This window comes from Malaciobacter halophilus, assembly GCF_002837275.1.
GTDB classification, from domain to species: Bacteria; Campylobacterota; Campylobacteria; order Campylobacterales; family Arcobacteraceae; genus Malaciobacter; species Malaciobacter halophilus.
On record NZ_NXIF01000017.1, the window covers coordinates 1 to 56932 of the forward strand.

The following is a 56932-nucleotide window of genomic DNA, read 5'->3' on the forward strand; positions in this document are numbered from 1 at the left end:
TAATTATAAACTTTATATATGTAACAAATAATATTATTATATGAATATGTATGTAAAAATATAGAAATTAAGAATCGTTTTAAATGATATTTTATATTACTTTATATGTAATAAATAGTTCTTAGAAGTTAAAAAATAAAAAGAGTTTTATAAAATTAAAGATTTACAAACTCTTTTTTATTTTTTACAACTTTTTGTAAATATCTTCTAGTCTCTTTATATGGTAGATTTTTGATTAATTTATTATAAACTTCAGAAGCACTACTTTTATTTATAATATTTTTAGCTTTTACTCTATTTGAATTAAATGTTTTTAAAACATTCCCACTTCCAGTATTATAAGCGCTTATTACACAATACTCTTTTGAAATAGGATTGTATAAACCTTTTAAATATCTTTCATTTAATATTTTTAAATATACTACTCCAAGCTTTATATTATTGTTTGCATTAAATAGATATTTCTTACTTGGAGTATAAGTTTTATTTGTTAAGTATTTATAAGCATCTCTTCCTGCTGTTGTTGGAACAATTTGCATTAATCCAATTGCACCTGCACCACTAATTGCGAACTGATTAAAATTACTCTCAGTTTTTATAATTGCATAAACAAGATTTCTACTTATTTTATACTTTTTTGAATATTTTTCAACAAAAGGCTTAAATTTTGAAACTCTAATTGATGCATGGTCTTTTACCATTGGTATTTGTACATATGCAACTTTAATATTCTTATTATCTTTTTTTATCGATTTATATTTTATATTTTTTGTAACTATTTTTGCAAATCTATTTGCTCTCCATGAATATCTAATATTTTTATTTTGGTCATCTTTAACCTCTCCTAATAAATAAGGAGTTTTACCTAATTTCACTTTTTTTGCATTGAATAAATCAGCAGCTTGAGGGTCATCTGGCAATAAAAGTGTAGTAACAACTGCATTATGTAAACTCTTTTTGGTATTTTTTTCATCAATAGTTTCAACTGTTACAATACCTTTATCAAAATCTATTAATGCCCTACTTTTATAGTTTTGCATATATTTAACATACTCTTTTTTCTTGGGTATTTTTACATTTTTTTCACCCCATTTACTTCCAATTGCTTTTATAAAAGCAAACAAGTATTTTTCAAGATTTTTATCAAGAGAGTTTATATCATTTTCTAATTGTTTAGGGTTTGTAGCATATGAGATTGTTTTTGATTTTGCAAGGGTTTTAAAAGCACTACTTGGGTCATTACTAATTGCTGCTCTTGTAAGATTATAAATATCACTAGTACTACAACCAACTAACATAAATACTAATATAAATGTAAAGACAAATTTTTTCATAATTTTATTTTATCAAAAGTAATATACATTAAGCTTGAATAATAAACTATACTTTAAACTGCATTTATCTCTATTTTGATAAAATTGTGTATTAAAAAAAAGGTAAAAATGTTTAAATGAATAGTTTTGAAGTTATATCACAAATAAAAAAAGAGTTATCAAAAAAGATTATCGGTCAAGAAGAGATGATAGATGCACTCTTAATTGGTCTTTTAACAAATGGGCATATTTTGTTAGAAGGAGTTCCTGGTTTAGCAAAAACTACAACAGTAAATGCTTTAGCAAAAGTAATTGACTTACACTTTAAAAGGGTACAATTTACACCAGACTTACTACCAAGTGATATTATTGGTGCACAAATTTATGATATGAAAACAGGAGAGTTTAAAATAAAAAAAGGCCCTATATTTACAAATCTTTTATTAGCAGATGAGATTAATAGAGCCCCTGCAAAAGTTCAATCAGCTTTGCTTGAAGTAATGCAAGAAAGACAAGTAACAATTGCAGAAGATAGTTTTAAAATTGAAAAACCTTTTTTAGTTTTAGCAACTCAAAACCCAATTGAGCAAGAAGGTGCATACACACTTCCAGAAGCTCAACTAGATAGATTTATGTTTAAAATTGTAGTTTCATATAATACAAAAGAACAAGAGTATGAAATAGCTAAAATGGCCTCAAGTAATACTAAAATAACCCTTGATAAAGTTATTACAAAAGAGCAATTATTTAAACTAAAAGATGAAGTTTTAAGTATACATATAGATAAACAACTTGAAGAGTATATAATTGATATTGTATGTGCAACAAGAGAGCCTAAAAAATACGGCTTAGAAGAACTTGAAAACAAAATAGAGTTTGGAGCAAGTCCAAGAGCAACAATTGATATGTTTAAAGCAGTTAAAGCGCAAGCTTATATTAGAGGAAATGATTATGTAAATCCTATTGATATTGCATTAGTTGTAAAAAATATATTAAGACATAGAATTATTTTAAGTTATGAAGCACAAGCTGAAGATGTTAATGTTGATGATGTAATTGAGAAAATAGTAGAAAAAATAGATATTCCATAATGAATACAAAATTAAAAAAAATTCTAATAAAAAGTAAAAAAGAAGTTTTTAGTGAAATCATAGGAAATAATAGCTCAAAACTAAAGGGTGAAGGGTACGATTTTTTAGAGCTAAAAGAGTATGAATATGCAGAAGATGTCAAAAATATTGATTGGGTTATTAGTGCAAAACTACAAAAACCATATGTAAAAATTTTTCATGCACAAAAAGAACTAAATATTAATCTTATTGCATTATTAAATGGAAGTGTGCATTTTGGTACAAATAAATTCAAACAAGAACTTATTTGTGAAATTTGTTCGATTTTAGCTTTTAGTACAATTAAACAAGGTGATAGTTTTAGTTCTTATATTGCAAATGAAAAGCTTACACTTTGTACAAAAAAAAGCAAAAAAAGTTTTAGTGTTGAAAAAATGGCAAAAGATATTTTTGAATATAACAGTATAGGAAAAAAGTTATCTTATAAAACAGTTACAAACTCTATTTTTTCTCATTTAAAAAGGCGCTCATTAATATTTTTAATAGGTGACTTTTTCAATATTGAAGAGTTAGATTTAAAACTTTTAAGTAAAAAGCATGAGCTAGTAGTTATTATAATAAGAGATAGATTCGAAGAAAACTTAACAAGTTTAGGAAATATAAATATAAAAGATTTAGAAGATGGATTGGAACATAAAGGTTTTATAAGTAATAACACATTAGAAAGTTATAAAAAACATATAAAAAAGAGTGATTACCTCTTATATGAACACTTAAGAAAATGTAATGCAAATTTTATCAAAATATATACAGATGAAAATCCAATTTCAAAATTAACAAGGTTAATGAAGTAATGAATGATTTAAAAATCAATGATATAAAAGGTTTAGTTACAATTCCAGATTATTCGTTTTTTATTTATACTTTTTTGATTGTTGTATTTTTTTGTATTTTTATTATTTTAATATTTTTAATGGTAAAGAGTTTTTTAAATAGAAAAAAAACAAAAGAACAAATAGCATTTGAGGTTTTAAAAAATTTAGATTTAAAAAATAGTAAAGAGTGCGCTTATAAAATCACAAAATATGGAAGAGTTGTAATAACAGACAATAGAACTAAAAAACTTTTTTTAGAACTTGAAGAAGAGCTAGAAAAATATAAATACAAAAAAAATGTAGATAATTTTAATAAAAATATCATTCATCAGTTTGATAGATTTATGGATGCTGTAGATGTTTAATTTTACTTTTGAGTATCCATATATACTTTTATTAATTATCCCTTTTATATTGTGTTTTATCTATTGTAAAGCTAAAGAACCAAGCTATTTTATGCCTCACTTACAATTACTAAAACAGTCATCAAAAAAAAGCTCTTTAATTATAGAACTTTTAAAATATTTAGTAGCTATTTTAGCAATAATTGCACTTGCATCTCCTGTAAAAATAAAAAATACCCAATACATAAATAGTGATGGTATAGATATAGTTTTAAATCTTGATACAAGTGATTCAATGAGACAACAAGGTTTTAATAAATTTGATTTAAAACAGAATAGATTTGATGTTGTAAAAGAGCTTGCATCTGATTTTATAACTAAAAGAATAAATGATAATATTGCATTAGTTGTATTTGGTAATAAATCCTTAATTGCTTCAACTTTAAGCTTTGATAAAGAGGCTCAAAAAGAGATATTAAACTATTTAGACATTGGTATAATTGGGCCTAAAACAGCACTAATTGATTCTTTAGTTAGTAGTGTAAAAATACTTAAAAACTCCACATCAAAAAGCAAAGTAATTATTTTACTTAGTGATGGAGAGGATACTTCTAGCCAAATACCATTAAGTGTAGCTTTAAAGCTTCTTAAAAAATATAGTATAAAAGTTTATACTATTGCAATTAATAGTCAAAATAGATATGTTTTAAATGAGATAGCAAAACAGACTAAGGGTAAATATTTTAACGCAAATAGTAAAAATGACTTACGTAACGTTTATGAACAGATTAACACTTTAGAAAAGAGTAAAGTAAAAAACAATAAAGTTAATCTAAAAGAGTACTATTACTTTTATCCTCTGTTTATAGCTACAATTATATTAATTTTGTTAATATATCTAAAAAATAAAGAGTAAAAGGTTTAAAAATATGCTAGAAAGCAAAAGTGAAGAGCTAAAAAAAGCTTTAGAAAAGAGTATGTCAAAAGAGAATATTCAAGAAAAACTAATGCAAGAAAAGCTTAAACAAGACCAACTAAATAAAGAAAGAGAGAAACAAAAAAGAATCTTTTATGTATTAATAACAGTTTTTATTTTGATTATTATTGCATTAAGTGCATACTTATTAATGACAAATGAAAATAGTAAAATAGCAAAAAATAAAGAGTTTGAAAGTTCAAAAATTAATCCAAAAGAAGAATCTACAATTGAAAAAAAAGTTCAAATTGATACAAATAGAAATGATAAACAAAAAAAACAGACTTCCCAAAAGATTAAAGAAAAAATAGTAACAAAAGAAGTTATTGTACAAAAGGAAGTTTTTGTCTCAAAGGATAATTTTAAAGAGATTTTTAATACTAAAAACTTCAATCTTGTAAAGTGCTACTCTTATGGTGTATTTGAATATATGCCAACAAATGCTTGTAAAAAAAGTTTAACAAAGTTTTTAGAAGATAATAAAAAAGCAATTAGATTAGAACTAATTGGAGTAGTTGGAATAGATGACATAAAAAAAGCAAATTCATTAGCAAAAGATGAAAAAATACAAGAGTATATTATAAGAGGTATAGCAAGAGATAGAGTTATTGAAGCTTCATGGTTTATAAAAGAGCTACTTAAAGATAAGAATGCAGTAATAACACCAGTTAATTACTATATAAAGTCTAAGAAAAATAACAAAGGTTTAGTACTTAGAGCATATAACTAAATATGCTTAAGTACTTCATCTTTATCTAATAAAGGAAACTTTTTATCATAAATTATTTGATAAGGTTCATCACCTTTTCCAAGTATTAATAAAACAGAATTTTCATTCTTTTTTGCTAAATCTATACCTTTTTTTATAGCCTCTTTTCTATTTACTTCAATAGTTAAGTTTTGTTTATTTGGTATTGCTTTACAAATATCTTCAATAATTAAATCAGGGTCTTCAAATCTTGGGTTATCAGAAGTTACAATAATATGTTTTGCAAAATTTGCTGCAAGTTTTCCCATAAGTGGTCTTTTGTCTTTATCTCTATCCCCACCTGCACCAAAAACTGTTATAATATCTTTATGATTAAAACTTTCATAAACCTCTTTCATTCCATCAGGAGTATGTGCAAAATCAATTATAATAAGTGGCTCAACACTTACAATTTCCATTCTTCCACTAACTCCAGCAAAGTTTTCAACTACTTGGCAAATATTATCTAAGCTTTTGTTTGTTGTTAAGTGAACACTTGCAATTGCAGCCATTAGATTATAAATATTAAATATACCCATCATAGATGATGAAAAAGAGTGCATTTTTTCGATATTTGAAAACATTACATGCATTCCATTTTTAAAAGAGTATGCTGTAACTTTATAAGTTGAAGGATTTTCTAAAGAGTATGTATATGCATTTTTTGTATTAAATTTAACGACTTTATCATCTTTATTTATTAATTTTTTAGTATCATCATCAAAAAATGAGTTTTTAACATTTATATACTCTTGTATAGTTTTATGATAATCTAAATGGTCTCTTGTAATATTAGTATGAACTTTTAATTCAAACTTTAAACCTTCAACTCTTTTTTGTTCAATTGCATGGGAACTTACTTCAGTTACAAAAAAATCACATCCATTATCAATAGCTTTTTGAATATGTGCAAAATTTGCAAGTTGTACAGGAGTTGTCAAAGTATAATCTTCAACTTTTTCATCATTTATAAAAAAACCTCTTGTACCTTGCAATGCAACTTTATATCCTAAATCTAAAAGTATTGAGTAAATTGCAGCTGCTGTTGTTGTTTTTCCATTTGTTCCTGTTATTCCAATAATTTTTATTGAAGAAAAATCAACATAATCTTTTAATTTTGTTGAAGGTATCAACTCCGTACAACCATTTGCTTTTGCATCGTCACAAAATTTCTCATTTTGTGATGAATAAACAAAAACTACTTCACTGTTTGCCTCTTTTGAATTATCTGTAAATTTTTTATTATTTATGGTTATTAGCAATTTTTTTCTCTTCTAATTTTTTATATAGTTCTTCAATTTGTTTATCATATGTAAAATATTCATTAAAGCCATCTAAGTAGCTATATGCAGTAGTATTAAATCCATTATCTATTAATTTTGAAACAAAATCAAAAAAATCCTCTTTTGATTCAATTGCAACTTTTGTAGAAAACATAATATCTTCAAAAGCTATTCTAAAAGAGCCCCTTGACTCTACAAGTTTTTTAAAATCTTCATATTTTATAGCATCTAGTGAATCAACACCTGTTTCAGTAATATCTTTAAGCATATCCATCATCTTATCAATATCACCATCATAAGCATTTACAACCTCTTCTACATAAGAGATTGCTGCTTCCATATCGTCTAAAGACGCAGCAGAGAAATAGTCGTATAAAGATAGTGCTTTTTGCTCATCTTCACTAGCAATATCACAAAAAATAGCATATACTTTATACTCCCTTTTTGTAGGAAATAAAGATGAAAGTTGAGAATATAAAAATAGAGCTTTATCATACTCTTTATTCAAAAAATATGAGTTTGCTTCATTTAATAATCTTTTTTCATTTATCATTAAAGTTCCTCTAAACTATTTTCCATACCTTGTGGTACATTTACAATCTCTAATTCTGGGTGAATTGCTGCTCTTAACTCTTTTTCAACAACATATTTTAAAGTACTTCCACTTGCACTACATCCAACACAAGCTCCTTGTAATTGCACAAATACTCTTCCATTTTTAATATCAAGTAGTGATATAGCACCACCATCTTGTGCTAACATTGGAGCTACTTTGTTTTCAATAATTGTACTTACTGGAAGTTTTAAGTCTTCATCTGAAAACGGCATCATAATCTATTTACCTCTTTTATTTTTATTTACGTAAACTATTCCAATAGCAGTAATTGCAATAATTACTGCTACTGTTTTTAATATAAAAGATAGTGTAACTGGCTCTTCAAACATTAAGCTAATACACTTTCACATCTTTTACATAAAGTATCTTCACTATGTGATTTAAATTTCCAACATCTAGGACATTTTTCATCACTAACTTTACAAACATCAAATTTTTCTGAGTCAATTTCAAATGATACTAAAACCTTACCTTTTGCCTCTTTGCTTACACTACTTACTAAGAATAAGTCTTCTGCTTCAACATCTGGTAAAGATAGTATATCTTTACAATTTGTAACTAACTCTAACTCTAAAGTTGACTTAATTATTTTATCTTTTTTTAGTGTATCAATAGCTTCAGAAAATTTCTCTTTAGCTTTTAATAAAAGTTCTTCGTTAAGATTAGTTTCAACTTCAGGTAATTTCTCATCTTCAATATCAAAAATATCTGTTGCATCACCTTTAATAAACTCTGGTGCATACTCTAATAACTCATCCATAGTGTAAGTTAAAATGCAAGCTAAAGAAGAGATAAGTTTTTTAGTAATTAAAGCCATAGCACTTTGAGAACTTCTTCTATGAATATCATTTTTATCATCACAATACAATCTATCTTTACAAACGTCTAAATAAATACCTGATAAATCAACAACTAAAAAGTTATTTAATTTATTTAATCCTTTAGAGAACTCATAAATTGCAAATGAATTTTCAATCTCTGTAAATACTTTTTTAGCTTTTGCTAATATCCATTTATCAAGTTCACCCATTTTATCAATAGATACAACTTCATCTAAATCATCTATATTTGCAAGTAAAAATCTCGCTGTATTTCTAATTTTTCTATAAAGTTCTGCATTTTGCTTTAAAATATTATCTGAGATTTTTAAATCACTTTGATAATCACTCATAGCAACCCACATTCTTAAAATTTCACTTCCATACTGTTTCATTACTTTATCAGGAGCAACTACATTTCCTTTTGACTTAGACATTTTTTCACCTTTTTCATCAACAGTGAATCCATGAGTCAAAATAGATTTATAAGGAGCAACTTCATTTGAAGCTAATGTAGTTAAAAGTGAAGATTGGAACCAACCTCTGTGTTGGTCACTTCCTTCTAAATACATATCAGCTGGGAATGTTCCTGCATCATAATTTCTACTTCTTAATACTGCATTTTGAGTAGAACCACTATCAAACCATACATCTAAGATATCCATAGTTTTTTCTAAATCATCTGGATTTAATCCACTTCCTGGGTATAGTAACTCTTCAATTGATAAGTCATACCAAGCATCACAACCTTTTTGCTCAAAAATCATAGCTGTATAGTTTAAAACTTTTTCATCAAAAATAATCTCATCAGTTTTTTTATTTCTAAAAAATGCAATTGGAACACCCCAATCTCTTTGTCTTGAAATACACCAATCAGGTCTACCTTCTAACATAGAACGTAATCTATTTCTACCCCATTCTGGATAAAACTTGATATTCTCTACTACATTTAAAGCATTTTGTCTTAAAGTTTTATTCTCTTTTCCATACTCATCATCAATTGAAATAAACCATTGTTTAGTTGCCCTAAAAATAATCGGTTTATGCGTTCTCCAACAATGTGGATAAGAGTGTCTAATATCAATTCTACTTAATAAAGCATCACCTAACTCTTCTAAAATTAACTCATTTGCTTTAAATACATGTACACCTAAATATTTATCTGTATCTTTAAAAAGCTTTTCTCTTACAATTGTTTCATCATATTTTCCATATGCATCAACTGGCATTAAAACTTCAAGACCATATTTTAATCCAACTTTATAGTCATCTTCCCCATGACCTGGAGCTGTATGTACAGCACCTGTACCTGCATCCATTTCAACATGGTCTGCTAAAATAATCTTAGAAGTTCTACCATTTAAAGGATTGATTGCATTTGTATTTTCAAGCTCTTTAGGGCATACATTTTTTACAATTTCACCTTTTATTACTTCATTTTCAATTAATGAGTTATAAAGTTTTTTTGCAACAATAAATTTATCACTAGTTATTACATACTCTTCTTCAGCATTTAATGCAATTCCTGTATTAGATGGAAGTGTCCAAGGAGTTGTTGTCCAAATAACTAAACTTGCATCAATTGATTCATGCTTAAATGCAACATAAATTGAAGGTGAAGTTTTATCTTCATACTCAACTTCTGCTTCAGCTAATGCAGTTTGTGCTGCCCAAGACCAATAAACAGGTTTTGAACGTTGAACTAATAAACCTTGTTTTGCAATTGCACAAAGTTCTCTATAAATATTCGCTTCAAATTTAAAATCCATAGTTAAATATGGATTTTCCCAATCTGCAATTACTCCAAGTTTTTTAAACTCATCTCTTTGAATATCTATAAATCTTGAAGCATGAGCTCTACATAACTCTCTAATTTTAGATTTTGGTAACTCTTTTTTCTTTGTATTACCAATTTTTTCTTCTACTTTTTGCTCAATTGGTAAACCATGACAGTCCCAACCTGGAACATATCTAACAGATTTTCCATCAAAATAGTGATATTTAATAATAATATCTTTAAGTACTTTATTTAATGCATGACCTATGTGAATATGCCCATTAGCATATGGTGGTCCATCATGTAGAGTAAAACTTTCTCGTCCTTGTCTATTCTTTTTCATTTTCTCATAAACATTTTTCTCATCCCAAGCTTTGTATCTCTTAGGCTCATTTTGCGGTAAATTTCCTCTCATTGGAAACTTTGTTTTTGGAAGCAATAAACTATCTTTATAATCCATATCTGTACTACCTTCAATATATTAAGTATTTGTTCTATTTCATTAAATCGTAGATTATAACTAAGATTTAGTAAAATTTGATTTAATCACTTACTAAGCTTTATAATATTAAATTAACCTAAATTGAGTAATTTAATGTTATTTTTATAAGTTAATCTTATAATCTAGTTTAAATACAAAATTTTTACTCACTTACCACAGAAGTAACCATTATAAAACATAATGTACAATTATTGTACATATGAAATACTAAGTTTTCTGTTATAATGTTACGAAAGAGGATATATTGTAACAATCATGTACAGTTTTTTTTATTTTTATACCAAAAATGATTTAAATATGATAGTATCCTTTATATTTTAAAACTTGATGGGGATTATTAATATGAACGAGAAACATTATGAAGTAGTTATTGTCGGTGGAGGTATTTCTGGTGCAGCTTTATACTACGAGCTTGCAAAATATACAAATGTAAAAAGCATCTGTATGTTAGAAAAATATGAAGATCTCGCTACTTTAAACACTAAAGGTACAAGTAACTCACAAACAATTCACGTAGGTGATATTGAAACAAACTACACATTAGAAAAAGCAAAAATCACAAAAAGAACAGCAAAAATGATTGAAAAGTTTTGCCTTCAATATAATCTACAAGATAAAGTTATGTTCAAACATCAAAAGATGGCACTTGGTGTTGGGGAAAAAGAAGTTGAATTTATAAAAAATAGATATGAAGAGTTTAAAACTATATTTCCTTACTTAGAGTTATGGGATAAAGAAGATTTAAAACAATTAGAACCAAAACTAGTATATTTAGATAATGGTCAAGAAAGACCAGAACCTATTTTAGCAATGGGTGCAAAAGACCAATATACAACAGTTGAATATGGTCAAATGACTAAAGAGCTTGCAAAAGCAGCACAAGCGTGTGAAAATGTTGTTACTGATATATTCTATAACTCTGAAGTAGACGAAATAGAGCAAGTAGGTGAAAAATATAAAATCACTACAACTGCAGGTACTGTGTTTACTGCTGATTTTGTTGTTGTAAATGCTGGTGCACACTCACTATATTTAGCACATAAAATGGGTTATGGGAAACATATGGGTTGTCTTCCAATGGCAGGAAGTTTTTATATAACAGGTGGAGAGTTCTTAAATGGTAAAGTTTATATGGTACAAAATGACAAACTACCATTTGCAGCACTTCATGGTGATCCAGATATTTTAGCTGATGGAAAAACAAGATTTGGTCCAACTGCACTTATGCTTCCAAAACTAGAAAGATATAAGCCTGGTACTTATTTAGATTTCTTTAAAACTTTAAATTTAGATGGTAATATTATTAAAATATTTTGGGATTTATTAAAAGATAGTGATATTAGAAACTATGTATTAAGAAACTTCTTATTTGAAGTTCCAGGATTAAATAAAAAACTATTTGTTAAAGATGCAAGAAAAATTGTTCCATCATTAAAAGAAGAAGATATTGAATATGCAAAAGGATTTGGAGGAGTAAGACCACAAGTTCTTAATAAAGAAGAGCAAAAACTAATGTTAGGTGAAGCTTCAATTAATCCAGGAACAGGAATTATATTTAATATGACTCCAAGTCCAGGTGCTACATCTTGTTTAGGAAATGCAGAAAGAGATATTCAAACAATAGCAGAATATTTAAATCTTGAGTTTGATAGAAAACAGTTTTTATCTGATTTAACAGAAGATGAAGAGTAAAAACTTCTACTTAAATATATAGTATGAACTTCATACTATATATTTAATACTCTTATTAACCTTTTATTTAACCAAAATTACTATAATCATATATATAAATAGATACTCAAAGGATAAAAAGTGTTCAATAATATATTTGATGAAAATAAAATGCAAGAGTTACAAATTTTATTAAGAGAAAATAAAAAAACAGTAACTTGTGCAGAGAGTTGTACCGGTGGATTATTAGCTTCTATGATTACAGAACTTTCTGGTTCCTCTGATATATTTAATGGTTCAATTGTTTCTTATTCCAATGAAATTAAAAATAAAAAACTAAATGTAAAAATAAAGAATTTAGAAGAATTTGGTGCAGTTAGTACACAAGTAGTTGAAGATATGATTGATGGTTCAATACAGATGTTTGATGCTGATTTTGCCCTTGCTACAAGTGGTATTGCTGGACCAACAGGAGCAACAAAAAATAAGCCAGTAGGTACGGTTGTAATAGGTGTAGGAGCCAAAAATGGCGATAAAATCGTTGATGTATATCACTTTGATGGTAACCGAAAAGAAGTTCAGATACAAGCTGCAAAAACAACTTTTAAAATTTTTTTAAAATTTTTTCAAAAAACCCTTGACAAACAAAAAATTTTTTAATATAATTCCACTCCATTTTAAGAAAGACGACCCGTTAGCTCAGCTGGTAGAGCATCTCCCTTTTAAGGAGGTGGCCGAAGGTTCGAATCCTTCACGGGTCACCACTTAAAATGTTTATCAAATTTGGCCCCTTCATCTAGCGGTTAGGATTCATGGTTTTCATCCATGCCACAGGAGTTCGAGTCTCCTAGGGGTCACCAAATCATAATAATCTTTTCGGTCGATTAGCTCAGTTGGTAGAGCGCTACCCTTACAAGGTAGATGCCAGTGGTTCGAGTCCACTATCGACCACCACTTTTTTATTGTTGCGGCTGTAGTTTAGTTTGGTTAGAATGCCTGCCTGTCACGCAGGAGGTCGCGAGTTCGAGTCTCGTCAGCCGCGCCACTTTGAAACACTTTATAAATTTTTTCATTTCATTTTAATATTCATACAAGTTTTTAATCAAAAATAAGATATATTTATATACATAAGCTTTACATATTTAAAGGATAGCATTTGATTAGAGCTAAATCACTCTATCAACTTATTGTATATAGTATCATTTTTATTATAATTTTAATCTCATCTTTTACCCTTATAATTATTGACAACACATTTGAAGAGTTTCAAGAAAAAATTAGAATTATAAAAGAAAACTACACAAGTAAGCAAAAAGACTTAATAAAACAAGATATTGCAAACACGATAAAATTTATACATTTTTATCATACAAAGTATAAAGACAAAAAGCCTGAAATACAAATTAAAAAAGAGATTATTCAAGCAATAGAAACTATGAAAAATCAAAAAGATATAAATGATTATACTTTTGTTTATGATTTTAATGGAACTTCAATATATTATCCAATAGGAAAAGCAGGAAGAAATCTATATGAATTCACAGATAAAAATGGTACAAAAGTAATTAAAGATCTTATTGAAATTTCTAAGCTGCCTCAAGGTGGTTTTGTTCAATATCTTTGGTATAAACCTGAACTAAAAAGAAATGCAAACAAAATATCATTTGCAATGTCATATAAACCATGGAACTGGACAATAGGTAAAGGTGTATATTTAGATAAAATAAAAAAATTAGTAAATGAAAAAGAGAATGAATATGACCAAAAAATTTCAAACTCTACTTTACAAATCACATCTTTAACAATTATGCTTGTTTTATACTCTATTTTTATATATAAAAATGCAACTATTTTAATTGCAAAAGAAGTAAGAGAAATAGGAAAATTTTTTAAAAAATCACAAGATGATGATAACCCAATAAATCATGATAAAATTCTTTTTACTGAATTTAGAACTATTGTTAATTATGCAAATGAAGCTTTAACAAGCATAAAATATAAAAAACATCTTTTAGAAGATATAAACAAGAACTTAGAGGCTAAAGTTGAAGAAAAAACGAAAGAGTTAACTAATTTAGTTGACTCGCAAAAACAGTTTTTAAAAAATTCGGTTCATGAAATCAATACACCTTTAGCAATTATACAAACAAATATTGATTTATTAAAAAGAAAAATTCCTCAAAACTCATATATTACAAATATTGAATCAGGAGCAAAAATCATACAGTATATTTATGATGATTTATCTTTTATGATAAAAAAAGATAGAATAGAGTATAAAAAAGAGTATTTAAACTTCTCCGAAGTACTACTATCTAGAATTGAGTTTTTTGAAGAGATTGCAAAATCAAACTCTTTATTTTTTATCTCTAATATTGAAGAAGATATATATATAAAATTTAATAAAACAGAACTTCAAAGAATTATTGATAATAATTTATCTAATGCAATAAAATACTCTTATGCAAAATCTCCAATATATATAAAACTAATATATATTGATGATATTCATGTAAAATTTGAAGTTAAAACTGCATCACAAAAAATTGATAGTAAAAATAAAATTTTTAATGATTTTTATAGAGAAAATAATGCACGAGGCGGATTTGGACTTGGCTTAAGAATTGTAAAAGAGATATGTGATAAGAACTTTGTTACAATCAAGTTAGATTCAAATGAACAAGAAACAAAATTTACATATAGGTTTAATATAAATGAAAATACTACTTCTTGAAGATGAATTAATGTTAAATAATGCAATAAGTGAATATCTTAAAAATATTGGGCATATGGTTGACAGTTTTACTGATGGACAACAAGTTGTTGAGAATATAAACTCATCTTATGATTTACTTATTTTAGATATTAATGTACCTAAAAAAGATGGTTTTGAGATACTTGATGAGTTAAATCAAAAAAAGATTTATATTCCAACTATTTTTATTAGTGCTTTAGTTGATATTGAAGATATTACAAAAGCTTACGATTTAGGTTGTAGAGAGTATATTAAAAAACCTTTTCATTTAGGAGAATTAGGAATAAAAATAAATCAAATTTTAAAAAAAGACCAAAAAAATACTTCTCATATTAGATTTAGTGAACACTACTCTTATGCAAAAGATACACAAACACTATATTTTGATGGAGAACCACAAACACTTACTAAAAAACAATCAGAAATCATTCATATACTTGCACTAAATATTAATATGATTGTTGACTTTGAAAGATTTAGAATTGATATTTGGGGAGGAGAAAATATAGACAATCCTACAATTAGAGCAGAAATTTCTAGGTTAAAAAAAGCATTAAAAGAGGATTTCATAAAAAATATTAGAGGTTTAGGCTATAAAATAGATAGATTTTACTCTGTATAAAACTACCAACTTTAGGGCTTTTATGCCCTACTCTCAATTTTTTTCAAACATTTTTTTACATTTTAGTTAAATTGCTACCCTTTTGCTATATACAGCTATTATACTTTCAATGTTGGATGACTAAACAATTTATTTGTTAGTATAAATTTATGAAGGAGAGAACATGAGTCCAGAAAAAGCTCAAGCTTATTGGAAAGAAAATATAACTACTATTTTAAAACTTTTAGTAGTTTGGTTTATCGTTTCTTTTGGTTGTGGAATCATTTTTATAAATGAACTTAATGCAATCGAAATAAGTGGTGTTAAGTTAGGATTTTGGTTCGCACAACAAGGTGCAATTTATGTATTTGTTATCTTAATTTTTGTTTATGTAAAAGCAATGACAAAAATTGATGAGAAATATGGTGTAGATGAGTAGGAGATAAGAAAATGGAATTACAATCACTAATTTACCTATTTGTAGGTATATCTTTTGCTATCTATATAGGTATTGCACTATGGGCAAAAGCGGGTTCAACTAAAGACTTTTATGTTGCTGGTGGAGGGGTTCACCCAGTAGCAAATGGTATGGCAACTGCGGCAGACTGGATGAGTGCTGCTTCATTTATCTCAATGGCAGGTATCATTGCATTTATTGGTAGTGATGCTAGTGCATATTTAATGGGATGGACAGGTGGATATGTTCTACTAGCTATGTTATTAGCTCCATACTTAAGAAAATTTGGTAAATTTACTGTTCCTGATTTCGTGGGTGATAGATACTACTCAGACATCGCTAGAACAGTTGCAGTTATCTCTGTAATATTTGTTTCTTTTACATACGTTGCTGGTCAAATGAGAGGGGTTGGTATCGTATTTTCAAGATTTTTACAAGTAGATGTTAACACAGGTGTTATAATTGGTATGGTTATTGTATTCTTCTACTCTGTACTTGGAGGGATGAAAGGTATTACTTATACACAAGTTGCACAATATGTTGTAATGATTTTTGCATATACAATTCCTGCAATTTTCTTATCATTATAAGTTACAGACACATTTTTACCTCAATTAGGTATTTTTGGACAAACAACATTTGCATTTGATGATGGAGTTAAAGTTATTCCTGAAGGGACATACTTACTACATGCCCTTGATAATGCAATTACTGATTTAGGATTTACAGCTTATACTGAGCCAGGTAACTTATGGAATATGTTTATGCTAACAACTGCATTAATGTTAGGTACTGCGGGTTTACCTCACGTTATTGTAAGATTCTTTACAGTTCCAACAGTAAAAGATGCTAGAGTATCTGCAGGATGGGCTTTAGTGTTTATTGCAATTATGTATACATCAGCTTCTGCTGTTGCAGCATTTTCAAGAGTAAACTTAATTAAAAATGTTCAAAATGTTGAGTATAAAGCATTTGTAAATGGTGAGTTATCACATGCAGATGGAACTAAAAATGATGGTAATTGGTTTAAAACTTGGGAACAAGGTGGACTTCTTGCTTGGACAGATAGAAACGGTGATGGAAAAATTCAATATGCTAAAGGTGCAGCTTTTGATGGACCAAAAGGTAAACCTGTATTTGATGGTGATAAAAAGGCTGAAGATGGTCATAGAATCACTACAAATGGTAAAGGAATGCCAACTCAAGAAGAGTTAAACAAAAATAATGGTGTACATAATGAATTATATGTAGATAGAGATATTATGGTTCTTGCAAACCCAGAAATTGCAAATTTACCAAATTGGGTAATTGCATTTATCGCAGCTGGGGGTCTTGCAGCAGCACTATCTACAGCAGCAGGTTTATTACTTGTTATTGCATCTGCAATATCTCATGATTTAATGGGACAAGTAATATTTAAAGACAAAGAGACTGGAAAATCTAAACTTACTGAGAAATCAGAGTTAATGTGGGCAAGAATTGCTGCAGTTGCTGCAATTTGCGTCGCTGGATATCTAGGAATTAATCCTCCAGGATTTGTTGCACAAGTTGTTGCGTTTGCGTTTGGTTTAGCAGCTGCAGCATTCTTCCCAACAATTATTCTTGGAATTTTTGATAAAAGAATGAACAAAGAGGGTGCAATTGCTGGTATTTTAACTGGTTTAATTTTCACTTTTGGATATATTATCTACTTTGTATTCTTAGGTGGAGACAAAGCAGACTATTTCTTAGGAATAGCTCCAACTGGTATTGGTACTGTTGGTACTGTGTTACACTTAATTGTAGCAGTAATTGTATCAAGAATGACTCCAGAACCACCTGCGCATGTACAAGAAATTGTAGAAAACATCAGAATTCCTTCAGGAGCTGGTGCAGCGCATGACCACTAAAACTAATAAAAAGTCGGAAGTTCCGACTTTTTATAGTATTTCTTAATACTAATATTTTTGAATTGGTATTAAAAAGTGCTATAAAAGGATAATAAATGAGCCTTCGTGACCAACAAGCATTTTTATCAAAGATTCATCCCTTTGAAGTTTTAAATCAAGAACAAATGGATATTTGCATAAATCATATGGATATTGCTTATTATCCAAAAGATACTACACTAATAAACCCAGAAAAAATTCCCAACTGTTTTTTTATTATTATAAAAGGAACTGTTCATGAGTATAGGGATGACCAGCTAATAATGGATTATCATCATGAAGATTCATTTGATGCTAATTCGCTTATTTATTCAAAAACTAAGAGTACTTTTAAAGTAAAAGAGGATTTAATCTGCTATGAACTTGAGAAAAATACTTTTCTAAATTTAATAGAAAGAAATAGTGAATTTAAAGATTTTTTCTTAAATAATTTAGTAAATAAAATTCAAACTTTAAAAAACAAAGAATACACATCTGAATTATCATCTTTTATGATTGCAAGAGTAGAAGATACACTAATTCATGAAGCATGTATAGTTCAGAAAAATACAACTTTAACAGATGCAATTGCAAAATCAATAGAGTATAAAACCTCAACAATTATAGTACAAAAAGACAATGAATATGGAATAATTACAGACTCATTACTTAAAATGCAAGTTTTATTAAAAGGAAGAGATTTAACCATTCCTGTTGAAGATATTGCTATATTCCCATTACTTACAGTATTTAATGATGACTATTTATTTGAAGCCCTAACTTTACTAATAAAAAAAGGGATTAAAAGAGTTGGAGTAATAAATAGTAAAAATGAATTAATTGGAATACTTGAACAATTAGATGTACTTTCTCATTTTGCAAATCACAGCTTTGTTGTTGATACACAAATAAAGAAAGCTAAAACTATTGAAGATTTGAAAAATGCAAGTAGTGATTTAATGAATATAATTAAAGCTTTACAAGCAAAAGGTGTAAAAGTTAATCATATTTCAAACTTGATTGGACAATTAAATACTAAAGTTTATAAAAAACTTTATCAATTAATTGTTCCACCAAATCTTCAAAATGATGCTTGTTTTATGGTTATGGGAAGTGAAGGAAGAAATGAGCAAATTGTAAAAACAGATCAAGATAATGCCTTAATTGTTAGAGATGGTGTAGATGTTGAACAATACAAAGAGTATATGAATAAGATGACTAAAACATTAATTGATTTTGGTTATCCACCGTGTGAAGGTAATATTATGGTTTCAAATCCTTTTTGGTGCAAAAATGTAAAAGATTATGAGAAAGAGACAAAAAGATGGATAGAAGCTCCTGATATGCAAAACTATATGGATTTAGCAATATTTTTTGATTCTTTTGCAGTAGCAGGAGATAAAAAGCTATTAATTAAATTAAAAGATGATTTATTTGATAAACTTCATGATAAAGATGTATTTTTAGCCTATTTTGCAAAAGCTACACTTACTTTTGATACTCCAAGTACAGTTGCAAATTTTATGACAAAAACACACCACATAGATATAAAAAAAACTGGTGTTTTCCCAATTGTACAAGGAGTTAGAAGTTTAGCCTTAAGAGAAAGAATTAGAGAAACAACAACAGTAAAAAGAATTAAAATTTTACAAGATAAAAAAGTTCTTGAAAATGAGCTTGCAAATGAACTAATTGAAGCTTTTGAGGTATTAAGTACACTAAGACTTAAGTCTCAAATAGAACAAAATAACAATAAAAGAAAAATAAATAATGAAATTGACACTCATACACTTGGAAAGATTGAACGTGACTTATTAAAAGACAGTTTTAAAATTGTAATTGCTTTTAAGAAATTTATTATATACTCATTTAAAATAGATAAGATTTTATAATGATAAGAAATATAATAAGAAGTTTTCAAAAAAAAGCTTTAAAAGATAAAAGCTTTTTATACCTTTTTGATGAAGCACCAAAAGGTGAATATATATGTTTAGATTGTGAAACAACAGGACTAAAACCAAATAAAGATGAAATATTATCAATTGGTGCTGTAATGATTAAAGATAATAAAGTTATATTTAGAAAAAACTTTAATATTTTTTTAAAACCCTCTAGTAGTGTAAATGCTGAATCTATTAAAATACATCAAATAAGACCAATAGATTTACAAAATGCAAGTAATCCTAAAGATGCAATTTTAAAACTTTTAGAGTTTATTGGTCCTAGACCAATTATTGGGTATTATATCAAATTTGATATTACCATGATATCTAAATATACAAAAAAATATATTGGTATAAAACTACCAAATGAAAGCATTGAAGTATCTTCTATGTATTATAGAACAAAAAAGCGTTCAAGTGAATATGAGTTTGTTGATTTAAAGTTTGATACTATTATGAAAGAGCTAGATATTCCAGAGTTAGGAAAACATGATGCATTAAATGATGCAATTATGACAGCCATGATATTTTTGAAATTAAAAGACAAAACGCCAGCTAAAACTACATTTTATACAAACTAAACTAAATTGACTTTTTTACACAATTAATACATTTTTGTTACTTATAGTTACTTTACATAGTTCACACATTTAAATTCCACTTAAACTACCAGTCATTTCTAGCACAAAACATTAATAATATGTATAATCGATTACTAGATAGCCAATGCTATTTTATTGCTACGAAGTCTATTTTTAGGTACTTCTAGTAGTTTTAAAAGCAATGCTAATTAGTATAAAATTATTCACTAAACTTAGGAGGAAGAGTATGAATGATGAGTTAGTTGAACAGATAAAATCTAATCCTAAATATCAAGAATTAGTTTCAAAAAGAACTAGTTTTGCACTAAAGTTAGGAATCTTAGTTTTAGTAATGTTTTATGCATATATTTTAACAATTGCATTTAATCCATCAATTATGGGTATTAAAACAGGAGATGGTGTTATGACAATAGGTTATCCTATTGGAGGAGCTATTATTATAATTAGTTTCATTACAACTTTAATCTATGTAAAAAGAGCCAATGGCGAATTTGAAGATTTAACAAATCAAATAAAAGAAGATGTAAAGGATAAATTATAATGAATAGAATTTTAATATTATTAACAACACTATTTGCAGTTTCACTTTTTGCTGCGGGAGATGCAAGCTTTGAGGCTACTAAAAGAGAGTTAAATATTCCAGCTATTATTATGTTTTTTGTATTTGTTGCTGGTACATTAGGAATTACATATTGGGCAGCAAGAAGAACAAAATCAGCAAGTGATTTTTATACAGCTGGTGGAGGAATTAGCGGATTCCAAAATGGTATGGCAATTGCAGGTGACTATATGTCTGCAGCATCATTTTTAGGTATTTCAGGGCTTGTTTACTTAAGTGGTTATGATGGTTTAATTTATGCAGTAGGTTTCTTAGTAGGTTGGCCTGTAATTTTATTTTTAATGGCTGAAAAATTAAGAAACTTAGGTAAATTTACATTTGCAGATATTGCTGCTTATAGATTAGGACAAAAAGAGATTAGAACTCTTGCAGCTTTTGGTTCACTAGCAGTTGTAACACTATATTTAATTGCACAAATGGTAGGTTCAGGAAAACTTATTCAAGTACTATTTGGGCTTGAGTATGAATATGCTGTAATTTTAGTTGGTGTAATGATGATAATTTATGTTACATTTGGTGGTATGCTTGCAACTACTTGGGTTCAAATTATAAAAGCAATTTTATTACTATCAGGTGTTTCTTTTATGGGATTTATGGTATTAAGTCATTTTGGTTTTAGTTTTGAAGCCCTAGCAACAAAAGCTGTTGAGACGCATACAAAAGGACAAGCTATTATGGCTCCAGGTGGATTTATAACTGATCCAATATCAGCTATTTCTCTTGGTATGGCACTTATGTTAGGAACTGCTGGACTTCCTCATGTACTAATGAGATTTTTTACTGTGGGAAATGCCAAAGAGGCTAGAAAATCTGTTGTTTATGCAACAGGATTCATTGGATATTTCTATTTAGTAATTGCAGTAATTGGTCTTGGTGCTATTGTTTTCTTAAATTCTGATGCGGGTGCTCAATATTTTGTTGATGGAAAACTATTTGGTGGAAACAATATGGCTGCAATTCATTTATCTCATATTGTTGGTGGTAATGTATTTTTAGGATTTATTTCAGCTGTTGCATTTGCTACAATTTTAGCAGTTGTATCTGGACTTACTTTAGCAGGTGCATCAGCTATTTCACATGATATATATGCATCAGTAATTAATCCAAATGCAACAGAAGAGCAAGAGATTAGAATCTCTAAAATTGCTGTTATTACAATTGGTATAATAGGAGTAATATTAGGAATTGCTTTTGAGCAACAAAATATTGCATTTATGGTTGGACTTGCATTTGCTATTGCTGCATCTGCAAACTTCCCAATTCTATTTTTATCAATTTATTGGAAAAAACTTACAACAAGAGGTGCAGTTATGGGAGGATTTATTGGACTATTAACTGCTGTTATTCTAGTTATTTTAGGGCCAACTGTATGGGTACAAATTTTAGGAAACGATGAAGCAATTTTTCCTTATAAATACCCTGCTTTATTCTCTGTAACAGTAGCGTTTATTGCTATTTGGTTCTTCTCAATTACAGATAACTCTCAAAGAGCAAAAGATGAACAAAAAGCATTTGAAGCTCAAAATATAAGAGCAGAAACTGGATTTGGTGCAGAAGGAGCAGTTGACCACTAATTATTTATTACAAAGAAGCATGTGCTTCTTTGTAACACTTTACCAAAAGAAACACTTATAAACTTAACAATTACACTTTCATTTATAAAGATTATTCTCAGTCAATTATGATTTTTTATATGTTAATCTTAAATAATTTATACATAATTTAATAAAAGAAGAGAATATGGGAACACAAGAACAGATTAATTTTCTAAAAACCATCTACCCTTTTGACCAATTGAGTAAAATAGAGATGCTAGAGTTTAGTGAAAACCTAGATATATTGTATTTTAAAAAAAATGAAATTATACAAGAAGAAGGTAAAGAGCCATCTAATTTATACTTAATAATTAAAGGTATTGTTCAAGAAAAAAATAGTGAAGAAGTTTTATCAATATATTCAGAAAATGAGTTTTTTGACCCAATATCTTTAATTGAAAATTTTTGTAAGCATACTTTTATTACAGCACAAGAGACAATTTGTTATGCACTTCCAAGAGATATATTTTTAAAAATTCTACATGGAAATCAAAAACTTGAAAGATATTTTTTTCAATCAATCTCAGAAAAACTAAATAATAATACTCTACACGAAAAAAATAAAGAGTTAGCAAATATGATGGTTGCAAAAGTAAAAGATGCCAAAGTTCATGCTGCCGTAATTGTACCTTTTAATACATCAATTTATGAAGCTGCAAAAACAATAAAAGAAAAAAGAGTACCAACTTTACTATTAAAAGATGAAAAAAATGAGATTCACATTGTAACAGATTCAGATTTTAGAGAAAAAGTAATTTTAAACAGAATGAGTTTTGATGATAGCGTTGGAAAAATATCTAGTTCAGGTCTTGTTTTTGTAGATGAAAATGATTTTTTATTTAATGCACAACTTATTATGTCAAAACATGGATTAAAAAGATTAGTTGTTAAAAATTATAAAGAGGAAATTGTAGGAATTATTGACCAAATATCTTTATCATCTTTTTTTGCAACTCATACTTTCTCTGTATCAAATGAAATTGATAAAGCTCAAAGTTTAGAGGAGCTAAAAGATACATCAAAAGCTTTTTTAAAGATTATAAAATCTTTATATGCAAAAGGTGTGAAAATTACATTTATTGCAAAATTAGTTAATCAATTAAATAGAAAATTGATTGATAAAATATTTGAAATTTTAGCACCCAAAGAGCTAATTGGAAACTCTTCACTTATTGTAATGGGAAGTGAAGGAAGAGCAGAACAAGTATTAAAAACTGACCAAGATAATGCATTAATTATTGCAGATGATTGTACTTTACAAGATGATGAAATTCATAAATTTGCCACAAAATTTACTGAAACTTTAGTAGAGTTTGGTTTTCCTAGATGTGAAGGGAATATAATGCTTTCAAACCCTTATTGGTGCAGAAGATTTAGTGATTTTAAAGAGTTAATTTATAGTTGGATTATGGGTAAAACTGGTGATGATTTTATGAATCTTGCAATTTTTTATGATGCAATTTGTGCTAGTGGAAATAGACAACTTTTAATAGAACTAAAACAATATTTATTTAAATTAGGCTCAAATTCTCAAAGCTTTTATATGAATTTTGCAAAAGTAATTACAAGTTTTGACGTACCTCTTGGTTTTTTTGATGGTTTTGTATTTAATAGTGAAGATAAAAAACATAAAAATGAAATTGATATAAAAAGAGGTGGAATTTTTATATTAGTACAAAGTATAAGAACATTGAGCTTAGAGAATAAGCTTTTTAGAACAAATACAATAAAAAGAATCAAAGAATTAAATAAATTAAATGTAATTGATGATGAATTTGCCAAAGAGTTAGAAGAGGCTTTTAATTTTTTAACAAGTATAAAATTAAAATCAAACTTGGAAAAATTAGAATCAGGTAAAGAGGTAAATAACTATATAAATCCAGAAGATTTAAATACTATGGAAAAAGATTTATTAAAAGATAGTTTTAAAATTGTTAATAAATTAAAGAAAAAATTAGAATACCATTATAAGTTAAGCTATGTATAATCTAATAAAAAACTATTTAAATAAAAGAAATTTAAAAGATAAGAGATATTTATATCTATTTGATAAACCAATTGAGGATGAGTATGTTTGCTTTGATTGTGAAACTACTGGGTTAAATCCCAAAGTTGACGATATTATATCTATTGGTGCAGTTATAATCAAAGATAATATGATAGTAGCAAGTAAAAAATTTGTTAAATATGTTAAGCCCAAAACAAAACTTCAAGAAGATGCTATAAAAGTACATTACATAAGAGAGTGTGATTTAGAGGATGCAGAAGATATAAATAGTGTTATTGAAGAGTTTTTACAATTTATTGGAAATAGAAAACTTGTTGGTTACTACTTAGAGTTTGATATTGCTATGATTAATAAATATATAAAACATACATTAGGAATAAAGCTTCCAAATAAAGCTTTAGAAGTTTCTGCAATATATTATGATTGGAAAATTGAGACTATCCCACAAGGTCATATTGATTTAAGATTTGATACTTTAATAAAAGAGCTTAATATTCCTTCATTAGGAAAACATGACGCTTACAACGATGCTATCATGACTGCGATGATGTTTCTAAAATTAAAAAACCAACCAAAAATAAAAAAGCTTACACAATAATTACATTACTTTTACATAACCTTTAGATATAATCTTTGCTACTTCACAAGAAAGGTATTATGTATGTTAGTTTTAATTTTAAATGCTGGGAGCTCATCACTTAAATTCCAACTTATGAATCATGCTACTCACGATGTTTTTGCATCAGGGGTTGCAGAAAGAATTGGAATTGATGGAAGACTAGTAGTTGAATCAAATGGAACTAAAACTAAAAAAGAAGTAGAACTTCCTACACATAAAGAGGCAATAGAATTAGTTTTAGAGTCATTAGTAACAAAGCCTAATAAAGTTATAGATTCAGTAGAAAAAGATATAGACGCGATTGGGCATAGAGTTGTTCATGGAGGAGAATATTTTTCTAAATCTGTAATTGTAGATGAGAATGTTATTACAAAATTAGAAAGGCTTATTCCTTTAGCACCTTTACATAATCCTGCTCATATTATGGGAATAAAGATATGTAGAGAATTAATGCCAGAAAAACCAAATGTCGCAGTATTTGATACAGCTTTTCATCAAACGATGCAAGAGAGTAGCTATATGTATGCTGTACCATATGAAGACTACAAAGAGTATGGATTAAGGAAATATGGTTTTCATGGAACTTCACATCATTATGTTTCCCATGAAGCTAGTAAATTACTAAATAACAAAGATGCTAAAGTGGTGGTTTGTCATTTAGGTAATGGTTCATCTATTTGTGCTGTAAAAGGTGGAAAGTCAGTTGAAACATCAATGGGGCTTACTCCATTAGAAGGTTTAGTAATGGGTACAAGAAGTGGTGACCTTGACCCTGCTGTAATATCTTTTTTAATGGATAAAAAACAAATGACTGCACAAGAAGTAGTTGATTATTTAAATAAAAAGTCTGGTTTACTGGGTGTTTCTGGAATTAGCTCAGATTTAAGAGAGATAATTGATGCTAGCGAAAAAGGCGATGAAAGAGCTACTTTAGCTATTGATATTAAATGTAATAGAATCAAAAAGTATATTTGTGCATATGCTGGTATACTTGGTGGTTTAGATGCAATTTGTTTCACTGCGGGTGTGGGAGAAAATGCAAGTTTAATTAGAGAAAAAGTTTGTACTGGATTAGACTTCTTAGGTTTAGAGTTAGATAAACAAAGAAATAACAAAAAACAATCAGGTAAAAGAGAGATAAATACTGAAACTTCAAAAGGAAAAATCTTTGTTATTCCTACAAATGAAGAGTATGTTATTGCAAACGATACTTATAATTTAGTAAAAGATTTATAAAATAACTATCTCAGCAAGAATAGCTTTATTTTTGCTGAGAAAATTATAATTTTTTCTAATCTTCCAATCCCACACAAAATTTATACTTTTTAGGTAACCATGTACAGAAATTATACAATTGTATTTTAAATGTATAGATTTTTTTTTCAAATGCTACGCTATTGCTATTTTAATGCTACACTCTTCCTTTATAATTTTCTATGAATCATAAATAAAGGATATATAAATGAGTCTAATAAATAGTATTAAAAATAATGCTAGAGAAAAGCTTAGAACTATTGTTCTTCCTGAATCAGAAGATGAAAGAGTTTTACAAGCTGCACAACAAGTTTTAGAAGATAAAACTGCAAATATTATCCTAATAGGTAATGAAGAGACTATAAAAGCAGATGCACAAAAGTGTAATGCCAATATAGATGGTGCAAAGATTATTGATCCTAAAAACTTTGAAAATATAGATACTTATATTAATGAATTAGTAGAATTAAGAAAAGCTAAGGGATTAACAAAAGAGGAAGCTACGCAAATCATGACAACAGAACCAAGATTTTTCGGTTGTATGATGGTAAGACTTAAAGATGCTGATGGTTTAGTAGCTGGTTCAAACTCGCCTACTGCTGATGTTTTAAGAGCTGCTATTCAAGTTATTAAAACTGCTCCTGGGATAAATACTGTCTCTTCTACTTTTGTAATGGAAACAAAAGATGGACAGTTTGGAGATAATGGATTAATTCTTTTTGCAGACTGTGCTGTTTTACCAGACCCAAATGCAGAACAGTTAGCTGATATTGCTGCAAGTACAGCTGCTACTGCTAAAAATGTTGTGGGATTAGACCCAAAAGTTGCAATGCTTTCTTTTTCTACAATGGGAAGTGCAAAGCATCCACTTGTATCTAAAGTTCAAGATGCAGTATCGATTTTAAAAGAAAGAAATGTTGATTTTAAATTTGATGGAGAGATGCAAGCAGATGCAGCTATTATACCTTCAATTGGTGCTAAAAAAGCTCCACAAAGTAGTGTTGCAGGAAATGCAAATGTATTAGTATTCCCTGATTTACAATCTGGAAACATTGGATACAAACTTGTTCAAAGGTTTGCAAATGCATCAGCTCATGGACCAATTGTTCAAGGTTTAGCAAAGCCTGTAAATGACCTTTCTAGAGGTTGTTCTGTTGATGATATTGCAAATTTAGTTGCAATTACTGCTACACAAGTAGAAGATTAAAAATAAAATATATGAGGGAGAGAGATATATGAATGTATTTATTTTAAACGCGGGAAGTTCATCATTAAAATATCAGTTAATGAACCCAGTAACAAAAAATGTTTTAGCTGTTGGTATTTGTGAAAGAATTGGAATTGATGGTGTATTAAAACATGAATTTGGAGATGGGCAAGAATTAAAAATTGATGTTTCAATGCCTACACATAAAGAGGCTATTGAACTAGTTTTAAGAACATTAACTGATGGTGAAGGTAAAGTAATAGATTCTATTGATGATATTGAAGCTATTGGACACAGAGCAGTTCATGGTGGAGAAGAGTTTGCTTCTTCTGTTATGGTTACAGAAAAAGTTATTGAAACTATGAAAAAACTAATTCCACTTGCTCCTTTACATAATCCAGCAAATATTATGGGAATGGAAATTTGTCAAGAGCTAATGCCAGGAAAACCAAATGTAGCTGTATTTGATACTGCATTTCATCAAACTATGCCTGATTATGCGTATATGTATGCTTTACCATATGACCAATATACAAAACATGGAATTAGAAAATATGGTTTCCATGGAACTTCTCACTTCTTTGTTTCTAATGAAGCAAGAGGAATGTTAGATAAAAAACATAATACTAGAATTATTGTATGTCACTTAGGTAATGGTTCTTCAGTAAGTGCTGTATTAAATGGCAAATGTATTGACACTTCAATGGGGCTTACTCCTGTTCAAGGTCTTATGATGGGAACAAGAGCCGGTGATGTTGGTGCAGGTGCAATCTCATTTATGATGAGTCAAGAGGGAATGACTATAAATGAAACACTTGATTTAATGAATAAAAAATCTGGTATTTTAGGTATCTCTGGAAAATCATCAGACTTAAGAGAAGTTCTTGATGGAATGCAAGAAGGTGATGATAGATGTAGATTAGCAGTTGATATGGTTGCTTATAACATTAAAAAATATGTAGGTTCATATGTTGCAGCACTTGATGGTGTAGATGCTCTATGTTTTACAGGTGGAATTGGGGAGAATTCTGCTTTAATTAGAGAAATTGTTTGTGCTGGACTTGATGGAATGGGATTAAATATTGACCCAACTAAAAATAATAAAAGATCAAATAAAGCAAGAGATATTGCAACTAATAGCTCTGCTGCTAGAATCTTTGTTATTCCAACAAATGAAGAGTATGTTATTGCAAGTGATACATACAAAATCGTTTCTGGACTTGAAAAATAAAACAAATATACTTCACAAAAAAAGGGGGAAAGTAAAATACTTTCCCCCTTTTTTAATAGTTTTATAAATGGTTAATAGGCTTTTAATCCATCCATAAATTTAATAGAAAAATTAGTGACTGCTTCGTTTATTACTCTATCAATAAATTTATCAAATTTATCTTGTTTTTTCCAAATTGGATTTGAAACTTCTGATAGTTTTATAATCTCATCTTGTGCAAAAGATAGTGTAGCCACCTCATCAACTAATTTAACAGCTTTAGCTTGTCTTGCTGTAAAAATATGAGCATCCGCAAACTCTTTATGATTTGCTTTTTTAAGCCCTCTTGCATTACTTACATCTGTTATAAATATATCATATGTATCGTTTATAACTTTTTCAAGCTCTTCTTTTTCATACTTTTCCCAAGTTCTTGTAGGAGTTCCTGCTTCTTTGTATTTACCACTTTTAATAGTTTGTGTTTTAATACCAACTTTTTGCATTAACTCTTGTACATTTGCTCCTTGGAAAATCACTCCAATAGAACCTACCATACTACCAGGATTTGCAATAATTTTATTAGCCCAAATTGAAGCATAATAACTTCCACTTGCCATAACTCCACTGGCATATGCAACAACAGGCTTTTTATCTTTTAACTCTTTAATAGCATAAGCAATTTCAACAGAAGGAGCAACAGCACCTCCTGGTGAGTTTACAACAAAAAGAACACCTTTTATATTGTCATCTTTTTTTGCTTGATTAATCTGTTCTAAAACTTTTGATGAATCCATAATTGGACCACTTAATTCAATTTTTTGTAAATTTGGACTTTGCATATTACTCATTGTTGCATCATTTGAATCAAATACAACAAAATACATAATTGTTAAAAAAACAACTGTTTTAAAGTATTTAGTAATAAAGTCTAATATAGCAATTATAGGCGAAAACATAAACCTAAAAAAATTACGCATCAACTCCTCCTATTATTGTTCTTTTTACATACTTTGTATGTAAAATTATATGAGTTGCAATATCTTCTTTATGCTTAATTGCATCAGGAAGTTTTATCGCAATTATATCTGAATCTTTATTTTTTGCTAAAACACCTTTATTTAAGCCCAATGCTTTAGCTGCATTATTAGTCGCAGCTTTTAAAATCTTTTTAGCAAAACTATTTATTTCAAACTCAGTATGCATCATCAATACATTTCTTAATTCATCAAACATAGATAATGAGTTATTTGAACTTAAGCCATCAGTTCCTATAGCAAAATCTATTCCATCAAGTCTTGATAAATCAAGTTTTGTGTTATTTAAAATTCTATTTGAAGTAACACAGTGGTTTATAGTTGCATTTAACTCTTTTATTTTATTTAAATCATTATCACTTGCTTCAACACAATGAGTAAATGAAAGGCTATTTAATCCATTAAACTGTTCTAAAAATCTCATAGGTTTTGTAACAGCTTTTTCTTCACCTAAAAAGTTTTTAAAAAACTCTAAAAATCCACCTTCATCTTTATGTAACCAATCATACTCTTCAATTGATTCTAAAAAATGTGCACTTACAGGAAGATTCTCTTGTTTTGCTATATTTAGTGTTTCTCTTACTAAAAATGGATGTACAGAATAAGGTGAATGAATAGCAATAGCTGGAAAAAACTTTTCACTTTTATTATCTTTAGATTTTTGAAGTCTGGCTTTAAAGTCAGTAAATAAAGTATCTATCATATCAGCTTTACTTCCAATTACTTCATTAAAAAATACTGTATTTATAGGTGAGTTTAAACAAGCTTCTAATTCAAATCCATACGAAGAGATTGCACCAATTGTAGTAGTACCACTCTTTTTCATTTTATCCAGTTTTTTAGTAATTAATTTTGTTGTAGCTTTTTGAATTAGTTCATCTCTTGAACCAATAACAGAATTTAGCCATAACATAAAATTACCATACTTTAATGTTGTAGTATTAGAACTAAACTCTAAATGAACATGAGTATTTATAAGTCCTGGCATTAAAACACTATTATCTTCTAATTTTTGGATTTCTTGATTTGGATATTTTTTTGAGATATTTTCTAATGTATCAATCTCATCTATTTTTTTATCATAAACAATAGCACCATCTTCTATGATACTATTGTTTTCATCGCAAGTAACTATCCACTTTGCAGCTATTATTTTCATAATAATTATTGTTCACTAGCGTCGTTTGCTTCTTGAACTGCTTTTACTTCTGAAATAATTTGCATTAAAGAGATTAATGCTAAATGATATCCAAATGGACCAAATCCAGAAATAACACCAGTTGATGCACCAGCTGTTACTGATTTTTGTCTAAACTCTTCTCTTTTATAAATATTTGAAATGTGTACTTCTACTACTGGTAAATTTACTGCACTTAGTGCATCTTTAATTGCAATTGAAGTATGAGAATATGCTGCTGGATTTATAATAATTCCATCAACCTCACCTAAAGACTCTTGGATTCTATCAACAATCTCACCTTCTAAGTTTGATTGGAAAAACTCTAATTCTACATTATTTTGTTGTGCACTAGCTTTCATTTGCTCGTGAATTTGCTCTAAAGTCATAGGACCATAAATATGCTGTTCTCTTACACCTAACATATTTAAATTTGGTCCTTGAATTACTGCAATTTTCATATTATATTTCCTTTTATAAAATTTTGATAAGATTATATTAAAATTTACGTTAATGAAAGATGAGTTATGAAGAATTATATATTAAGAGATGAAAATGCAGTCTATTACGAATGCGGGTTTTCATGCGACAATGTGATATTTATAAGTCTAGGAAGTGAAAAGTTTTTTCTAACAGATGCTAGATATGTACTTGAAGCAAAAGAGTATGCGTATGATTGCACAGTAATTGAATCAAGAGATTTGTTACAAACTGCAAAAGAGCTTTTAAAAGATAGCAAAATTAAAAAGCTAACTTTTGACCCAAATGATTTTACTTTTTATAGTTATTCACAACTTGTAAAAGATTTAGATATAGAGTTTATAGAGGAATTAAACTTTTCAAAACTTAAAAGAATCATTAAAACAGATGATGAAATTGCTATTTTAAGTAAAGCTGCAAAATTAGGAAGAGAAGGTTTTAAAAGTTTAGCTAAATATATTAGAAAAAATGGATATAAACAAAAAGAGCAATTTCTATTTTTTAAAGCATTTGAAAAAATGAGTCAAACAGGAAAATATGACTTAAGTTTTGAACCAATAGTTGCAATAAATGAAAATGCAGCAAAGCCACACGCACTTCCTACAAAAAAGAGATTAAGATTAAATGATTTACTTTTAGTAGATGCTGGAATAAAATATAAAAGGTACTGTTCTGATAGGACTTGTACTTCACATGTAGATTTTGAAACATTTAACTTTAAAAGAGAACAGAAATTTAAAAATAAAAAACATCAAAAAATCTATGATTTAGTATATAAAGCTCAACTAACTGCAATTAAAAATGCAAAATCTGGAATGAAAGCTTCTCAAATAGATGCTTTAGCAAGAGATATTATTACAAAAGCTGGATATGGAAAATATTTTGTTCATAGTACTGGTCATGGTGTAGGTCTTGATATTCATGAATTTCCAATGATTACTTCAAAATCAGACACTATAATTGAAGATAATATGGTTTTTACTATTGAACCTGGAATATACCTTCCAAACGAATTTGGTGTTAGAATTGAAGATACCGTTGCTATGATAGATGGAAAAGCAGTAGTTTTATAAAGCTAATTTTAGTCAAGTATATAATTATTTTTTATAAAAATTTTAACTTGACTAAATCACTTAACTTTACTTTAGGAGAAAAATGCAAAAAAAAATAAATGATGATTTAACACTGTATTTTACCAATAACTTTCCATTTGTTTCAAAGTTTAAATCGGACAAAAAATATCATGTAACAATAGGAATTGGGGGAAATATAGGTAATGTAAAAAAAAGATTTGATAAGTTATTGTTATATTTAAAAGCTGATACTAGATTTGATATAATTATGACAAGTCCTTTACTTTTAAATCCACCATTTGGTTTTTTGGAACAAAATAACTTTTTAAATGGTATAATTGTTCTTAAAACTAATCTAGCAGCTAATGAATTTTTAAAAAATATGCAAAGGTTAGAGAAAAGATTGGGAAGAAAGCGATCCTTTCAAGATGCGCCTAGAACCTTGGATATTGATATTATTTTTTTTGATAACAAAACAATTAATACAAAAAAACTTATTGTTCCTCACAAAGACTGGGCAAACAGAGAATCAGTGATTATTCCTTTAAAATATATGAAAATAAATAGAGCAACTTGTTGTTCACTTTAGAATTTAGTTCTAAAAAATTATTAAATACATGTTTCTTTTAAAAGAAACTTTTTTAAGGAAAAAAATGAAAAAAAAAGTAGTTGTAGGAATGTCTGGTGGTGTTGATTCATCAGTTACAGCTTTACTGTTAAAAAAGCAAGGATATGAAGTACAAGGCCTATTTATGCGTAATTGGGAGTATGGAATCAAAGGTAGCCAATGCCCTAATCGTATAGAGTTTGAAGATGCTAAAAAAGTAGGAGAACTAATAGGTATTGAAGTTAAGGGGAAAGATTTTGTTCAAGAGTATAAAACTAAAGTATTTGATGTATTCTTAGAAGGCTTAAAAAAAGGTCTTACCCCAAATCCAGATATATTATGTAACCGTGAGATTAAGTTTAATGTATTTTTAAATGAAGCAAAAAAAATGGGTGCAGATTTTATAGCAACTGGACACTATGCTAAAATAGCTAAATATAAAGACCACTTTGTTCTTGATACTCCAAAGGACAACTCTAAAGACCAAAGCTATTTCTTACATGCACTTTCAAGTGAACAGTTATCACAAGCTATGTTTCCCCTTGCTGATTTAACAAAATCAGAAGTTAGAGAAATAGCAAAAGAGCATAACTTACCAGTTAGTAATAAAAAAGATAGTACAGGTATTTGTTTTATTGGAAATCAAAGATTCGATGAGTTTATTACACAACATTTAAAAGCAATTCCTGGTGATATTATTGATGAAAATGGGAATATAATAGGTAAGCATAAGGGTCTTATTTGTTATACATTAGGACAAAGAAAAGGTATTGGTATTGGAGGTATTAAACAAACTCAATTAGATAACAATATTCATAAACCTTGGTATGTAGCTAAAAAAGATATAAGAAATAATACTTTAACAATCGTACAAGATACAAATCATCCTTTACTTATGAGTAAAAATGTCGAAGCTAGTCATATGCATTGGGTACTTGAAGTTGCTCCAAAAGTTGGAGATAAACTTATGGCACAAATTCGTTATCGTCAAAAAAAGCAAGCTTGCACAGTAACACAAGTTGATAATGATAAAGTAGTTGTTGAATTTGATAAACCTCAAAGAGCTGTAACTTTAGGACAAAGTCTTGTTTTATATGATGGTAATTACTGCTTAGGTGGTGGATTTATAAGCAATTACAATTAATATGCTATAATCTTAGTTTTAAAATCTTTGCAAGATTAATTTTATTAAATTCATGTAAAGATTAAAACTTATGTATGGAAGAAAGCTATCCTTTCAAGATACGCCTAAACCAAAATTAAATATCTCAATTAATTATGAATAAAAGAGGTTTTAACCCTTATAAAATTAGGCACCTAAGAATCAGTGATTATTCCTTTATTAAATTATAGTTTCAAAATAGAAGTTTTTAAAGGTAAAATATGAAAAAAGTTATGGTTGGAATGAGTGGTGGAATTGATTCATCAGTTACAGCTTATATGTTAAAAAAACAGGGCTATGAAGTAGAAGGTGTTTATCTCAAACTTCACAATAGAACAGATGGATACCATGAATCAAATATCAAACATATACAAAATGTTACAAATTTTCTTGGTATAAAATACCATGTTTTAGATATTGCTGATGATTTTACAAAAGAAGTATATGATTATTTTGTTAACTCTTATTTAGAAGGAACTACACCTAATCCATGTGTTAAGTGCAATAGACAAATAAAATTTGGAAAAATGTTAGAGTTTGCTAAAGAGCATAAAGCTTCATACTTAGCAACAGGTCACTATGCAAAAACTGATGGTGAGTTTATTTATGAAGCAGAAGATAAATCAAAAGACCAAAGCTATTTTCTTTCACAAGTTGAAAAAGAAGCCTTACCATATATGATGTTTCCTATGAGTAATTATAAAAAAGAAGATATTGTTAAACTTGGTGAGAAATTAGATAATGTATATAAAAAAATTGCCCAAAAAAATGAATCTCAAGAGATTTGTTTTGTTGATACAGTTTACACTGATGTTGTAAAAAGACATGCAAATATTGATATACCTGGAAAAGTACTTGATGAGAAAGGAAATGAAATAGGTACACATAAAGGTTATATGCACTATACAATTGGTAAAAGAAGAGGATTTAGAGTTCATGGTGCACAAGAACCACACTTTGTAAAATCTTTAAATCCAAAAAATAATACTATTGTTGTTGGGAAAAAAGAGTCTTTAGAAGTAAATAGTGTAGAAGCAAATAATTTAAATATGTATATTGATACTACTAATTTTAAGTGCGGTGTAAAATTAAGATATCGAAGTGTACTACTTCCTTGTGAAGTAACTATTAAAAATGATATTGCACATATCAAACTTGATAAATCTGCATTTGGTGTTGCAGCTGGTCAGCTAGCAGTATTTTATCTGGATGAAAAAGTCATAGGAAGTGGTTGGATTACTAAAACTTCTAAATAACAAAATAGAGTCTAAGAGAGTAGGAGGAGAGACTCTCTTAAACTATTGCTTTTAAAAGCTCTTGTTAACAAAATGACTAGATATACAAATGTATATATAATCTTTTTAGGTGCTGTACACTTTAGCACTTTTTATTACATTGATTAATGTAATACCAACTTTTAGTAAGTTCTGCACTCTTACAAAAAGTAACTAATTTTAAACCTCGTGTGTGCAAATAGATACTTTAAATCTATTTGTCTTTTTGTTTTTAGAAAACATTAAAATTATAACACTTAAATATCTCTTTTTTTATATTTTTACTGTATAATTTTTATTCATTTTTATTATATACTTTTTATTTCTTTACATATAAATTCAATATAAGTACTATTTAGATAAAATCGCAATAATAAATACTCAACACAAGGAAAGAAAATAATGTCATGTTTTAAACTTTTTAGTGGTTCTGCTAATCCTGAATTTGCCAAAAAGGTTGGAGAATATCTAAATGAGCCAATTGGTGAAGCTAAATTGAATAAATTTAGTGATGGAGAAATCTCTGTTCAAGTTACTGAAAGTGTAAGAGGACAAGATGTATTCATTATCCAACCAACATGTGCTCCTACAAATGATAATCTAATGGAACTATTAATTATGATTGATGCATTAAAAAGATCAAGTGCAAAATCAATCTCTGCTGTAATCCCATATTATGGTTATGCAAGGCAAGATAGAAAAGCTGCTCCAAGAGTTCCAATTTCGGCTAAATTAGTTGCTGACTTATTAGAAAAAGCTGGTATTCACAGAGTGATTACTATTGACTTACACGCTGCTCAGATTCAAGGTTTTTTTAATGTTCCAGTAGATAACTTATTTGGTTCAATTATGTTTGTTGACTATATTAGATCTAAAAAATTAGCAAACCCTATTATTGCTAGTCCAGATATTGGTGGAGTTGCAAGAGCTAGAAGTTATGCTAATAAATTAGATTATGATTTAGTAATTGTAGATAAAAAAAGAGAAAAAGCAAATGTTGCAGAAGTTATGAATATCATTGGTGATGTAAATGGTAAAGATGTAATTTTAGTTGATGATATGGTTGATACGGCTGGAACATTAGTTAAGGCTGCAGAAGTTCTTAAGAAAAGAGGAGCAACATCTGTAATGGCTTGTTGTACTCATGGTGTATTAAGTGGTCCTGCTTATGAAAGAATTGAAAATGGTGTTTTAGATGAATTAGTGATTTCTGATACAATTCCTGCAAAACAAAAATCTGAAAAAATTACAGTTTTAACGGCTTCTGGTATTATAGGAGAGACGATTAAAAGAATTCACAATAATGAGTCAGTTAACTCAATTTTCAAGTATTAAATTAGTTTTGTTATTTAAAACATTTAACAAAAGGTTTTAGATATATTAAATAAAACATAAAAACAAGGAAAATTTATGAAAAAGGTACTATTATCAACAGTATTATGTGCAAGTTTAATGTTTGCAGCAGATAGTTCTTACAAATATGAAATAACTCCATTAGTAGGTGGTGTTGTAACTGAAGGGAATACTGACCTTGATAGCCACTATGGAGTTGGTGGTTTAAGTTTAGGATTTAACCTTGATGAGAGTATGTTTGACCAAATTGAATTAGGTTTCTTAAGAAGTTTAGGTGATGTAGATTATGATAAAGGTGGAGATACTTCTATTTCAAGAATCTTTACAAATGTTATAAAAAATTATGAACTTACAAATAATACATCATTATATGCTTTAGTAGGTGCAGGTGTTGAAGTTTTTGGACATGAAGCATATGATAATGAAAGTGGTGTATTTGGAAACTATGGTGTTGGGTTAAGATATAATATAAGTGATGATTTGATATTTAAAACAGATGTAAGACATCTAATTGAAACAGACCATGGCGATAATAATTTACTTTATACTTTTGGGCTAGCTATTCCATTTGGAAAAAAAGCGACAAATGTAACAAAACAAGAGCCAGTTAAACAAGAAGTTAAACCAGAACCTGTTAAACAAGTTGAGCCTAAAAAAGTAGTTCTTGATACTGATGGAGATGGTGTAATTGATTCAAAAGATGAGTGTGCAAATACACCAAAAGGTGATTTTGTAGATGAAAAAGGTTGTTCATTAAAAACTGATTTAAATATTAATTTTGCTTTTGATAGTTCAAAAATTAATAATTCATATGAATCAAAAATCAAAAAATTTGCAGAGTTTATGAAGGCTTTCCCTTCAACAAAAGCAAAAATTGAAGCACATACAGACTCAATTGGTACAGAAAAGTATAATCAAAAACTTTCTGAAAGAAGAGCTGCTTCTACAGTTGAAGCACTTAAAGCTTATAAAATTGATGCCAAAAGATTAAAATGGCATGGATATGGAGAATCAAAACCTCTTGCAACTAATGCTACAAAAGAGGGAAGAGCTAAAAATAGAAGAGTTGAAGCTACAATAGTAAAATAATATTTTACTAAAAATTTAAAAGATAGGAAAAACTCCTATCTTTTAACAACTACAATAACTTAATAACTACATAACATTATTTTAGATATAATCGCGTAAAATATAATAAAATAGGATACTACTTTGCAAAAAAACATTAGAAATTTTAGTATTATTGCACATATTGATCATGGAAAATCAACATTAGCAGATAGAATTATTCAAGAGTGTGGAGCAGTTTCAAATAGAGAACTTTCAGCACAAATGATGGATACTATGGATATTGAGCAAGAAAGAGGAATTACTATTAAAGCTCAAAGTGTTAGATTAAACTATGAAAAAGATGGACAAAAGTATATTCTTAACCTAATAGACACTCCAGGTCACGTTGACTTTTCATATGAAGTTAGTAGAAGTTTAGCTTCTTCTGAAGGAGCTTTACTTATTGTTGATTCAACTCAAGGGGTTGAAGCACAAACAATTGCAAATGTTTATATTGCACTTGAAAATGATTTAGAATTACTTCCAGTAGTAAATAAAATCGACCTACCTTCAGCAGACCCTGATAGAGTTTTAGAAGAGACAGAAGAGGCAATTGGGTTAGATTGTACTGAACATAATTTAATTAGTGCTAAAACTGGTTTAGGAGTAAAAGAGCTAATTGATTCAATTGTACAAAGAGTTCCAGCACCAAACGGAGATGAAAATGCTCCAACTAAAGCTTTAATCTATGACTCATGGTTTGATAACTACCTTGGAGCATTAGCACTTGTAAGAGTTTATGATGGAAGTATAAAAAAAGGTCAAGTTCTTAAGATGATGAATACAAAAGTTGAACATCCAGTACTTGATTTAATGTATCCTCATCCAATAAAAAGAGAAAAAACAAAAGAGATTAAAACAGGAGAGATTGGAATTGTTGTACTAGGATTAAAAACACTAGATGGAATTGCTGTTGGGGATACAATGACTGATGCAAAAAATCCAACACAAAAACCAATTGGTGGATTTGAACCTGCAAAACCATTTGTATTTGCTGGACTTTATCCAATAGAAACAGATAAGTTTGAAGATTTAAGAGAGGCTCTTGTAAAGCTTCAATTAAATGACTCTTCAATCTCTTTTGAACCTGAAAGTTCAGCAGCACTTGGAAGTGGTTTTAGGACAGGTTTTCTTGGTATGCTTCATATGGAAGTTATAAAAGAGAGACTTGAAAGAGAGTTTGGCTTAGATTTAATTGCAACAGCACCAACTGTTGTATATGAAGTAGAAAAAAAAGATGGTGAAAGAATTGAGATTCAAAACCCTTCTGAATTACCTGAACCAAACTATATAGAAACAATTTATGAACCATATGTAAAAGCTACAATTTTAGTTCCAGATGAGTTTTTAGGAAATGTAATTAAGCTTTTAAATGAAAAAAGAGGAATTCAAATCAAAATGGATTACTTAGGGAAAAGGGTTTTATTAGAGTATGATATTCCTATGAATGAAATAGTAATGGATTTTTATGATAAATTAAAATCAACTACTAAAGGTTATGCATCATTTGATTATGAGCCTATAGGATTTAGACCAGGTGAACTTAAAAAACTTGATATTAGAGTTGCTGGTGATATTGTTGATGCTCTTTCAATTATTGTTCCGGAAGATAAAGCTGTTTCAAGGGGAAGAGAGTTCATTAAAGCACTTAAAGAGTTAATTCCAAGACAGCTATTTGAAGTTGCAGTTCAAGCAAGTATTGGTACTACAATTATTGCAAGAGAGACTGTAAAATCAATGGGTAAAAATGTTACTGCAAAATGTTATGGTGGGGATATTACAAGAAAAAGAAAACTATTAGAGAAACAAAAAGCTGGTAAAAAAAGAATGAAAGCTATTGGTAAAGTAAATGTACCACAAGAAGCTTTTATGGCTGTACTTAAAATATAATAAATCTTTAATATTAACAAGCAGTATAAATACTGCTTGTTATACTACTTTTTAAAAGGTAATTCAAAAGATATAGTCACTTCTGAAAATGTTTTTCCTTTATGTAAATCAAAACACTCTTTAGCAAACTTTGAAAATGATTCACTCATACTATAATCTAAAATATCAATCACACCAGTTGCAATTACTTTTTTATCTTCTACGTGATATTTCATAGGTACTTGTTTTAGAACTTTATTCATTTCTAAATCCAATAAGATTATATTTTTTTCTAAATTAACCTCTTTTATTGAAGCTACAACTTTTTGTGAACTTTTTAAAGAAAAAAGTGTATTTATCATACTTTTATTTCTAACTTCTAAACCAGACTCTAAACTTAAAGAGTCTATTTTAACTTTAGCACTTTTTAAAAACTTTACAAAATCTTCACTTTTTTTTATCTGCAAATCAATTTTTTTAAATGTACCTGATACACCAATTTTTTCTTCTGTTTTATAGCCTGTCCACCCTACTTTTAAATTACCATTTAACTCATATGCATTTAAGCCTATTGATGCAAATAAAAAAATGATTCCAATAATTAGTCTATTTTTCATAACAACTCCTTTCTTTTCATCTTATATAATTTAATATTTAATTAAGATAATATTAATAAATTAACTACTTTTTTAAATAACTTATAATATTATTTTATATGCGTTGTATATCATGTGAAAAACTATCATTTGAAATTATTTGTAAAAGTTGTCAAAAAAAATATTTACAGCCCTCTTTGCATAAAAGAGAGATTGAACAAGACTTTTTTAATTACTCATTTTATGCATTAAGTGATATAGAAGAGCTAATAAACTCCAAATACTATTTTTATGGAGATAGAGTATTTAATATTTTAGCAAAACTATCTTTTCAAACATTTGCTAAAAATTTTAATTTTAAAGAAAATATTTATGCAATCCCAATTGATGACCATACAAGGCGTGAATTTTCTCATACTGCAATTCTTGTAAAGTATCTAAACTCAAAATACATAAGACCTAAAACAAACTGTTTAAAAGCAAAAAATAGAGTAAAATATGCAGGTAAAGATTTAAAATTTAGGCAAAATAATCCAAGGAATTTCAAACTATCAAATTTATATAATAAAACAACAATTTTATGTGATGATTTAATCACTACAGGTGCTACAATATTAGAAGGTAAAAAAGTTTTAGAGAAAAAAAAGAATAATGTTCTTTTTTCTTTAACCCTAGCTGATGCAAAAATTTAGTATAATCATTTTATTTAGAGGGCGAAATTGTGATAGGAATTATTGATTATAATATGGGAAATCTAGCAAGTGTATATAATGCTTGCCATCTTTTAGATACAAAAGCATCAATTGTAAAAGACCCAGAAGAGTTAAAACAGTTTGACAGAATAATTTTACCAGGAGTTGGGGCTTTTGCTGATGCAATGCAACATTTAAACACAACTGGTATGAAAGAGGCTGTATTGGAGTTTTCAAAAAGTGGAAAACCTATGATTGGAATTTGTCTTGGGATGCAACTACTTTTTGAAAGTTCAGAAGAGTTTGGACATACTAAAGGTTTAGGCTTAATCAAAGGAAAAATTGAAAAGTTTGATAAATCTAAAATGCATGAAGATTTCAAAATTCCACATATGGGATGGAACACTATTGAAAATAAACAACATAAACTCTTTGAGGGATTAAATAACCCTTATTTATATTTTGTACATTCATACCATGCAGTTACTGATGAAAATAATATCATAGGTAAAACAACGTATGGATATGAGTTTGCAAGTGCTGTTAATAAAGATAATATCTTTGGTTTTCAACCACACCCTGAAAAATCTCATGATAATGGATTAAAAATTCTTGAAAACTTTATGAAATTATAAAATAAAGGAGAGATTATGAATACTATAGCAATAACGGGAGCAAGTGGTTTTGTAGGAACTTCTCTTAGAAATTTCTTTGAAAAATATGGATATAAAGTAGTTTCTATAAAAAGAGAGATTTTAGATGATAAAATTGAACTTCAAAATATAGTATCCTCAAGTCAAATAGTTATAAATTTAGCAGGTGCAAATATTATTAATAGATGGACAAAAGAGTACAAAGAGTTACTTTATTCAAGTAGAATAGATACTACTTCTAAATTAGTAGAGGCTATAAATAGCGTAGAAACAAAACCAAAACTACTTATTTCTACTTCTGCTGTTGGGATTTATGATAATAAAGACACTTATACAGAAGATGGAAAATTTGCAGATGATTTTTTATCAAAACTTTGTCAAAGATGGGAAGAAGAAGCAAAAAAAGCACAAACAAAAGTTTCAATTTTTAGATTTGGTATAGTTTTAGGGAAAAATGGAGGAGCTCTTGCAAAAATGATAACTCCTTTTAAACTTGGTCTTGGAGGAGTGATTGGAAGTGGTAATCAAGCTTTTTCTTTTATCCATATAGATGACTTATTAAATGCTTACAAATTTGTAATTGATAACAATTTAGCAGATACGTTTAATTTAACTGCACCAAAACCTACAACAAATTTAGGATTAACTAGAGCCTTAGGGAAAGCACTAAAAAAACCAACTATCTTTCCTGTTCCTGAATTTGTTTTAAAGCTTATTTTTAGTGAAGGGGCAAAAGTATTAACAGATGGGCAAGATGTTGTTCCAAAAAAACTCTTAGATTTGGGATTTGAGTTTAAACATAAAGATATTCAAGAGACTGTAAATAGTTTAGTTTAAAAAGGGAGATTAATAATTAACATGGATATATTACCAGCAATAGATTTAAAAGATGGCAAAGCTGTAAGATTAAGTAAGGGATTAATGAATAGTGCAAAAATCTATTCAGATGAACCTTGGCAAGTTGCAAAAAGATTTGAAGAACTTGGAAGCAAATGGGTTCATATTGTTGATTTAAATGGAGCCTTTGCAGGAAAACCTGCCAATTTAGAGCAGATTAAAAAAATCAGAGAAAACTGTAATTTAAAGATTGAACTTGGCGGTGGAATCAGAGATGAAGAAACAATAAAAATGTATGTTGAACTTGGTGTTGACAGATTAATACTAGGTTCAATTGCAGTAAAAAATCCACAATTTGTTAAAGAAATGGCTTCTAAATATCCAATTGCTGTTGGAATAGATGCAAAAGATGGAATGGTTGCAGTAGAAGGCTGGGCAGAAGTATCTAATATGAAAGCAACAACTTTAGCAAAAGAGTTTGCAAGTGCTGGAGTAGAAGCTATTATTTGTACTGATATTTCAAAAGATGGAATGCTTTGTGGAGTAAATGTAGAGTTTACAAAAGATATTGCTCTTGCTAGTAAAGTAGATACTATTGCAAGTGGTGGAGTAAAAGATATTTCTGATATTGTAAATTGTAAAAACAATGGAAATATTGCTGGAGTTATTGTAGGGAAAGCTTTTTATGAAGGCACTTTAGATTTAGAAGAGGCTTTTAAAATATTATAATATGTGCTTGATTATATCCCTAGTATTTTATGCTTTAGCCTACACTTTTTATGAAGATTCTAATTTTCAAGGCTTTTATATAAATCTAGGGATTGCACTACTTTTTTCTATTTTATTAATAAAAAATTTTATAAAATCAAAAAGGCAATAGTTTGAAAAAAAAGATTGATAATTTATACTCAAAACTTGTAAATGAAGAGGATGCTAGAGTTTGTAAAGCTATTGATGAAAATGCTTGTAAAGTAGTTCCAGGTAATTTCTTTCTTACAATAATTAGTTACTTTTTTAATAAACTTGCTGATTCAGTTGCTAATACAAAAGTTATACTTCCTTGGATTATGCAAAGTTTAAATGTGCCTTTATTTCTTATTAGTTTTTTAGTTCCTATTAAAGAATCAGGCTCTTTAATTCCTCAACTATTTATTGCTGCATACATAAGAAGACTTCCAATTAGAAAATGGATTTGGTCTATAGGAACACTTTTACAAGCTTTATGCATGTTTGGTATTGCAACTGTGGCTTGGAATATGCAAGGTTTAAATGCGGGACTTGCAATCATTGCTTTACTTATTGCTATGAGTTTAGCAAGGGGTTTGTGCTCTGTTGCTGCAAAAGATGTAGTAGGAAAGACTATTCCCAAAACAAGACGTGGAGCACTAAATGGTCTATCTGCTATGCTTGCAGGTTTATTAGTTGTCGTACTTGGAGTTTATTTTTTATTAAATGGTGAAAAACCATTTTCAGCACAAAACTTTGGAATACTACTTTCACTTGCAGGATTTTTTTGGATACTAGCTTCTATTACTTATGCTCAAATAAAAGAGTACGAAGGAGAAACTGATGGTGGAGGAAATGCTTTTAGTGTAGCTATTTCTAAACTAGGTATTTTAAAAACTGATAAACCTTTTAGATTATTTGTTATAACAAGAGCTTTATTTCTTTGTTCTGTTTTATCTGCACCTTTTTTTGTAATTATAGCTCAACAAAACTCTGAATCAAACTCTTATTTATTAGGACTTTTTATTCTTTCTAGTGGATTAGCTGATTTATTATCTGCAAACTTTTGGGGTAAATTTTCAGATGTTTCAAGTAAACAAGTTATGATTATTGGAGCAACGATTGCAACAACTGTTGGCTTTGTTGTATTTTTTATAGACTTTTTTTATAAAGAGTTATTTTCTATTATTTGGATTATGCCTATTATCTATTTTATTTTAAGTATTGGGTATCAAGGTATTAGAATAGGAAGAAAAACTTATATTGTTGATTTAGCACAAGGAAATAAAAGAACTGATTATGTAGCTGTAAGCAATACTTTAATAGGCTTTCTTTTGCTTTTAAGTGGATTAATTGGAACATTAAGTTCACTTATTGGTGTTGGTGGAATTATTCTTGTATTATCCCTTGTTGGGGTATTAGCTATTTACTTAGCAAAACAACTACCTGAAGTTCAAGATGATTAGCTTGACATTCAAACTAAAAATTGATACAATTTTACCAAACAATCGTTTGGAAAAAATATGGCAATAAAAAAAACATCTAAAGAAGAGATACTAAACAAAGCAATTATGCTTTTTAAAACTCAAGGTTTTTCTAATACTTCAATGGCAAACATTGCAGATGAATGTGGATTGATAAAAGGAAGTATTTATCATCATTTTAAAAATAAATATGAGATAGGACTTGAAGCACTTAAATATATAAGTGAATACTTTGACAAAAATATTTTTTCAATAAAAGATGAAACTCTTTTGACAAAAGAAAAACTAGAAAAAATAGTTAAAAAAACTGACGAGTACTTTTTAAATAGTACTGGTGGTTGTTTATTAGCAAATTTAGCAACTGAAGTCTCTAATCAAAATGAAGAGTACAAAGCTGTTATAGTTAAGTACTTTAAAACTTGGGAAGAGTGTTTAACTAAAATTTTACAAGAGAAATACACTAAAAAAGAAGCACAAAATTTAGCATATGAATATATTTGTACTTTACAAGGTTCTATTATTATGTTCAATCTTACAAATGATAAAGCTAAGCTTTTAATAGTAGGAAAAAACCTATTATCTAAGGTTTAATTTTTTTGCCTATTTTACCAAACAATCGTTTGTTTGATTAAGGAGAAATTATGAATTATATAAAAAAACTAAAAGGAAATAAAGCAAAGCTTCCACCAAAAGCAAATGCTATTGAAGTTGCTTTTGCTTTTATTGGTGCATTTATTGCAATATCTGTTGTTGCTTATCTTACTAATAGTTATGAAAATATCTTTATTATGGGCTCATTTGGAGCAACTTGTGTTTTACTGTTTGGATTTAGTAATAGTCCCTTTTCACAACCAAGAAATATCTTTTTTGGACATACAATATCTACATTTATGGGACTATTCTTTTTTCATTTTGTAGGTGATTATTGGTGGAGTTTAGCTCTTGCTTTAGCTTTAGCAATTGCAGTAATGTTATTAACAAGAACAGTTCATCCCCCAGCAGGTTCAAATCCTGTAATTGTATTTATCATGGGTTCATCTTGGAATTTTCTATTTTTTCCAACTGCTTTAGGAGCTATTATTATAATATTAATTGGAGTTTTTTATAATAATTTACATAAAAAAAGAGTTTATCCAAACTATTGGATATAAAGAGTAAAGTTTAAAACTTTACTCTTCTAAATAAGTATAGTGTAATTCTAAACCATTTGAAGTAGCAACAAATCCATTTATATTTATTTTGCCTTCATGAACTAATTTATGGTGCTCTTTGCATAAAGGAATTAAATTATATTTATGATTTGCATTCATATGACCTATAAAGCCATCTTTATTTGCTCTTGCTTGCTCTTTTATATGATGAACATCATCACAAGCTTTTCCACATATTACACAAGTTGAAGCAAAGACATCTTTATTATATTTTGAAGTTTTTTTCTGTGTAAGTCTTTCTATTTTATCATAATCATCAGTTAAACGTTTTCTAATATCATTTGCAACACTTAAAAACTCTTTATCCATATGAAGTGATTTTGCATACTCTAATCCATACATAGAAGAACCACTCCCAAAGGCTAATTTTCTATCAAAAATAAGCTTATCTTCTTTATCTTCATACATAACAGATAGATGTAAAGAGATAATATTTCTTAGTTTTTCTATCTCTTTTATCTCTGGCAATTGATGCAAATGTGTTGCAAATACAAAAATTGATTCTAATTTTGCAAGCTTTAATATAGCACTTGCAACAATACTTAAACCACTCATAGTTTCAGTACTATGAGAAATTTCATCACCTAAAATCAATGATTTTTTTGTCGCTCTATTAAAAATATTTTTAAGTTCAAGCATTTCAACGGCAAATGAAGATAAACCTTTTGCAATATTATCAGCTCCACTAATTCGTGTATAAACTGCATCAAATACAGAAAATCTCATAGATTTTGCTGGTACATAAAAACCTGCTTGAGCTAAAATAACAGCAATACCAATTGATTTCATAAGTGAAGATTTACCAGAAGAGTTTATACCATAAAGTAAAACTCCATGCATCTTATTATCTGTTACATTTAAAGGATTAGAATTTTTAACAATCACATTATTTTTTTGTTCTTTTGAGGCATAACTTAATTCACCTAAAACCACATCATTTGGAACATAAATACCTTGTTCTTCATTTGCTTCAATAATAGGATGTCTAAGTTCAACTAACTCTAAAAAATTTTCATTATCTTTTGTTTTTACAATTTTAGGACAAGTATAGTTGTACTTTTTAGCTGTTTTGATATTTGATACAGTTAAATCAATCTCTGCAATAAATTGTACTAACTCTTCAAGTAATACGGCAAACTTTTTTTCAAACTCAACAAGTTTTTCCTTAAATACAAGTTTATTTAACTCTATTATTTTTCTTAAATTATGTACAAATTTATCTGAAATTGTTTCTGTTAAACTGCACGATATTTTTACATTTGTAGTTTGTACTTTAATTTTAAAATCTTTTACAAGTAAAAGTTCATCATCAATAATTATATGTGAATTTAGTAATTCATCTTTTATTAAGTTGTATCTATTTTTTGTAAGACCTAAATAAAACCCTTCTTTATCAAGTCTATTTATACTTACTTGATTTTTATCTTCACTTTTTAAGTATGTTAAAATATGTGATTTAAGAAGTTCAAGTTTTGAATAAAGTTCTTCATTTTGTCTATTTAATTCATCAATTTGAACATTTATTCCTTCACAAATCATATTTGACTCTACATCTTTTAACATAAACTTACCAGATACACTTAAATCAAAAGTAGAATCAATAGAATCAATAAATAGCTGTAACTCTTTTGAGCTACAAGGAGGTGTAAAAAACTTATAGTTTTCCATAAACTTTACAACCTCTTTTATGCTAAGTAAAGAGTCATACAAATAGTTTAATTCAAAAGGGTGCAATCTTGTAAGCTTTATTCTTCTAGTTAGTCTTTCAATATCATAAATATTTGCTAATTCATTTTCAATTGGACCATGATAATCAAAAAGTTCTTTTGAAAGATTAAATCTTCTTAATATCTCTTTTGTATCTTTTACAGGATGAGTAAGTCTTTCTTTTAAAAGTCTTTTACCCATAGCAGTAGAAGTATTATTAATAAGCTTTATTAAACTTGGGTTATGTGAAGTTTCTATTATATTCAATTGTTCTAAAGCATTATTTCCTAAATAGATATATTTTGAAATATCTAATTTTACTGGAAATGAAAGTTTTTGCACTATATTTGAATCATGACCTATAACAAAATCAATTAATATAGCTAAGCTTTCACTACTTAAAGGAACTCTTTCCATATCAAGATGTTCAATAGAAGTTAAAAGAGATTGAATATTAAAAACATTTTTAAATAACTCATTTTGATAATTAATTTTTGGCCTAAAACTTCCTATATGAAAAGTTTTTAGTTTTAACTCTAAATAATCTATAACCTCTTTTTGATTAATATTTTTATCTGCAAAAGTTACAACAACTTCATTTGTTTTATGCATATTCATATAATTAAAAGCTTCATCAAGTGCATAAAATTTATCTTCACTTGTTCCATGAACTTCATTGTAGTAGCATTTACCTGTTGTAACATCAATTGCACTATAACCTACAAGATATATTCCTTTTACTTGGTCAATTACTAAAGAAGTAATATTATTTTCATCTTGGTCAACTACAAAATCAAAATTTGTTCCTGGACTTATAACTGTATCTAAATATCTTGAAACTTTTGGAGGTATTCCTCTTTGTCTAATAACAACAATTGTATATTTTTGCTCATTTATTATTCTTGCAAGGTGTTTATCAAAAGATATTGCAGGAACACCCGCCATAATTGGATTTTCAGCAGAGTTTTCTAAAATTGATTTATTTTTTCTAGTTAATTGTATATTTAAAAGTTCTGCAATCTCTTTTGCTTTACCTACTTGTTCTTTATCATTATTTATTTCATAAACTTCAAAAAATGTTCCTATTTCCATAAGAACTATAGTATTTTTACCATATTTACTTTCAAAAAGCCTTTGAAGTTTAAAATAAGTATAAGTAAGTAGTGTTTTTTTATCGTCTAATAACTCTTGAACCTCTTGTCTCAATTTATCTTCTCACTCCAGTCCAATCTCTAATCATTTCTCTTTGCTCTTTTGTTAATTTTGCTTCATCATGAAATCTTGTATAACTTTTTAAAGGCATAGCTGCATAGATTTTTTTATAAATAGCTTTTAATTTATCTTTTTGTTTTTGCTCATCATACTCTTTCCATAAATTAAAATTTAAAGCTTTTCTTCCATCCTCTACATGAGAAGAGATAATCCATGAAAATGGTGCAACTTGGGAATACCATGGCCATTTTGTTTTATTTGAATGACAATCGTAACAAGAAGTTTTAAATATTTTCATAATCTCAGGTTTTGCTTCTATTTCTAACTCATTTACTACTTTTGCATTTTGCTGTGTAGGTCGGATAAACTGCATTGCAACAAAAACAAGAAAAAAAATAAGAAGTGCTTTTTTCATATAAAATCCTAAATTAATAAATTAAATAAATAGATTGTATGGTCTTTCAAGCTCTTTTATAAATAAAGAAACACTTATATTTCTTCCTTCTCTTTTAAACTCTTTTTTGTCAAAAAAGACCAATATTGTTGGTATAGAAAATACCGTAAAATGGCTTGCTATTTGTTTATATAAATCTGCTTTAACTTCAAACATCTCTATTTTAGGAAAATTTTTAGATACCTCTTTTTCTATTTTTGGTTTTAAAGCAGTACAAACGGAGCAAGATTCTGCACTAAAATAGATTAACACAGGGTTTCTTGTGTTAATCTTTGAAGTTATAAACTCAATTGTTTTTACTTGTGTCATTGTGTAACTCTTTTTCTAACTCTTCATTAAATTTCTCTTCTGCTTCTTTTATATTATCAGGATTATTTTCAGGATTTTTATGGTCTTTTCTATGAGTAAAAATATCATGTCTACTTAAACTAATTCCTTTCATATGAGTTAAAGGAAAAGCAAAAGCTATACCTTTACCAATTGTTGTAATATGTAAAGAGTGTATAATTGCTTTTATTACACTATTAACCATTCCACTAGGTAATAAGAAAAGTAAAAGAACATCATTTGCTTCAAAAGAGTTTCTATAAAAATTACTAATTCCTTCAAGTCCAATTCCATCAGCTCTTAATACAGTTGCTCCACTTGCACCTGCTTTACTTGCAGCTTCTATGGCATCTAACTTCTTATCAGCTGGAACTATTACAACAACTGCACTAAAATCCATTGGTAAAGAGTGTCTTCTATCACTTCCATCAATATTTACAGTTGCCAAATCCATATTTTCTGCATCAATTAATGTATCTTTTAAGATATTTGCAGCTTCAATTTCAGTATCTGATTTAACTCCAAGTTTTTCAATAACTATTCCATAAAGCATTACAGTTATCATAGGAAATAAAGAAGCAAAAGCAATAAGACCAAATCCATCAATTAAAGCACTTCTTCCTTCAATATTCGTAGCAAGACCTATACCAAGAGCTGCTACTAAAGGAACTGTTACAGTTGAAGTTGTTACTCCTCCACTATCATAAGCAATTGGAATAATATATTTAGGTGAAAGAAAAGTTAAAATAATTACTACTATATATCCAACTATTATATAATAATGAATATGTCCACCATCAACAATTCTAAAAGCACCTAATGCAATACCTATAGCAACACCTAAAGCTACAAAAAATCTTAGGGCAAAATCATTTATTTTTCCATCACTTATCTCTTTTGCTTTTTTAGCAATTGCCATTAAAGAAGGTTCTGCCATTGTTGTAGAAAAACCAATAGCAAAAGCAAAAGAGTATATTACAAGTACAGAGTTTCCTTTTGTAAGTTGAAATGCCATTGTCTCTCCAAGAGAGAATAACCCCATTTCAAGACCAAGAATAAATGCATAAAGACCAATAATTACAAGTGCAAAACCTAAAAATACTGTTTTAAGATTTTGTATCTTTTTCTTTAAAACTATATACTGAAAGAATAGAATAATAACTAAAATAGGAGCTACATCTTTTGTAACAGAAATAATACCTGTTAATATACTTTTTATATTAATAGTTGCCACATCTGAAGCAGTAGCTTGAATAACAACATTAGTAACATCTTTAGCATCTACAAGATTATATACAGCAATCCCATAAACTTGTACAAATATCATAGGTGTTAAAGAAGCAAAAGCAATAAGACCAAATCCATCTATTACAGGATTTCTTCCCTTAATTGAAGTTGCAAGTCCAATACCAAGAGCTGCTACTAAAGGAACCGTTACAGTTGATGTTGTTACTCCACCTAAATCGTAAGCTAAACCTATTATCTCTTTTGGTGCAAAAAATGTAACACCAACAACTAAAACATATCCTACTATTATATAATAGTGAATTGGATGCCCTTTTATAATCCTAAAAACACCCAATAAAATTGCAAAACCAACAGAACCTGCAACAACAAGTCTTAAAATTGTTGCATCAATTCTTCCACTTGAAATAGAAGCAGCTTTATCTGCAATCACTGCTAAAGCAGGTTCGGCTATGGTTGTACCAAAACCAATTAAAAATCCAAAAAATAGAATCCATGCAATTGTTCCATTTTTTGCAAAATCCCTTGCTAAACCTTCACCAACAGGAAATATACCTATTTCTAAACCTTGTAAAAAGATTGCAAGACCAAAACCAACAATTGTTAAACCTATTGCTGTTGAAAGCCAATTATCTGGTACAGCTTGTATAATTGCAAGCTGAAAAAACAAAATTACAACAATAATAGGAAGTAAATCTCTAAAAGACTCTCTTAAAAGTTTAAGAAAAAAATTAAACTGCGTCATAAAAACTACTTCTTAAACTTAATATTAAATAATACTCAAACTCCAAAACTCTTCTTTTCAAATTAAACCCCTTCCCTTGTGTCTAGTGCTATTTTTTCATAATTAAATCAGTAATACTTCTACTTGTAATACTATTTTCTATTAAAATATTAGATATATTAAACTCTTCAATAATATCAAACTCTTTTTTTGTATGAATTTTTACAATAATTTTATCTGTTGATACAACTTGTTGAATTGTATCACATACTTGAAATAGTTTTTTTGGATTATCAATTGCAACTATTACATATTTTGCCTCTTTTAAATTAACACTTCTTAAAAGATCTTTATTTGTTGCATTCCCAAATACTACATTATATCCGCTATTAAGAGATTTATAAAAACTTTCAATATTATTTTCAACAGCAATATAAGATTCACCATTTGCACTTAAATCATCTGCAATATTTCTTCCAAATTCACCTAAACCAAGTATAATTGTATGGTTTGATAACTCTGAACTATTTATATCTTGTGCAATGTTTGGTTCCTCTTCTTTACTAAATTTATCTGTAAGAAAAGTAAGATTTTTTAAGATTATTGGAGTAATAATCATAGATAAAACAATTGTTACAATCATTATTTGTCCATATGGAGAAGGTACTAAACCTCCAGTTCTTGCTAGTTCTAATAAAGCAAGAGAGAATTCACCAATTTGAACTAAACTAAGTGCAGTTTTCATACTAACTCGTTTGTTCTCATTTATTCTAATAATTGAATAAATAATTACAAATTTTAAAATCATTATTGAAACTAATAGTGATAAAATAATATGTATATATGAAGCTACAATATCAAATTTTAATTGCATCCCCACTGTGATAAAAAAGATTCCTAATAATAAATCTCTAAAAGGAACTAAATCTGCTTCAGCTTGATGCTTATATCTTGTTTCAGCAATTAACATACCTGCTATAAAAGCTCCAAGAGAGTAAGAAAATCCTAATTCATGAGCTAATAGTGAAGCTCCAATAGCTAAAAATAGTATTGTACCAACAAAAAGTTCATCTGAGTTTGTTTTTGTTATTGCTTTAAAAAATGGTTCAAGTAAATACTTTCCAATAATAACCATAAGAGCTAATAAAATTGCCGCGTGTAATACCATCTCTCCTAAAACATCAGAAACAGAACTACTTGAAGCATTACTCATAAATCCAATTGTCAATAAAATAGGTATAACTGCAATATCTTGCATTATTAAAATACCTAAACTTCTTTGTCCATATCTTCTATTTATTTCACCTGTTTCATTAAATGTTTTTAAAACTATAGCTGTTGAAGATAAAGCAATTGCTAAAGATAGTACAAATGACACATTTTTTTCAATATCAAATAAAAAATAACTAACAAGAAAAACGATTATTGCAGTAATAGATATTTGCAGTGTTCCTGCAACAAAAACCTCATTTTTCATCTTTTTTAAATGACTAAGAGAAAATTCTAGTCCTATTGTAAACATTAAAAAAACTACACCAAATTCGGCAATCTCTTTTAATGTATGATTGTTTACCGCATCATGTAGATTAAAGCCATATGCGATAATTGTACCTGTAAAAATATATCCAATAATTGTAGGTAGATTAACTTTTTTCAAAACTATATTTATAGTTAAAGCTAAAAAAAGAGAAGTCACTATTATTGTCAGCATCAGAATCCTTACTAAATTAAAATGTAAAGATTATATCAAATAATTTTTTTCAAACAGATAAATAACTTAATAAAGTAGTTTAAAACTACTTTATTATTTTATACTTGATGCTCTGTTTTTTTGGCTAATCTCTCTTTTTGAGACAAGTAAGAATTCAATGCACTAACATATGCATTTGCAGTTGCTAGCATAGTGTCAACACTTAAACCATGTCCCACAAAAGATGGTGAAGTTTCATCAAATACAACTCTTGTAGTAACTTTTGCTAAAGCATCTTTTCCTTCTGTAACTGATGTAACATTATAACTTTGTAATTCACCATTATACCCTGTAAGTCTATCAATAGTTTTAAAAATTGCATCCATTGTACCATTACCAATATTTGCATCTGTCATAGTTCCATCATTATGTTTAATAGATACAGCTGCTGTTGGAACTCCATTTGAACAATCAGATATTTGTAAACCAACTAACTCAAATATTTTATCTTGATTTAAAGACTCATCTGTAATCAACATTCTAATATCATCATCTGTTACTTCTTTTTTCTTATCTGCTAAGATTTTAAATTTTTCAAAAGCTGAATTTAACTCTTCATTACTTACTGAATCAAAACCTAAAGTTGTAATCTTATCTCTAAAAGCTGCACGTCCTGAGTGTTTTCCTAATATTAAAGTTGAATCTTTAATAACACCAACATCTTCAGGTTTCATAATTTCATATGTTTCTTGGTGTTTTAAAACACCATCTTGATGTATTCCACTTTCATGAGCAAACGCATTTTTACCAACAATTGCTTTATTTTGTTGTGGTTCAACTCCTGTAATAGTTGCAACTAATCTTGAAGTAGCATAAATCTCTTTAGTATTTATATCAGTATAAACACCACCAAAAGCATCACCTCTTGTTTTTATAGCCATAACAGACTCTTCTAAAGCTGAATTTCCTGCTCTTTCTCCTAATCCATTTATAGTAACCTCAATCTGTCTTGCACCATTAGCAACTGCACTTAAAGTATTTGCAGTTGCTAAGCCTAAATCATTGTGATTATGAACAGAAATAATTGCTCTATTATTAGCAAAATCAGTTAATTCTTTTACCATTGCTCCTAACTCTGTTGGTAATCTATAACCAACAGTATCAGGTAAATTAATAGTTGTAGCTCCAGCAGAAATTACAGCATCCATAACCTCTTTCATAAAAGAGATTTCACTTCTTCCTGCATCTTCTAAAGAAAACTCCACATCATCAACAAAAGTTTTTGCATACTCCACAGCATGAATTGCTCTTTTAATAACCTCTTCCTCACTCATTTTCAATTTATATTTCATATGAATAGGACTAGTTGCAATAAATGTATGAATTCTATGCATTTTTGCTTTTTGAACAGCTAAAGCAGCTTGTTTAATGTCATTTTCAACTGCTCTACTTAAAGAACAGATTGAAGATTTTTCAACTTGTTCAGCAATTCTACTAACAGCATCAAAATCACCTGGACTAGCTGCAGCAAAACCTGCTTCAATAACATCAACTCCCAATTTTTCTAATTGCTTAGCAACTTTTATCTTCTCTTCTGTGTTCATTGAACACCCAGGACTTTGCTCCCCATCCCTTAATGTCGTATCAAATACAACGATTTTATTATTATCCATGATTTTTACCTCTTAAAAAGTATAATTATTATATCAATTTTTCTTTAAAGAAAAAAACTTAATTCGTGATTTTATGATTTTATATATGTGTAATTATTAGAGTGATTTTGAAAGCAGAAGAAGAGTGTTAACACTTTTGATGAATTGATTATTATAAAAATCGAATATTTTCATTGTACTCTCCCTTAAATTTGCCAAATTATATTTTAAAAAACTTTTTTTGTCAAGAGTTATTTTGACTTTTCTGACAAAACAACTCTATTTTTTCCACTATGTTTTGCTTTATATAAAGCATCATCAGAATACTTATAAATTTTTTCTTCATCTTCAAAATACATATAATTTAAAGTTATTAATCCTGCTGATACTGTTATTCTTTTTGTAGTTTCATTACCTAAATGTTCTATATTTTCATCAAATATTTTTCTTATAAGTAAATTTGAAAACTCTAAAGACTCATTGATATTTAAATTAGAAAAAATTACACCAAACTCTTCTCCACCCAACCTAAAAACATAATCTGATGCCCTTAAAGTTGACTCTTTTAACACTTTTGCTACACTTTTTAAAGCACTATCTCCTTTTAAGTGTCCATACATATCATTATACTTTTTAAAATAGTCAATATCTAAAGTTAAAAGACTAAAATAACCCTTTTCTCTTTTTACTCTTTGTAACTCATTAGTTATAATTTTATTAAAATATCTTCTATTATAAAGCCTTGTTAAATCATCTTCAATTGTTAGTTGTTCAAGTCTTTTTTTATCTGTAATATCTTGTCTAATTGTAGTATAACTTACAATCTTTTCATCTTTAAATGAAGGAGTAATAGTTGTAATACAAATAAACTCTTCTGCGTTTTTTTTCTTAAATTTCATCTCTTCTTGAAAAACTTTCCCTGAATTTATTGTATTCCAAAGTCGTTCATAGACACTTTCTTCAGTATCTTCATGTTTTAATATTTCATAACTTTTCCCAATAAAATCTTCTTTATTATAACCAGTAAACTCATAAAAAGCACTACTTGCATCCATATAAATGCCATTTGCATCAGTAATTGAGACAAGAACATTTTCATTTATTATTTTAAGAAGGTTATCTTTTTCAAAAAATCTTTCTTGTAAATTATTTTTTATAATACACTCTTGAATAGCTTTTACAAGTTCTATTAAGTCTATTGGTTTTATTATAAACTTATTTACATTTAGCTCAATTGCTGTAAGAAAATATTCTAAATCAGAGTATGCAGTAGTTATAATAACAGGAACATTACTATTTATTTGTTTTATCATCTCAAGGCCATTTAATTTTGGCATTTGTATATCTGTTATAATTATATCTGGGTTTATTTTATAAAAAAGCTCTTTACCTTCTTCTCCATTTGTTGCAGTATAAAACCCTTTTATATATTTTTTTAGATGATAACTTACCTCTTGTGCAATTTGTGGTTCATCTTCAACATACAATACAACAATATTTTGTAACAACTCTTTATTCATTTTTATCCTTTATTACAAGAGGAACAGAAATAATAAAACAAGCACCATCATTACAATTTTTCATGCTAATTTTACCACCCATATTGTTTTCAATAATAGTCTTTGTCATATATAATCCTATTCCTGTTCCTTTACCTTCCTCTTTTGTTGTAAAATATGGCTCAAATATCTTATCTTTTATCTTTTCACTTATCCCTTTTGCATTATCTTCTATTTGTACTATTGCATTCTCTTTTTGTTTATATACTCTTATTTTTACTTTTGCTTCTTCTATCTTTTTCTCTATTAAGGCA

Annotated in this window: 50 protein-coding genes, 4 tRNA genes and 1 pseudogene; 38 read left to right on the forward strand and 17 right to left on the reverse strand. The window is 28.1% G+C overall.

Annotation, left to right across the window (positions count from 1 at the left end):
• Positions 1-155: 155 nt before the first annotated feature.
• Positions 156-1334: a murein transglycosylase domain-containing protein gene (locus tag CP960_RS04445; protein WP_101184136.1), complete on the reverse strand. Its 1179-nt coding sequence runs from the start codon at positions 1332-1334 to the stop codon at positions 156-158.
• A 116-nt stretch (positions 1335-1450) separates the two neighbouring features.
• Between CP960_RS04445 and CP960_RS04450 the strand changes: the two genes are divergently transcribed.
• The 5 genes from CP960_RS04450 to CP960_RS04470 are packed head-to-tail and all read left to right on the forward strand — an operon-like array spanning position 1451 to position 5308.
• The gene (locus CP960_RS04450) at positions 1451-2404 is read left to right on the forward strand and encodes an AAA family ATPase (protein ID WP_101184137.1); all 954 of its coding nucleotides are present in this window, start codon (positions 1451-1453) and stop codon (positions 2402-2404) included.
• A complete protein-coding gene (locus tag CP960_RS04455) occupies positions 2404-3237 on the forward strand; it encodes a DUF58 domain-containing protein (RefSeq protein WP_101184139.1) in 834 nt (277 codons plus the stop codon). Before CP960_RS04450 ends, CP960_RS04455 begins: the two co-directional genes overlap by 1 nt.
• A complete protein-coding gene (locus CP960_RS04460; protein ID WP_101184140.1) occupies positions 3237-3623 on the forward strand; it encodes a hypothetical protein in 387 nt (128 codons plus the stop codon). The genes CP960_RS04455 and CP960_RS04460 overlap by 1 nt, the downstream gene beginning before the upstream one ends.
• Positions 3616-4518: a vWA domain-containing protein gene (locus CP960_RS04465; protein ID WP_101184142.1), complete on the forward strand. Its 903-nt coding sequence runs from the start codon at positions 3616-3618 to the stop codon at positions 4516-4518. Before CP960_RS04460 ends, CP960_RS04465 begins: the two co-directional genes overlap by 8 nt.
• A 13-nt stretch (positions 4519-4531) precedes the next feature.
• Positions 4532-5308, forward strand: coding sequence for a hypothetical protein (locus CP960_RS04470; RefSeq protein WP_101184144.1), 777 nt, complete (start codon positions 4532-4534; stop codon positions 5306-5308).
• Here CP960_RS04470 and CP960_RS04475 read toward each other — a convergent pair.
• From CP960_RS04475 to ileS, 4 genes are all read right to left on the reverse strand, one after another.
• On the reverse strand, positions 5305-6588 hold the full coding sequence (locus CP960_RS04475; RefSeq protein ID WP_101184146.1) for a UDP-N-acetylmuramoyl-L-alanyl-D-glutamate--2,6-diaminopimelate ligase: 1284 nt from the start codon (positions 6586-6588) through the stop codon (positions 5305-5307). The two genes, CP960_RS04470 and CP960_RS04475, sit on opposite strands and share 4 nt — an antisense overlap.
• On the reverse strand, positions 6569-7162 hold the full coding sequence (locus CP960_RS04480; protein ID WP_101184149.1) for a hypothetical protein: 594 nt from the start codon (positions 7160-7162) through the stop codon (positions 6569-6571). Before CP960_RS04480 ends, CP960_RS04475 begins: the two co-directional genes overlap by 20 nt.
• On the reverse strand, positions 7162-7440 hold the full coding sequence (locus CP960_RS04485; RefSeq protein ID WP_101184151.1) for a NifU family protein: 279 nt from the start codon (positions 7438-7440) through the stop codon (positions 7162-7164). Before CP960_RS04485 ends, CP960_RS04480 begins: the two co-directional genes overlap by 1 nt.
• Positions 7441-7553: 113 nt before the next feature.
• Positions 7554-10280, reverse strand: coding sequence for an isoleucine--tRNA ligase (ileS, locus tag CP960_RS04490; protein ID WP_101184152.1), 2727 nt, complete (start codon positions 10278-10280; stop codon positions 7554-7556).
• A gap of 384 nt (positions 10281-10664) precedes the next feature.
• Between ileS and CP960_RS04495 the strand changes: the two genes are divergently transcribed.
• The 19 genes and pseudogenes from CP960_RS04495 (at position 10665) to CP960_RS04585 (ending at position 28791) form a co-directional block, all read left to right on the forward strand.
• Positions 10665-12014 (forward strand): FAD-dependent oxidoreductase, encoded by a 1350-nt coding sequence (locus CP960_RS04495; protein ID WP_101184154.1) that lies wholly within the window; start codon positions 10665-10667, stop codon positions 12012-12014.
• 120 nt (positions 12015-12134) lie between these two features.
• Positions 12135-12653, forward strand: coding sequence for a CinA family protein (locus CP960_RS04500; RefSeq protein ID WP_101184156.1), 519 nt, complete (start codon positions 12135-12137; stop codon positions 12651-12653).
• Between the two features lie 28 nt (positions 12654-12681).
• A tRNA-Lys gene (locus CP960_RS04505) sits at positions 12682-12757 on the forward strand.
• 21 nt (positions 12758-12778) lie between these two features.
• Positions 12779-12853 (forward strand) — tRNA-Glu (locus tag CP960_RS04510).
• 18 nt (positions 12854-12871) lie between these two features.
• Positions 12872-12947, forward strand: a tRNA-Val gene (locus CP960_RS04515).
• Between the two features lie 13 nt (positions 12948-12960).
• A tRNA-Asp gene (locus CP960_RS04520) sits at positions 12961-13038 on the forward strand.
• A 111-nt stretch (positions 13039-13149) separates the two neighbouring features.
• On the forward strand, positions 13150-14727 hold the full coding sequence (locus CP960_RS04525) for a sensor histidine kinase (protein ID WP_101184158.1): 1578 nt from the start codon (positions 13150-13152) through the stop codon (positions 14725-14727).
• On the forward strand, positions 14708-15370 hold the full coding sequence (locus CP960_RS04530; RefSeq protein WP_101184160.1) for a response regulator transcription factor: 663 nt from the start codon (positions 14708-14710) through the stop codon (positions 15368-15370). Before CP960_RS04525 ends, CP960_RS04530 begins: the two co-directional genes overlap by 20 nt.
• A gap of 163 nt (positions 15371-15533) precedes the next feature.
• The gene (locus CP960_RS04535; protein WP_101184162.1) at positions 15534-15788 is read left to right on the forward strand and encodes a DUF4212 domain-containing protein; all 255 of its coding nucleotides are present in this window, start codon (positions 15534-15536) and stop codon (positions 15786-15788) included.
• Between the two features lie 11 nt (positions 15789-15799).
• Positions 15800-17695: pseudogene (locus tag CP960_RS04540) on the forward strand (sodium:solute symporter family protein).
• Between the two features lie 95 nt (positions 17696-17790).
• Positions 17791-19605 carry a DUF294 nucleotidyltransferase-like domain-containing protein gene (locus CP960_RS04545; RefSeq protein ID WP_101184164.1) on the forward strand — a complete coding sequence of 605 codons (1815 nt, stop codon included), beginning with the start codon at positions 17791-17793 and terminating at the stop codon, positions 19603-19605.
• Positions 19605-20237, forward strand: coding sequence for a 3'-5' exonuclease (locus tag CP960_RS04550; RefSeq protein ID WP_101184166.1), 633 nt, complete (start codon positions 19605-19607; stop codon positions 20235-20237). The genes CP960_RS04545 and CP960_RS04550 overlap by 1 nt, the downstream gene beginning before the upstream one ends.
• A 247-nt stretch (positions 20238-20484) precedes the next feature.
• Positions 20485-20799: a DUF485 domain-containing protein gene (locus tag CP960_RS04555; RefSeq protein WP_101184167.1), complete on the forward strand. Its 315-nt coding sequence runs from the start codon at positions 20485-20487 to the stop codon at positions 20797-20799.
• Positions 20799-22451 carry a cation acetate symporter gene (locus CP960_RS04560; protein ID WP_101184169.1) on the forward strand — a complete coding sequence of 551 codons (1653 nt, stop codon included), beginning with the start codon at positions 20799-20801 and terminating at the stop codon, positions 22449-22451. The genes CP960_RS04555 and CP960_RS04560 overlap by 1 nt, the downstream gene beginning before the upstream one ends.
• Positions 22452-22617: 166 nt before the next feature.
• Complete coding sequence (locus CP960_RS04565) at positions 22618-24459, forward strand: putative nucleotidyltransferase substrate binding domain-containing protein (protein ID WP_101184170.1); 1842 nt, start codon at positions 22618-22620, stop codon at positions 24457-24459.
• A complete protein-coding gene (locus CP960_RS04570) occupies positions 24452-25078 on the forward strand; it encodes a 3'-5' exonuclease (protein ID WP_101184171.1) in 627 nt (208 codons plus the stop codon). Before CP960_RS04565 ends, CP960_RS04570 begins: the two co-directional genes overlap by 8 nt.
• 63 nt (positions 25079-25141) lie before the next feature.
• Complete coding sequence (locus CP960_RS04575; RefSeq protein ID WP_101184172.1) at positions 25142-26335, forward strand: acetate kinase; 1194 nt, start codon at positions 25142-25144, stop codon at positions 26333-26335.
• 226 nt (positions 26336-26561) lie between these two features.
• Positions 26562-27560: a phosphate acetyltransferase gene (gene pta, locus CP960_RS04580; protein WP_101184173.1), complete on the forward strand. Its 999-nt coding sequence runs from the start codon at positions 26562-26564 to the stop codon at positions 27558-27560.
• 28 nt (positions 27561-27588) lie between these two features.
• Positions 27589-28791, forward strand: a complete 1203-nt coding sequence (locus CP960_RS04585; protein WP_101184174.1) for an acetate/propionate family kinase — start codon at positions 27589-27591, stop codon at positions 28789-28791.
• Between the two features lie 71 nt (positions 28792-28862).
• Here CP960_RS04585 and sppA read toward each other — a convergent pair whose 3' ends face one another.
• The 3 genes from sppA to aroQ are packed head-to-tail and all read right to left on the reverse strand — an operon-like array spanning position 28863 to position 31442.
• Positions 28863-29747, reverse strand: a complete 885-nt coding sequence (gene sppA, locus CP960_RS04590) for a signal peptide peptidase SppA (protein WP_101184175.1) — start codon at positions 29745-29747, stop codon at positions 28863-28865.
• Positions 29740-30963 (reverse strand): aminofutalosine deaminase family hydrolase, encoded by a 1224-nt coding sequence (gene mqnF, locus CP960_RS04595; RefSeq protein WP_101184176.1) that lies wholly within the window; start codon positions 30961-30963, stop codon positions 29740-29742. Before mqnF ends, sppA begins: the two co-directional genes overlap by 8 nt.
• A 5-nt stretch (positions 30964-30968) precedes the next feature.
• Complete coding sequence (aroQ, locus tag CP960_RS04600) at positions 30969-31442, reverse strand: type II 3-dehydroquinate dehydratase (protein WP_101184178.1); 474 nt, start codon at positions 31440-31442, stop codon at positions 30969-30971.
• A gap of 66 nt (positions 31443-31508) precedes the next feature.
• On the opposite strand from aroQ, the gene CP960_RS04605 reads away from it, so the two are divergent.
• From CP960_RS04605 to lepA, 7 genes are all read left to right on the forward strand, one after another.
• Positions 31509-32534, forward strand: coding sequence for a M24 family metallopeptidase (locus tag CP960_RS04605; RefSeq protein ID WP_101184180.1), 1026 nt, complete (start codon positions 31509-31511; stop codon positions 32532-32534).
• Between the two features lie 82 nt (positions 32535-32616).
• Positions 32617-33123 (forward strand): 2-amino-4-hydroxy-6-hydroxymethyldihydropteridine diphosphokinase, encoded by a 507-nt coding sequence (gene folK, locus CP960_RS04610; RefSeq protein WP_101184182.1) that lies wholly within the window; start codon positions 32617-32619, stop codon positions 33121-33123.
• 28 nt (positions 33124-33151) lie between these two features.
• On the forward strand, positions 33152-34285 hold the full coding sequence (gene mnmA / locus CP960_RS04615) for a tRNA 2-thiouridine(34) synthase MnmA (RefSeq protein ID WP_101184184.1): 1134 nt from the start codon (positions 33152-33154) through the stop codon (positions 34283-34285).
• 239 nt (positions 34286-34524) lie between these two features.
• The gene (mnmA, locus tag CP960_RS04620) at positions 34525-35559 is read left to right on the forward strand and encodes a tRNA 2-thiouridine(34) synthase MnmA (protein ID WP_101184186.1); all 1035 of its coding nucleotides are present in this window, start codon (positions 34525-34527) and stop codon (positions 35557-35559) included.
• A gap of 420 nt (positions 35560-35979) precedes the next feature.
• Positions 35980-36912, forward strand: a complete 933-nt coding sequence (locus tag CP960_RS04625; RefSeq protein WP_101184188.1) for a ribose-phosphate pyrophosphokinase — start codon at positions 35980-35982, stop codon at positions 36910-36912.
• Between the two features lie 75 nt (positions 36913-36987).
• Positions 36988-38019 (forward strand): OmpA family protein, encoded by a 1032-nt coding sequence (locus CP960_RS04630; protein WP_101184189.1) that lies wholly within the window; start codon positions 36988-36990, stop codon positions 38017-38019.
• Positions 38020-38142: 123 nt separating this feature from the next.
• Positions 38143-39930 (forward strand): translation elongation factor 4, encoded by a 1788-nt coding sequence (lepA, locus tag CP960_RS04635; RefSeq protein WP_101184191.1) that lies wholly within the window; start codon positions 38143-38145, stop codon positions 39928-39930.
• Positions 39931-39974: 44 nt separating this feature from the next.
• Here lepA and CP960_RS04640 read toward each other — a convergent pair whose 3' ends face one another.
• Positions 39975-40526, reverse strand: coding sequence for a YceI family protein (locus tag CP960_RS04640; RefSeq protein WP_101184192.1), 552 nt, complete (start codon positions 40524-40526; stop codon positions 39975-39977).
• A gap of 98 nt (positions 40527-40624) precedes the next feature.
• On the opposite strand from CP960_RS04640, the gene CP960_RS04645 reads away from it, so the two are divergent.
• The 7 genes from CP960_RS04645 to CP960_RS04675 all read left to right on the forward strand — a co-directional run bounded on the left by CP960_RS04645 (position 40625) and on the right by CP960_RS04675 (position 46048).
• The gene (locus CP960_RS04645; RefSeq protein WP_101184194.1) at positions 40625-41197 is read left to right on the forward strand and encodes a ComF family protein; all 573 of its coding nucleotides are present in this window, start codon (positions 40625-40627) and stop codon (positions 41195-41197) included.
• Between the two features lie 29 nt (positions 41198-41226).
• On the forward strand, positions 41227-41832 hold the full coding sequence (gene hisH, locus CP960_RS04650; RefSeq protein WP_101184196.1) for an imidazole glycerol phosphate synthase subunit HisH: 606 nt from the start codon (positions 41227-41229) through the stop codon (positions 41830-41832).
• Positions 41833-41847: 15 nt separating this feature from the next.
• Positions 41848-42687: a TIGR01777 family oxidoreductase gene (locus tag CP960_RS04655; RefSeq protein WP_101184198.1), complete on the forward strand. Its 840-nt coding sequence runs from the start codon at positions 41848-41850 to the stop codon at positions 42685-42687.
• A 21-nt stretch (positions 42688-42708) separates the two neighbouring features.
• A complete protein-coding gene (gene hisA / locus CP960_RS04660) occupies positions 42709-43416 on the forward strand; it encodes a 1-(5-phosphoribosyl)-5-[(5-phosphoribosylamino)methylideneamino]imidazole-4-carboxamide isomerase (RefSeq protein WP_101184200.1) in 708 nt (235 codons plus the stop codon).
• Positions 43417-43568: 152 nt separating this feature from the next.
• Positions 43569-44879, forward strand: a complete 1311-nt coding sequence (locus CP960_RS04665; RefSeq protein WP_101184202.1) for an MFS transporter — start codon at positions 43569-43571, stop codon at positions 44877-44879.
• Between the two features lie 57 nt (positions 44880-44936).
• Positions 44937-45488 carry a TetR/AcrR family transcriptional regulator gene (locus CP960_RS04670; protein WP_101184204.1) on the forward strand — a complete coding sequence of 184 codons (552 nt, stop codon included), beginning with the start codon at positions 44937-44939 and terminating at the stop codon, positions 45486-45488.
• A 50-nt stretch (positions 45489-45538) separates the two neighbouring features.
• Positions 45539-46048 (forward strand): HPP family protein, encoded by a 510-nt coding sequence (locus tag CP960_RS04675; RefSeq protein WP_191321651.1) that lies wholly within the window; start codon positions 45539-45541, stop codon positions 46046-46048.
• A gap of 18 nt (positions 46049-46066) precedes the next feature.
• Here CP960_RS04675 and CP960_RS04680 read toward each other — a convergent pair whose 3' ends face one another.
• The 8 genes from CP960_RS04680 to CP960_RS04715 all read right to left on the reverse strand — a co-directional run.
• Positions 46067-49021 (reverse strand): MutS-related protein, encoded by a 2955-nt coding sequence (locus tag CP960_RS04680; protein ID WP_101184208.1) that lies wholly within the window; start codon positions 49019-49021, stop codon positions 46067-46069.
• 1 nt (position 49022) lies between these two features.
• Positions 49023-49442, reverse strand: coding sequence for a heme-binding domain-containing protein (locus tag CP960_RS04685; protein ID WP_101184210.1), 420 nt, complete (start codon positions 49440-49442; stop codon positions 49023-49025).
• A gap of 21 nt (positions 49443-49463) precedes the next feature.
• Positions 49464-49790: a thioredoxin family protein gene (locus CP960_RS04690; protein WP_101184213.1), complete on the reverse strand. Its 327-nt coding sequence runs from the start codon at positions 49788-49790 to the stop codon at positions 49464-49466.
• Positions 49768-51798, reverse strand: coding sequence for a DUF1538 domain-containing protein (locus CP960_RS04695; RefSeq protein WP_101184215.1), 2031 nt, complete (start codon positions 51796-51798; stop codon positions 49768-49770). The genes CP960_RS04690 and CP960_RS04695 overlap by 23 nt, the downstream gene beginning before the upstream one ends.
• Before the next feature lie 88 nt (positions 51799-51886).
• Positions 51887-53488: a cation:proton antiporter gene (locus CP960_RS04700; protein WP_101184216.1), complete on the reverse strand. Its 1602-nt coding sequence runs from the start codon at positions 53486-53488 to the stop codon at positions 51887-51889.
• 98 nt (positions 53489-53586) lie between these two features.
• Entirely contained in the window at positions 53587-55140 is a 1554-nt protein-coding gene (locus tag CP960_RS04705) for a 2-isopropylmalate synthase (RefSeq protein WP_101184218.1), read from the reverse strand.
• A 230-nt stretch (positions 55141-55370) separates the two neighbouring features.
• On the reverse strand, positions 55371-56639 hold the full coding sequence (locus CP960_RS04710) for a GGDEF domain-containing response regulator (RefSeq protein ID WP_101184220.1): 1269 nt from the start codon (positions 56637-56639) through the stop codon (positions 55371-55373).
• A partial coding sequence (locus CP960_RS04715; RefSeq protein WP_133121136.1) for a sensor histidine kinase occupies positions 56632-56932 on the reverse strand: 301 nt, incomplete at its 5' end. The genes CP960_RS04710 and CP960_RS04715, both read right to left, overlap by 8 nt.

What these genes read in the sequence shown, in the direction of transcription:
- CP960_RS04560 (WP_101184169.1), top strand. Translation starts at nt 20,799, where the DNA reads ATGAATAGAATTTTAATATTATTAACAACACTATTTGCAGTTTCACTT.
- hisA (WP_101184200.1), top strand. Translation starts at nt 42,709, where the DNA reads ATGGATATATTACCAGCAATAGATTTAAAAGATGGCAAAGCTGTAAGA.
- CP960_RS04570 (WP_101184171.1), top strand. Translation starts at nt 24,452, where the DNA reads ATGTATAATCTAATAAAAAACTATTTAAATAAAAGAAATTTAAAAGAT.
- CP960_RS04460 (WP_101184140.1), top strand. Translation starts at nt 3,237, where the DNA reads ATGAATGATTTAAAAATCAATGATATAAAAGGTTTAGTTACAATTCCA.
- pta (WP_101184173.1), top strand. Translation starts at nt 26,562, where the DNA reads ATGAGTCTAATAAATAGTATTAAAAATAATGCTAGAGAAAAGCTTAGA.
- CP960_RS04455 (WP_101184139.1), top strand. Translation starts at nt 2,404, where the DNA reads ATGAATACAAAATTAAAAAAAATTCTAATAAAAAGTAAAAAAGAAGTT.
- CP960_RS04575 (WP_101184172.1), top strand. Translation starts at nt 25,142, where the DNA reads ATGTTAGTTTTAATTTTAAATGCTGGGAGCTCATCACTTAAATTCCAA.
- CP960_RS04705 (WP_101184218.1), bottom strand. Translation starts at nt 55,140, where the DNA reads ATGGATAATAATAAAATCGTTGTATTTGATACGACATTAAGGGATGGG.
- aroQ (WP_101184178.1), bottom strand. Translation starts at nt 31,442, where the DNA reads ATGAAAATTGCAGTAATTCAAGGACCAAATTTAAATATGTTAGGTGTA.
- CP960_RS04445 (WP_101184136.1), bottom strand. Translation starts at nt 1,334, where the DNA reads ATGAAAAAATTTGTCTTTACATTTATATTAGTATTTATGTTAGTTGGT.
- CP960_RS04695 (WP_101184215.1), bottom strand. Translation starts at nt 51,798, where the DNA reads ATGACGCAGTTTAATTTTTTTCTTAAACTTTTAAGAGAGTCTTTTAGA.
- CP960_RS04700 (WP_101184216.1), bottom strand. Translation starts at nt 53,488, where the DNA reads ATGCTGACAATAATAGTGACTTCTCTTTTTTTAGCTTTAACTATAAAT.
- CP960_RS04530 (WP_101184160.1), top strand. Translation starts at nt 14,708, where the DNA reads ATGAAAATACTACTTCTTGAAGATGAATTAATGTTAAATAATGCAATA.
- CP960_RS04485 (WP_101184151.1), bottom strand. Translation starts at nt 7,440, where the DNA reads ATGATGCCGTTTTCAGATGAAGACTTAAAACTTCCAGTAAGTACAATT.
- CP960_RS04670 (WP_101184204.1), top strand. Translation starts at nt 44,937, where the DNA reads ATGGCAATAAAAAAAACATCTAAAGAAGAGATACTAAACAAAGCAATT.
- CP960_RS04495 (WP_101184154.1), top strand. Translation starts at nt 10,665, where the DNA reads ATGAACGAGAAACATTATGAAGTAGTTATTGTCGGTGGAGGTATTTCT.
- CP960_RS04470 (WP_101184144.1), top strand. Translation starts at nt 4,532, where the DNA reads ATGCTAGAAAGCAAAAGTGAAGAGCTAAAAAAAGCTTTAGAAAAGAGT.
- CP960_RS04465 (WP_101184142.1), top strand. Translation starts at nt 3,616, where the DNA reads ATGTTTAATTTTACTTTTGAGTATCCATATATACTTTTATTAATTATC.
- mnmA (WP_101184186.1), top strand. Translation starts at nt 34,525, where the DNA reads ATGAAAAAAGTTATGGTTGGAATGAGTGGTGGAATTGATTCATCAGTT.
- CP960_RS04550 (WP_101184166.1), top strand. Translation starts at nt 19,605, where the DNA reads ATGATAAGAAATATAATAAGAAGTTTTCAAAAAAAAGCTTTAAAAGAT.
- ileS (WP_101184152.1), bottom strand. Translation starts at nt 10,280, where the DNA reads ATGGATTATAAAGATAGTTTATTGCTTCCAAAAACAAAGTTTCCAATG.
- CP960_RS04655 (WP_101184198.1), top strand. Translation starts at nt 41,848, where the DNA reads ATGAATACTATAGCAATAACGGGAGCAAGTGGTTTTGTAGGAACTTCT.
- CP960_RS04450 (WP_101184137.1), top strand. Translation starts at nt 1,451, where the DNA reads ATGAATAGTTTTGAAGTTATATCACAAATAAAAAAAGAGTTATCAAAA.
- CP960_RS04605 (WP_101184180.1), top strand. Translation starts at nt 31,509, where the DNA reads ATGAAGAATTATATATTAAGAGATGAAAATGCAGTCTATTACGAATGC.
- CP960_RS04675 (WP_191321651.1), top strand. Translation starts at nt 45,539, where the DNA reads ATGAATTATATAAAAAAACTAAAAGGAAATAAAGCAAAGCTTCCACCA.
- CP960_RS04545 (WP_101184164.1), top strand. Translation starts at nt 17,791, where the DNA reads ATGAGCCTTCGTGACCAACAAGCATTTTTATCAAAGATTCATCCCTTT.
- CP960_RS04565 (WP_101184170.1), top strand. Translation starts at nt 22,618, where the DNA reads ATGGGAACACAAGAACAGATTAATTTTCTAAAAACCATCTACCCTTTT.
- CP960_RS04690 (WP_101184213.1), bottom strand. Translation starts at nt 49,790, where the DNA reads ATGACACAAGTAAAAACAATTGAGTTTATAACTTCAAAGATTAACACA.
- CP960_RS04645 (WP_101184194.1), top strand. Translation starts at nt 40,625, where the DNA reads ATGCGTTGTATATCATGTGAAAAACTATCATTTGAAATTATTTGTAAA.
- mqnF (WP_101184176.1), bottom strand. Translation starts at nt 30,963, where the DNA reads ATGAAAATAATAGCTGCAAAGTGGATAGTTACTTGCGATGAAAACAAT.
- folK (WP_101184182.1), top strand. Translation starts at nt 32,617, where the DNA reads ATGCAAAAAAAAATAAATGATGATTTAACACTGTATTTTACCAATAAC.
- CP960_RS04555 (WP_101184167.1), top strand. Translation starts at nt 20,485, where the DNA reads ATGAATGATGAGTTAGTTGAACAGATAAAATCTAATCCTAAATATCAA.
- CP960_RS04640 (WP_101184192.1), bottom strand. Translation starts at nt 40,526, where the DNA reads ATGAAAAATAGACTAATTATTGGAATCATTTTTTTATTTGCATCAATA.
- CP960_RS04585 (WP_101184174.1), top strand. Translation starts at nt 27,589, where the DNA reads ATGAATGTATTTATTTTAAACGCGGGAAGTTCATCATTAAAATATCAG.
- mnmA (WP_101184184.1), top strand. Translation starts at nt 33,152, where the DNA reads ATGTTTCTTTTAAAAGAAACTTTTTTAAGGAAAAAAATGAAAAAAAAA.
- CP960_RS04535 (WP_101184162.1), top strand. Translation starts at nt 15,534, where the DNA reads ATGAGTCCAGAAAAAGCTCAAGCTTATTGGAAAGAAAATATAACTACT.
- CP960_RS04480 (WP_101184149.1), bottom strand. Translation starts at nt 7,162, where the DNA reads ATGATAAATGAAAAAAGATTATTAAATGAAGCAAACTCATATTTTTTG.
- CP960_RS04630 (WP_101184189.1), top strand. Translation starts at nt 36,988, where the DNA reads ATGAAAAAGGTACTATTATCAACAGTATTATGTGCAAGTTTAATGTTT.
- CP960_RS04685 (WP_101184210.1), bottom strand. Translation starts at nt 49,442, where the DNA reads ATGAAAAAAGCACTTCTTATTTTTTTTCTTGTTTTTGTTGCAATGCAG.
- CP960_RS04625 (WP_101184188.1), top strand. Translation starts at nt 35,980, where the DNA reads ATGTCATGTTTTAAACTTTTTAGTGGTTCTGCTAATCCTGAATTTGCC.
- sppA (WP_101184175.1), bottom strand. Translation starts at nt 29,747, where the DNA reads ATGCGTAATTTTTTTAGGTTTATGTTTTCGCCTATAATTGCTATATTA.
- CP960_RS04710 (WP_101184220.1), bottom strand. Translation starts at nt 56,639, where the DNA reads ATGAATAAAGAGTTGTTACAAAATATTGTTGTATTGTATGTTGAAGAT.